This is a genomic window from Sphingorhabdus buctiana (genome assembly GCF_042680825.1).
GTDB classification, from domain to species: Bacteria; Pseudomonadota; Alphaproteobacteria; order Sphingomonadales; family Sphingomonadaceae; genus Sphingorhabdus_B; species Sphingorhabdus_B buctiana.
The window spans coordinates 1-42,277 of record NZ_JBHUEL010000005.1 but is presented as its reverse complement, the minus strand read 5'-3'; the positions used below and the strand labels follow the sequence as shown (position 1 = coordinate 42,277).

The 42,277-nt window shown below is 57.1% G+C and carries 35 protein-coding genes, 1 tRNA gene and 1 pseudogene; 21 read left to right on the top strand and 16 right to left on the bottom strand.

What is annotated here, in order from left to right; all coding sequences use genetic code 11:
• The coding region (fliD, locus tag ACFSAG_RS07155) for a flagellar filament capping protein FliD (RefSeq protein ID WP_381512896.1) at nucleotides 1-833 on the bottom strand (833 nt) is incomplete at its 3' end.
• A 211-nt stretch (nucleotides 834-1,044) separates the two neighbouring features.
• On the opposite strand from fliD, the gene ACFSAG_RS07150 reads away from it, so the two are divergent.
• The 3 genes from ACFSAG_RS07150 to ACFSAG_RS07140 all read left to right on the top strand — a co-directional run bounded on the left by ACFSAG_RS07150 (nucleotide 1,045) and on the right by ACFSAG_RS07140 (nucleotide 3,546).
• Complete coding sequence (locus ACFSAG_RS07150; RefSeq protein WP_381512893.1) at nucleotides 1,045-1,857, top strand: flagellin N-terminal helical domain-containing protein; 813 nt, start codon at nucleotides 1,045-1,047, stop codon at nucleotides 1,855-1,857.
• A 180-nt stretch (nucleotides 1,858-2,037) separates the two neighbouring features.
• Nucleotides 2,038-2,114 (top strand) — tRNA-Met (locus ACFSAG_RS07145).
• 178 nt (nucleotides 2,115-2,292) lie between these two features.
• Complete coding sequence (locus ACFSAG_RS07140; protein ID WP_119084639.1) at nucleotides 2,293-3,546, top strand: tyrosine-type recombinase/integrase; 1,254 nt, start codon at nucleotides 2,293-2,295, stop codon at nucleotides 3,544-3,546.
• Here ACFSAG_RS07140 and ACFSAG_RS07135 read toward each other — a convergent pair.
• Together ACFSAG_RS07135 and ACFSAG_RS07130 are read right to left on the bottom strand one after the other, a co-directional pair.
• A complete protein-coding gene (locus ACFSAG_RS07135) occupies nucleotides 3,489-3,755 on the bottom strand; it encodes a DUF5818 domain-containing protein (RefSeq protein ID WP_234782575.1) in 267 nt (88 codons plus the stop codon). The two genes, ACFSAG_RS07140 and ACFSAG_RS07135, sit on opposite strands and share 58 nt — an antisense overlap.
• Nucleotides 3,756-3,773: 18 nt before the next feature.
• A complete protein-coding gene (locus ACFSAG_RS07130) occupies nucleotides 3,774-4,433 on the bottom strand; it encodes a lytic transglycosylase domain-containing protein (protein WP_062912957.1) in 660 nt (219 codons plus the stop codon).
• Nucleotides 4,434-4,560: 127 nt separating this feature from the next.
• Between ACFSAG_RS07130 and ACFSAG_RS07125 the strand changes: the two genes are divergently transcribed.
• The 4 genes from ACFSAG_RS07125 (at nucleotide 4,561) to ACFSAG_RS07110 (ending at nucleotide 10,995) form a co-directional block, all read left to right on the top strand.
• Complete coding sequence (locus ACFSAG_RS07125; protein ID WP_062913024.1) at nucleotides 4,561-5,469, top strand: DUF7146 domain-containing protein; 909 nt, start codon at nucleotides 4,561-4,563, stop codon at nucleotides 5,467-5,469.
• Between the two features lie 103 nt (nucleotides 5,470-5,572).
• Entirely contained in the window at nucleotides 5,573-9,805 is a 4,233-nt protein-coding gene (locus tag ACFSAG_RS07120) for a strawberry notch-like NTP hydrolase domain-containing protein (protein ID WP_381512887.1), read from the top strand.
• 60 nt (nucleotides 9,806-9,865) lie between these two features.
• Nucleotides 9,866-10,279: an MbcA/ParS/Xre antitoxin family protein gene (locus tag ACFSAG_RS07115; RefSeq protein ID WP_047823591.1), complete on the top strand. Its 414-nt coding sequence runs from the start codon at nucleotides 9,866-9,868 to the stop codon at nucleotides 10,277-10,279.
• Nucleotides 10,276-10,995 (top strand): RES family NAD+ phosphorylase, encoded by a 720-nt coding sequence (locus tag ACFSAG_RS07110; protein WP_062912954.1) that lies wholly within the window; start codon nucleotides 10,276-10,278, stop codon nucleotides 10,993-10,995. The genes ACFSAG_RS07115 and ACFSAG_RS07110 overlap by 4 nt, the downstream gene beginning before the upstream one ends.
• Before the next feature lie 46 nt (nucleotides 10,996-11,041).
• Here the strand turns inward: ACFSAG_RS07110 and ACFSAG_RS07105 are convergent, their stop codons facing one another.
• Genes ACFSAG_RS07105 through ACFSAG_RS07090 form a run of 4 tightly spaced genes read right to left on the bottom strand, consistent with a single transcriptional unit; the run spans nucleotide 11,042 to nucleotide 15,035 of the window.
• On the bottom strand, nucleotides 11,042-11,293 hold the full coding sequence (locus tag ACFSAG_RS07105) for a hypothetical protein (RefSeq protein ID WP_145923458.1): 252 nt from the start codon (nucleotides 11,291-11,293) through the stop codon (nucleotides 11,042-11,044).
• Entirely contained in the window at nucleotides 11,290-11,598 is a 309-nt protein-coding gene (locus ACFSAG_RS07100; protein WP_062912953.1) for a DCL family protein, read from the bottom strand. The genes ACFSAG_RS07105 and ACFSAG_RS07100 overlap by 4 nt, the downstream gene beginning before the upstream one ends.
• 15 nt (nucleotides 11,599-11,613) lie before the next feature.
• Complete coding sequence (locus ACFSAG_RS07095) at nucleotides 11,614-14,223, bottom strand: DEAD/DEAH box helicase (RefSeq protein ID WP_381512883.1); 2,610 nt, start codon at nucleotides 14,221-14,223, stop codon at nucleotides 11,614-11,616.
• The gene (locus ACFSAG_RS07090; protein WP_272936770.1) at nucleotides 14,220-15,035 is read right to left on the bottom strand and encodes a HamA C-terminal domain-containing protein; all 816 of its coding nucleotides are present in this window, start codon (nucleotides 15,033-15,035) and stop codon (nucleotides 14,220-14,222) included. The genes ACFSAG_RS07095 and ACFSAG_RS07090 overlap by 4 nt, the downstream gene beginning before the upstream one ends.
• Between ACFSAG_RS07090 and ACFSAG_RS07085 the strand changes: the two genes are divergently transcribed.
• The 8 genes from ACFSAG_RS07085 to ACFSAG_RS07050 all read left to right on the top strand — a co-directional run bounded on the left by ACFSAG_RS07085 (nucleotide 15,000) and on the right by ACFSAG_RS07050 (nucleotide 22,027).
• Entirely contained in the window at nucleotides 15,000-15,185 is a 186-nt protein-coding gene (locus tag ACFSAG_RS07085; protein ID WP_233203966.1) for a hypothetical protein, read from the top strand. The genes ACFSAG_RS07090 and ACFSAG_RS07085 overlap by 36 nt on opposite strands.
• Before the next feature lie 383 nt (nucleotides 15,186-15,568).
• Entirely contained in the window at nucleotides 15,569-17,557 is a 1,989-nt protein-coding gene (locus ACFSAG_RS07080; protein WP_062912952.1) for a ParB/RepB/Spo0J family partition protein, read from the top strand.
• Nucleotides 17,558-17,712: 155 nt separating this feature from the next.
• Complete coding sequence (locus ACFSAG_RS07075; protein WP_296626091.1) at nucleotides 17,713-18,654, top strand: ArdC family protein; 942 nt, start codon at nucleotides 17,713-17,715, stop codon at nucleotides 18,652-18,654.
• An 11-nt stretch (nucleotides 18,655-18,665) separates the two neighbouring features.
• Nucleotides 18,666-19,088, top strand: coding sequence for a hypothetical protein (locus ACFSAG_RS07070; RefSeq protein WP_062912950.1), 423 nt, complete (start codon nucleotides 18,666-18,668; stop codon nucleotides 19,086-19,088).
• Between the two features lie 300 nt (nucleotides 19,089-19,388).
• Nucleotides 19,389-20,342, top strand: a complete 954-nt coding sequence (locus ACFSAG_RS07065) for a DUF2493 domain-containing protein (RefSeq protein WP_062912949.1) — start codon at nucleotides 19,389-19,391, stop codon at nucleotides 20,340-20,342.
• Between the two features lie 117 nt (nucleotides 20,343-20,459).
• Entirely contained in the window at nucleotides 20,460-20,897 is a 438-nt protein-coding gene (locus tag ACFSAG_RS07060; protein WP_381512878.1) for a DUF6878 family protein, read from the top strand.
• Nucleotides 20,898-20,907: 10 nt separating this feature from the next.
• Nucleotides 20,908-21,336 carry a DUF6915 family protein gene (locus ACFSAG_RS07055; RefSeq protein ID WP_183615169.1) on the top strand — a complete coding sequence of 143 codons (429 nt, stop codon included), beginning with the start codon at nucleotides 20,908-20,910 and terminating at the stop codon, nucleotides 21,334-21,336.
• A gap of 301 nt (nucleotides 21,337-21,637) precedes the next feature.
• Nucleotides 21,638-22,027 (top strand): single-stranded DNA-binding protein, encoded by a 390-nt coding sequence (locus ACFSAG_RS07050; RefSeq protein ID WP_062912947.1) that lies wholly within the window; start codon nucleotides 21,638-21,640, stop codon nucleotides 22,025-22,027.
• A gap of 116 nt (nucleotides 22,028-22,143) precedes the next feature.
• On the opposite strand, the gene ACFSAG_RS07045 is transcribed toward ACFSAG_RS07050, so the two are convergent.
• Complete coding sequence (locus ACFSAG_RS07045; RefSeq protein WP_381512873.1) at nucleotides 22,144-22,428, bottom strand: DUF6437 family protein; 285 nt, start codon at nucleotides 22,426-22,428, stop codon at nucleotides 22,144-22,146.
• Nucleotides 22,429-22,700: 272 nt separating this feature from the next.
• Between ACFSAG_RS07045 and ACFSAG_RS07040 the strand changes: the two genes are divergently transcribed.
• Nucleotides 22,701-22,937, top strand: coding sequence for a hypothetical protein (locus ACFSAG_RS07040; RefSeq protein ID WP_013832744.1), 237 nt, complete (start codon nucleotides 22,701-22,703; stop codon nucleotides 22,935-22,937).
• A gap of 102 nt (nucleotides 22,938-23,039) precedes the next feature.
• On the opposite strand, the gene ACFSAG_RS07035 is transcribed toward ACFSAG_RS07040, so the two are convergent.
• The 4 genes from ACFSAG_RS07035 to ACFSAG_RS07020 form a co-directional block, all read right to left on the bottom strand.
• Complete coding sequence (locus ACFSAG_RS07035; protein WP_062912946.1) at nucleotides 23,040-23,234, bottom strand: hypothetical protein; 195 nt, start codon at nucleotides 23,232-23,234, stop codon at nucleotides 23,040-23,042.
• A 366-nt stretch (nucleotides 23,235-23,600) separates the two neighbouring features.
• Nucleotides 23,601-23,792 (bottom strand): tautomerase family protein, encoded by a 192-nt coding sequence (locus tag ACFSAG_RS07030; RefSeq protein ID WP_054588526.1) that lies wholly within the window; start codon nucleotides 23,790-23,792, stop codon nucleotides 23,601-23,603.
• A gap of 168 nt (nucleotides 23,793-23,960) precedes the next feature.
• Nucleotides 23,961-24,656 carry a glutathione binding-like protein gene (locus tag ACFSAG_RS07025; RefSeq protein ID WP_054588525.1) on the bottom strand — a complete coding sequence of 232 codons (696 nt, stop codon included), beginning with the start codon at nucleotides 24,654-24,656 and terminating at the stop codon, nucleotides 23,961-23,963.
• A 19-nt stretch (nucleotides 24,657-24,675) separates the two neighbouring features.
• A complete protein-coding gene (locus ACFSAG_RS07020) occupies nucleotides 24,676-26,319 on the bottom strand; it encodes an FAD-binding oxidoreductase (protein ID WP_054588524.1) in 1,644 nt (547 codons plus the stop codon).
• A 321-nt stretch (nucleotides 26,320-26,640) separates the two neighbouring features.
• Here ACFSAG_RS07020 and ACFSAG_RS07015 point away from each other — a divergent pair.
• Both ACFSAG_RS07015 and ACFSAG_RS07010 read left to right on the top strand, forming a co-directional pair.
• Nucleotides 26,641-27,401 (top strand): annotated as a pseudogene (locus ACFSAG_RS07015) (IS3 family transposase); the annotation flags it as partial.
• Nucleotides 27,402-27,458: 57 nt separating this feature from the next.
• Complete coding sequence (locus tag ACFSAG_RS07010; protein WP_381512866.1) at nucleotides 27,459-28,577, top strand: AraC family transcriptional regulator; 1,119 nt, start codon at nucleotides 27,459-27,461, stop codon at nucleotides 28,575-28,577.
• 302 nt (nucleotides 28,578-28,879) lie between these two features.
• On the opposite strand, the gene ACFSAG_RS07005 is transcribed toward ACFSAG_RS07010, so the two are convergent.
• The 4 genes from ACFSAG_RS07005 to ACFSAG_RS06990 form a co-directional block, all read right to left on the bottom strand.
• A complete protein-coding gene (locus tag ACFSAG_RS07005) occupies nucleotides 28,880-30,550 on the bottom strand; it encodes a class I adenylate-forming enzyme family protein (RefSeq protein WP_172709792.1) in 1,671 nt (556 codons plus the stop codon).
• Nucleotides 30,551-30,780: 230 nt separating this feature from the next.
• Nucleotides 30,781-32,388: a GMC family oxidoreductase gene (locus tag ACFSAG_RS07000; RefSeq protein ID WP_381512863.1), complete on the bottom strand. Its 1,608-nt coding sequence runs from the start codon at nucleotides 32,386-32,388 to the stop codon at nucleotides 30,781-30,783.
• Nucleotides 32,389-32,853: 465 nt separating this feature from the next.
• A complete protein-coding gene (locus ACFSAG_RS06995) occupies nucleotides 32,854-33,720 on the bottom strand; it encodes an MFS transporter (protein ID WP_381512860.1) in 867 nt (288 codons plus the stop codon).
• A 20-nt stretch (nucleotides 33,721-33,740) separates the two neighbouring features.
• A protein-coding gene (locus tag ACFSAG_RS06990) for an IS3 family transposase (protein ID WP_381512857.1) occupies nucleotides 33,741-34,912 on the bottom strand; the annotation gives its coding sequence in 2 pieces (ribosomal slippage) (nucleotides 33,741-34,648 and nucleotides 34,648-34,912; 1,173 coding nt in all).
• Nucleotides 34,913-34,978: 66 nt separating this feature from the next.
• Here ACFSAG_RS06990 and ACFSAG_RS06985 point away from each other — a divergent pair.
• The 3 genes from ACFSAG_RS06985 (at nucleotide 34,979) to ACFSAG_RS06975 (ending at nucleotide 42,214) form a co-directional block, all read left to right on the top strand.
• Nucleotides 34,979-35,680: an IS6 family transposase gene (locus tag ACFSAG_RS06985; RefSeq protein WP_381512854.1), complete on the top strand. Its 702-nt coding sequence runs from the start codon at nucleotides 34,979-34,981 to the stop codon at nucleotides 35,678-35,680.
• A gap of 664 nt (nucleotides 35,681-36,344) precedes the next feature.
• A complete protein-coding gene (locus ACFSAG_RS06980; protein WP_054588531.1) occupies nucleotides 36,345-36,755 on the top strand; it encodes a type IIL restriction-modification enzyme MmeI in 411 nt (136 codons plus the stop codon).
• A 50-nt stretch (nucleotides 36,756-36,805) separates the two neighbouring features.
• Entirely contained in the window at nucleotides 36,806-42,214 is a 5,409-nt protein-coding gene (locus tag ACFSAG_RS06975; protein ID WP_381512850.1) for a DUF3320 domain-containing protein, read from the top strand.
• The last annotated feature ends 63 nt before the right edge of the window (nucleotides 42,215-42,277 follow it).

Sequence of the window (42,277 nt, the reverse complement as noted above, 5' to 3'; positions counted from 1 at the left end):
CCCGCTCGCATTCGAGGCCAAGGTGGCATAATGAGATAGGTGACCGGCACGAAACCGTTACAAGTCCAGCTGTTGATGCCTGCGTTACCGGTTAGGGCCTTGCTGACCAATGCTGTCAACTGCCGGTCGAGCGCACGCAAATTGCCTGCCCCGCCCACTGCCTGGCGCGCTTCTTTGAGGCTGGTCTGGAGTTGGTTGAAGACGGTCACGAAATCGGAAACTGTCTGCTTCAGGGCATCTGCGGGCCGCACGCTGCCAAGCGAAACCGCCACGCCAATCTCAGCCTTTTTGAGCGTCAGGGAAACACCCGGCACGATGTCAGTAATCGTGTTGGTGGGCCGGTTATACTCGACGCCATCGACGCGGATGATGGCATCGCTCGCCGGCTGCGACAAGGTGAGGCCGCCGACCAAGCCAGCCAAGGCTGGGTCCGCGCCAGTATCCGCAGCAAGCGAAAATGCCTTGGCAGTGCCGGTCTCACCCTTCAGCACCAGACGGAACTGACCCTGATCGCTCACAACCGAAGCCCGGACCCCGCTTCCGGTCGCGTTGATGGCATCGGCAAGCCCGGCCAGGCTGTTGTTGCTCGCGGTGATGGTCAGGTTGTGCGCCACGCCACCTACTGTCAAAGTCAGGCTGCCAAGGCCATAGGCGGCCGATAGTTCAGACGCCTTGGCCTGCTGCGCATTGACCGCCTGCACTGCGTCGGACAGCGACTGGGTGAAACTGGACGGTGCCTGCGATTCAAGCCCTGCAGCACGCTGAAGGGCCTGGTTCTGCGAAACAATGGCCGCGCGCATTTGCAGCAGCCGGTTCTGGTCGATTGCGTTCATTTCATATCCTGGCCTGACACGCACTGACCTAGGCAATTTGCATGCCATTCAATTAAAACCATATATAATCAGTAATTTATGGGAATAGTCTGGGCGCCAAATGGCTGTGATGACGGATTTTCGACGCCCGCGATTAAAGCCGGAACAGCTCGCGCCGTTACAGCTTTCGTGGCCGCTTCGAACGCAGCAGCCAAGCCGAAAGGAACTTCAGATGACCGTAATCAATACCAATGTCAGCGCGCTTCGTGCGCAGAACAGCTCGCGCGTTGCGGGCAACATGCTTGGCACCGCGATGGAACGCCTGTCGACCGGCAAGCGCATCAACAGCGCCAAGGACGATGCAGCCGGCCTAGCCATCGCCACCCGTATGGATGCCAAGGTGCGCGGCCTCAACCAGGCCATCCGCAATGCCAATGACGGCATTTCGCTGGCGCAGACCGCCGAAGGGGCAATGGGCGAAATCTCCAACATCCTTGTCCGTATGCGTGAACTCTCGGTCCAGTCGGCTAGCGGAACCGCAGCCGCATCGGATCGCACCGCTATCCAGACCGAAGTCACCGAACTGCTCGGTCAGATCGACGACATTGCCGGCCGTACCGATTTCAACGGTTCGAACCTGTTCAACGCAGCTACCACCTTCAACATCCAGACCGGTGTTGAGAGCGGCGAATCCGTTGCCATTGCTTTTACCAGCATGAACGCAACCGGCCTTGGCGTGGACGCGATCGACATGTCGACGGCGGGCGGCGCAGGCACCGCGATGAACCTGATCGACACCGCGATCGATTCGGTTGCCACCGCGCGTGCAAATCTTGGTGCTGTCCAGAACCGCCTGGATGCGACGGTGAACAACCTGACGTCGACCGCGACCAACCTCTCCGAATCCAAATCGCGCATCGCCGATACCGATTTCTCTGCGGAATCGACCAAGCTGGCGGCAGCGCAGATTCTTTCGCAGGCATCGACTGCGATGCTGGCGCAGGCCAACCAAAGCCAGCAGGGCGTGCTGAACCTGCTTCGTTAATCCAGAGCCCACTGGGCGGCGGAGACTGGTCCTCCGATGCCCGCAAAGCGACACCCCGGCAGTGCGACCTGCCGGGGTGTTTTTTGAGTCAGCAGTCGCACAAACCGGCTATTGACCGGAGGAACGTGCGACCCTATAGGCCGCCTCCTGTCCGGCGGCTTGCCCCGGACTCGCAAGGTTGGCGGAGTAGCTCAGCTGGTTAGAGCGGCGGAATCATAATCCGTAGGTCGGGGGTTCAAGTCCCTCCTCCGCTACCATTCCTTGATCCGGAAGCTTCCACTAGCTTCCGCATTTTTCCAAAAATCGAAAGAAAAGCAGAGGTTTGCGGGTGATTCGCGTCCGCATGCGCCCATGGTCTTCCACATGCAGCCAGATTTGGTTTGGGGGTATTTTGGGGGTATTTTCGCGGAGTGTCGGAAAGGAGCGATACCCCCAATGCCTCTCACGGAGACTCAGGCCCGAAATTCCAAGCCAAGTGATCGCGCCTACAAGCTGGCCGACGGGGAGGGCCTATTCCTGTTCGTCCAGCCGAACGGATCAAAGTTGTGGCGGATGAAGTACCGCTTCGCAGGCAAGGAGAAGTTGCTCTCGTTCGGCGCTTACCCAGACCTCGGGATAGCTGCAGCGCGTGCCAAGCGCACAGCCGCAAAGGCGTTGCTAGCCGAGGGCAAGGATCCAATGAAATCCAAGGGGGAAGTGATCTCGCAGGAGGGTGCCACTTTCTTTGATGTCGCAAAGCGCTGGCATGAAAATCGAAAGAGCGCGTTGAATGCCGCGCACGCCGAACGCGTCTGGTCGCGCATGGAAAGGGATGTCTTTCCAGCCATCGGCGAGAAACTCGTTCATGAAATCACGGCGCCCGACGTCCTGGCAATGATACGCAAAATCGAAGCAAGAGGCGCGCTCGATATCAGCCGGCGTGCGAAGCAAGGGGTGGGGCAAGTCTTCCAGTTCGCAATCGCGTGTGGCCTGGCCTCGAATGATCCGACGACACATCTGCGTGGGGCGCTAAAGCCGCGACCACGAGTGAAGCATATGAGCCGTCTGCCGCTCAGCGAATTGCCCGCATTCATCGAGAAGCTGCATGCCTACCAGGAAGAGGGCGAACGGCGGTCCTCAATCACCCGTGACGCAGTTCTCTTTGCGCTCCTGACTTGGGTTCGAACGAAGGAGCTCCGCTTCGCCGCCAAATCCGAGTTCGAAGACCTCGGCGGCAAATCACCTGTCTGGCGCATACCGGCCGAGCGAATGAAGATGGGACGAGAGCATTTGGTGCCCCTCTCGCAGCAGGCAACGCACATCGCGAAATCCATGATAGCAGCAGCGCCTGGCGAGTTTCTCTTCCCGGGTAATGGCCCGAACAAGCCGCTTTCAGAGAACACAATGATCTACGCGCTCTATCGCCTCGGATACCACAGTCGCCAAACCGTACACGGCTTCCGGGGCTTGGCGAGCACCTGGGCCAATGAGCAGTTGGTCGAGTTCGGCAAGCCGCCCATGTGGATCAGGAAATACCATGAGGATTGGGTCGAACTACAGCTCGCGCATTCGGAGAAAAACGACGTGCGTGGAGCTTACAATGCCGCTGAATACCTGGCTCCCCGGCGCCGGATGATGCAGGACTGGGCTGACTATCTGAGCGGCGGGAAGGTGATCGACATCAAGAAGGCAGGGAAGCGCGCAGCCTGATAACTATGGCTTCGATCAGACCGGTCCAATCCAGTCTCTGCGCGCAAACGATCTCGACCTGCGACAACCCCCTCGACAATCACCGCTGATCCGACGAATTCGCATTCGGGTTCTTCGCTCTCGATGATCCAGACGACTTCGTCTGTCGTGGTCAGGAACAACCCGCGTCTACCACGGCTCAAAATTCCCGAGACGCGTATTCGACCCACGCTCACAACGTCCCCCGTTCAAAACCGCCAATGGCGCAGCACTTCACGCACATAGGCCGGCGTCTCGCCATTGCGAGGAATACCGCCTGCGCGCTCGACGGCACCTGGACCTGCGTTGTATGCGGCGAGGGCCAGATGAACCACCCCGAACTTGTCCAGCATCTGGCGTAGGTATCGGGCCGCACCCAAGATGTTCGCCTTGGGATCGAAGCGATTTGAAACGCCAAGGTCCCGCGCTGTCCCTGGCATCAATTGCCCCAAGCCTGCGGCCCCGGCCTTGCTGATGGCCATCGGATTATATCGTGATTCCGTCCATACAAGAGCGTCGAGAAGGCCGCTTGGTAGCGAGTATTGAGCCTCAGCAGCGTAAACATGAGGAAGGTAGCTTGCCCGACGGAATCCCGATGGCGCGCTGCCTTGGGGCTTTGGATATCGATAGGGCAAGTAGGTTCGACCCGCATCGGTAGCCGGCGGCTCGGACGAGGCCGTTGGAGGCTTTCTCCAAATGCCATGTTCGACGAGAAGGAAGCCATCAGTCCCTTCTGCAACGCGGAAGCCGTCGGTCGTCAACTCCGAGGCAACGGTCATCTGAGGGGGCTCCATCTCCTGCGCGTTAGCGGGGAGGACGGACCCAAATCCTGTCGTTGCCCCTGCAACTACTGCCCATTTCAGTCTCATTCCCGAATCCTTTGGTGGTCGAATCGGGAAAGAACATATATAGAACATCTGATGTAGGAAAATGAAACGTCAGCGACGCAGAGCGGAGGCTGCGCGGGTGGAGGCAAGTTACGATGGAGATGCCCCCATGCACCAACACCGATCATCCCAATTCCAAGGTCTGCAACTGGAAAACAGCGCGCGCAAGATAGTCGAGCAGCTGGGCGGTGCCTGGTCGCGTTCGCGCGGAATGTGCTGCTGCCCGGCCCACGACGATCGCACTCCTTCGCTAAGCATCACACTCGGAAAGCGCGCAATTCTTGTTCATTGCTTTGCCGGCTGCACGAACGGGGCGGTGATAGAAGCCATGGCCGGGCTCGGAATACGAATTGCGGACCTGTTCGATGGCACGAGTGGTCCGATCGTGGCCGAACCGCGCGAGGAAGTCGCCAATCGCAATGCGCTGAGGCTCTGGCGTGAGGCGTCGACCATCGCTGGCAGCCCCGCCGAGAAGTACCTTGTGTCCAGAGGCATCACGATTTCTTCGCCGGAGCTGCGTTTCCACCCGCATATGCCGCTGGGGCCAAAGGGTGCTGTCCAGTTTCTACCCGCGATGGTGGCGGCCGTGCGCAATGATGCCGGAATTCTGTCGCTGCACCGCTCCTTCCTTGACCTCGACAAAACCAGCTTGGCTTCTTTCGATCAGCCCAGGCGTGCGTTAGGCAGCCCCGGTTCTGGGGCGGTGCGTTTCGCGTACCCGCATGGAGGACGCCTTGGCCTCGCAGAGGGAAACGAAACGACCCTCTCAGCGATGCAAATGTTCAAGGTTCCCTGCTGGGCGACGCTGGGAAACGAACGCTTCGGCTTGGCCACAATCCCGGAATCGGTGCACCAGCTGTATCTCTTTGTCGACAATGATGCGGGTGGGCACCTTGCTGAAGAGCGTGCGCGAGAGGCCTACGCTTGCGAAGGGCGGCTGATTGTCACCAGGCGTCCGGAGCTAACCGGCGACGACTGGAATGATGTGCTCATGCGCTCAGTCCGAGCTGCGGTCTGAATGTCGGTGAGAGGAAAGCGGGCTTGGGGCCTTGTGAGGCCCCCGGGCGGATTTATCCGAACGGACACCCGGACAAACCCAGGGCCTCTTCAGGAGGTCTCTCATGTCACACGCAAATACCGCTTTCGCATTCTCCGATCCCGCCGAGCCGCCAGTGCTGGCAGCGGCGAGGGCGCTGGCCGCCCGGCTCGCTGCAGATCAAGCAATTTCACGGCTCACTGTGAATGCAACGATGGCCGATCACTTCGGCGGTAGCGACGCCGAAGGACGCTGGTCCGTACGCGATGCCCATGCGGCACTTGAATTGGCGCAGGTGTTCTTTCTGGCGCAGGCGACCGAATTCTCACCTGCAATGTCACCCAGCTTTGCCGATGAGGCTTTCACGCGCCTTGAAGGTCTGGTCCCGACCCAGTCCAACCGGAGCGACGAGCAGATCGAGTGGCAACAATTCGCGACGCCGCCCCGTCTGGCCTGGATGGCTGCAAAGGCATGCGCGATTTCTGCCGCTGAACTGGTTCTCGAACCGTCGGCCGGGACCGGGATGCTGTGCGTATGGGCAGCAAAAGCAGCTGCGCGTCTCGCTCTCAACGAAATATCGCCGCTGCGCCGCGAATGCCTGGGCGCCGTGTTTCCAGAGGCGACAGTCACGGGATTTGACGGGGAACTGATCGACGAACTTCTCAAGCCCGACGTGGGTCCGAGCGTGGTGCTGATGAACCCGCCCTATTCACACGGAATCGAAAGGGGCCACGATAGTCGCACTGGCGATCGGCACTTGCGTTCTGCCTGGAAGCGCCTTCTGCCCGGTGGCCGCCTGGTCGCAGTGATGCCCGAATGGTTCGAGCTTCCGAAGTTTCTTGTCGGGATCGCCGGTCCCGTCTCGTTGCGCCTCAACGCGACGATCGAGCGCGGTTTCGTCAAGCAGGGCACATCTATCTCAACCCGGCTCTTGGTTCTCGACAAGGCTAAGGATGGTACCAGCCCGATCATCGCCCAGCCGGCAAACTTTGCCGAGCTTCATCTGCTGATCGATATGCTGCCTGACCGGGTAAGCCTGCCCGCCGAGCCCAGCATCGGCATCAAGCCAGCATTGCCGCTTCGGCTGGTTGCGAACAGGACGAAACCAGTTCCACTTAAGGTCCATCCAACCGCTGCGGCGCCGTCGATCCTGCCGCTTGATTTTACTCCGCTCGAAGCACCTGCGCCGATCGAAAGCCAGGTTGGGCATTATTTGCCCTACCGGCCGAGCCGGATCTCAATTGCAGATGCGGTCCCGCATCCGACCCCGCTGGTTGAATCCGTTGCGATGGGTTCGATAACCGCACCCGTGCCCGAAGTGGTGCCTCAGCTTCCGTCGAGCCTCATTGCTGGGGGCGTCCTTTCCGCTGCGCAGGCCGAGACCCTGATCTATGCCGCAAGCGCGCATGCCCGCGATCTGCCGGGACGGTTTGAGCCCGACGACAAGGGCTGCGCCTTGAAGGCGAGCGCCGACGGGCACGCCTACCGCATGGGCTACTTTCTTGGTGACGGAACTGGTGCAGGGAAAGGACGGCAGGTCGCTTCCGTCATCCTCGACCGGTGGGTGAGGGGCGAACGGCGCCACATCTGGATTTCCAAGAACGAAGCTTTGCTCGAAGATGCCCGCCGCGACTGGACCGCGCTCGGCGGCCTTCCCATCGACGTCCAGCCCCTTGGCCAATGGAAGCTCGGTGTCCCGATCGGGATGCGCGAAGGCATACTCTTCGTGACTTATCCGACACTACGCTCGGGCCGCAGCGACGCGACACGGCTCGAGCAGATTCTCGAATGGGCTGGGGAGGACTTCGACGGGCTCATTGTCTTTGACGAAGCCCATGCGATGGCCAACGCCGCTGGCGGGGAAGGCTCACGTGGTACGGTCAAAGGATCGGAACAGGGCATTGCCGGTGTTCGCATCCAGAATCTGCTGCCTCGCGCCCGCGTGCTCTACGCATCGGCGACCGGGGCATCCGACGTCAATAATCTCGCCTATGCCACCCGTCTTGGCCTGTGGGGTCCCGAGACGGCTTTTGCCAATCGCGAAGCCTTCGTCGCAGACATTCGCGATGGCGGTATCGCTGCAATGGAACTGGTCGCCCGTGATCTGAAGTCACTTGGACTGTACGCGGCGAGGGCACTTTCATTCGCCGGAGTTGAGTACGAGATTCTCGAGCATTGCCTGACCCCCGACCAGGTAGCGGTTTATGACGCCTATGCAGACGCCTGGGCAATCATTCATGCCAACCTGCGCGAAGCTCTCGAGGCAACGCGGATCGTCGACGCTGACAGTGGCGATACCCTGAATTCAGGTGCCAAATCGGCTGCGCTTTCGGTGTTTGAAGGCACCAAGCAGCGCTTCTTCGCGCAGCTCCTTCTATCCATGAAGCTGCCGAGCCTGCTGCCTGCGATTGATGCGGCACTTGCCGACGGCAACGCTGTTGTAGTGCAACTCGTCTCGACCGCCGAAGCCATGCTCAACCGCCGCCTCGCTGATCTCTCCGATGCGGAACGTGAAGCACTCGAAATTGATCTCTCCCCCCGCGAATACGTGGTCGATTACCTCACCAAAAGCTTTCCGGTGCGGTTGATGGCCGTGTTTACGGACGAGAATGGCCATGCCCGGTCCGAACCGATGAGTGATGAGAACGGTGCCCCTGTTCTCTGTCGTTCGGCGCTTGCCGCGCGCGATGGCATGATCGAGCAGCTCTGTGCCTTGCCGCCGATCGCGACGGCGCTCGATGCGATCATCGAACGGTTCGGTGTCGATCAGGTCGCCGAAGTCACCGGCCGTACCCGCCGCCTGATCGTCGGGCGCGATGGACGCCAGGTGCTCCAGTCGCGCTCTCCGCGCGCCAATGTCGCCGAAACGCGAGATTTTATGGACGGGACAAAGCGGATTCTGGTTTTCTCTGATGCCGGTGGCACCGGCCGCAGTTATCATGCCGACCTTGCGGCAAAGAACCAGATGCGCCGGGTCCACTTCCTGCTTGAGCCGGGCTGGCGGGCCGATGCCGCAATCCAGGGCCTTGGCCGTACCAACCGCACCAATCAGGCATCGGCCCCGCTGTTTCGCCCGGTGACCACCGATGTGCGTGGCGAACGTCGGTTTATTTCGACCATTGCACGTCGGCTAGACAGCCTCGGCGCACTGACCCGCGGGCAGCGCCAGACGGGTGGGCAGAACCTCTTCGATCCTGCCGACAATCTCGAGAGCACATACGCCAAGGAGGCGCTTCACCGCTGGTTCGGCCTGTTGTTCGAAGGCAAGCTGGAAGCCGTTACGCTTTCTCGGTTTGAGGAATTGAGCGGGCTCAGGGTCGAAGGATCCGACGGCGGGATGGTCGATGACCTGCCAACAATCCAGCGCTGGCTCAATCGCATCCTCGCGTTGCCGATTGTTTTGCAAAACGGCATATTTGACGAGTTTCTCGGCCTCGTCGAAGCGCGGATCGATGCAGCACGCCAGGCCGGCACGCTCGACATTGGGGTCGAGACCATTGCGGTAGAGCATTACGAGGTGGTGACCGACACGCTACTGCGCACCGATGCGCTGTCGGGTGCGACTACGCATCTCCTGGAACTCGAGATCGCCCGCGCTCTCAAGCCTTTGCGTCTCGAACGCCTCGAGGAACTCTACGGCTTTTCAGGTGCGCGTCAGCAACTTCTGCGTAATGCGCGCTCAGGCCGGATCGGGCTGCTTGTCCCGGCGCGTAGTCTGCTCACCGACGAAGGTATGCGTGTGGCCCGCTTCGAGCTTGTCCGTCCCTTGAAGCATGGGCACATCACCGCCGATCAACTCGAGGAGAGCAACTGGGAAACGGTGGATCCAACCGAATTTCGCCGCCTGTGGCAGGAGGAGGTCGATGACGCCGCCTCAAATCACAAGCGCGAGCGCCTCCATCTTGCAACCGGCCTACTGCTTCCGGTGTGGGACAAACTCCCTTCCGACTATGTTCGCGTCAGCCGGATTTCGGCGCGAGACGGACGCTCGCTGTTAGGCCGGGAGGTTCCGCTCCATTGCGTGCCCGAACTATGCCAGGTGCTTGGTCTTGAAGACGAACATGCCTTCTCGGCAGAGCAAGTCGTCGATGCGGTGATCGGGACCGGGCGGCCGATGCAAATCAAGAGCCGCGAAGCGCTCACGCTCAAGCGCAGCCTCGTCAACGGCGCGCAGCGGCTCGAACTGGCAGGTTGGTCGGCGTCGCGCCTCGACTGGTACAAGGCACATGGGTGTTTCACCGAGATCATCCGTTATCAGACGCGGCTTTTCGTTCCGACCACGAACGCAGTGGCGGTCTTGGCGCGGCTTGCAATCTGATTTTGACGAACCTTGCCAAATGGCATTAAAATGCTATATGCTGCCATATGGAGAATAGTCATGCTGGCTTTGCAACCCGTTGATACCGTCCCCCACGCCTTTCGGCCCGACCCTGTAACCCAGGAGGAAGCAGCGGCGATGTTCCGCGCCGTGCTGAACCTGTTTGGGAAATGGGAAGTAACGGACGAACAGGCAGCGACTTTGCTCGACATGCCGGTTCGCTCCTACCGGCGATGGAAGGCTGAGGGGCCGGGCCGTGTCTCGCGCGATGGTGCGGCGCGGCTCTCCAACCTGATGGGTATCCACAAGGCGCTGAGGATCATCTTTTCCGAAGCCCAACGTGGCTACGCCTGGATCAAGGCAGGTAACGCCGCCTTTGCCGGAGCGAGTGCGCTCGACGTCATGCTTGGCGGCGAGCTGACCGATATCATGCGGGTGCGTCGCTATCTTGATGCCGAACGTGGTGCCTGGTGATTGATCCCAAGGCGATTCCGGTTGCGCAGGTCGAGTGGAAAGGTGCTGTACGGATTATCCGCAGTGCCTTTCCACCGATCGACCTGTTCGAAGACATCTCAGACCCTGCAGATTGGCCGCTGCTGATCTCCGCCGAGCAAAAAACCAATCCCCGCATTATGGCGACGATCGGCAATCTCGATCTGGTACCTGCTGACCGCCGGGTAGGGGGCAACGGCGCATCCTATCTGATGGCCCCGTTCACGCATGTCAGCACTGACCGGCCAAGTCGCTTCACCGATGGGACCTACGGCGTCCTATACGCGGGGGATGCATTCGAAACTGCGCTGTTCGAGACAATCCATCACCATGCCCGTTTCATGGCTCGCACTGTAGAAGCGCCAGGCTGGACCTCACAGTTCCGTGAGATCATCCTTTCGGTAAGCGCCGATCTTCACGATCTTAGGAGCCTTGCGGCAGGCGATTCCGCGCTTGATCCCGACAACTATGCTGCATCGCAAGCCCTCGCTGTTGAACTCAAAGGGGGCGGGGCCGAAGGTCTTGTCTATCCGAGCATCCGGCATCCGGGTGGTGAGTGTGTCGGCTTGTTCTACCCGGATTGTGTATCCGACCCCACTCAGGGACGTCACCTCGATTACCACTGGGACGGAACAGGTGTCGATCTGGTTCGAGACGCTGGTACAGGGGCGATGTTTCGAGTGGTGGCTACTGCGTAGAATGACGCTCCAGCCCCAAGGTTTTGGTGCTTCGGTCTTTGTAACTTTACGATTTAATTTCAGTCATTTGATTACTCTGGGCATGTTCCCGAATGCACGCATCGAAAATATCTTGGCCGAGCGCTTGTGGCATCTCGCAGGAGCGTTTTCCGAGAAGGATCAGGCGGCGGCGCTCGTCGCGCAGCTCGGCTCCAAATACCAGGTCCGTGTTGGGTCGTGACGGTAAGGCATCGACGATTTCAAAAAAGGCTGACTCCTTGCTCCCGTCGCTTGCTTGTTCGGCCAGTTCAGCAATCAACCAGGCCGAACTTTTCCGTAGACGCAGGCCCGATGCGCGAACTTCATGGTGCTGCCATCCGTCCGATTCACCCAGAAACATTTGGTATTGAAGTCGGCGGTCCGGACGCTGAACCCGGCGACACCGCTTCCGATTTTTTCGTCACCTTCGGGATGGCGGGCTAACGCAGCCATCAACACCTTTGCATCTTCTGCACTGACTTTGTCGCCAACGTCGTACTTGTGAAGCATCGTGTTCAAATAATCGACGGCGTCGCCCTTCTTGTCGAAATGCAGATCACCTAAATCGAACGGCTTGGCAGGCATTTGCAACCTCCTACGTCAAGAACTCAAGGTGTCTTGGCTATCTTTATCATCGGCCAATAGCTTCTCACGAATTTCACGAATGATGATAGCTGGGATGTCCATTGTCTCAAACTGGGCGTCGCGCTCTAGTGCCCATTGCATACATCCTTCTTTAGTTAGGTCGTCCCTGGCAATCTTCTCGTAGAGGCTTACCGCGCTCATGCGAGACAGGCCCAGTTCCATCAATGACAGGAGAGTGCGCGTCGAAACGCCAAATTCGAGCTGTGTCCCGATATCCAGGTAGTCGTCGATCAGGTCCTCGCGGCCAATCTCGCGGAGATGGAGGTGGAGAATGTCCATGTATGCTGACAAATATTTTGGAGCTCTGAATCGGGCGACCTGTTCGACAAGCTCCATCGTTTGCCGGATCAGCGTGGGCAGGACGTAAGACCGTCCATGCGTATGGTGATACTCGATATTCTTCCTTATCATCGCTGCGAGCGAAAGGCCCTTAAGCCATTGCACGACGATGACGACATAGAGCGGGATCAGACTGTCAGGCATGAAAGCCGGATATAGGTGCTCGTTGATTCTGCGCATTATCGTAACGAACCGATCATAACTGTCTTGGCTCTCGACCGGAGCGGGGATCAGGTTTTCGACATCCTTTTGGTAGTTTCGAAAAGCATTGAGCAGTGACTGGAGTCCCAGCGCGCTCACGCCCGGGTGACGTTCGGCGATGTTAGAGCCGATCTCGATCGTGTCCGCCAAAGCGGCAAGTTGCGCGTCGATCTTCGCGATGGTTGCGGGATTATGACGCTTCGCGAATCCCGCCTGCTCGATCGAACCCAAGCGGAGGTAAGTCGCCAGAAGGTATGCACCAACCTGTTCGAATTGACCAACATCAGGCAGCTCTGACAGTGGCGTATCTGCCCTCCTTTCAAGATAGTCGGCCATGCCGTCACCCGTCTCAAGAACGGCGTCGCTTTCGCGCTTGATTGGATAACGGGATCGTATGGGGACGCCGTTGGGCCAGGCGGTGGTGTCGTCCGGATCGATGCAAACGATGTTTCCCTGAAACTCGTTACCCCATCGGCCAGCTCGTCCCGCGAGATTCCAGAAATCATGAGGCTCCATCGGATGCCCAATGCCTTTTCTTGGGCCACGAACGACAATCGTGCGGCACGACAGGTTCACGCCTTCGATCAACGTCGAAGTGCAAACCAAAAAGCGAATTTTCCCGCTACGAAATAGGCGCTCCACCTCCTGACGTATCAGGGATGGCATGTTGCCGTAATGAAACGCCACGCCCTTAAGAACGAGAGATGCTAGAGAAAAATTGGGATGGACGCCCTTTTTTGCCAGATCGGCAAGTTCGACCAACTCCTTGTCTGTACCATCGACCGGAGGGATCAATTGGGAAATCAGGTCGGCGATATCTTCGGCGTCGCCTGCACGATTGGCATATACCAAGGTGCCGCCGCGCTCCCCGACTGCCGCCGCTATGAAGGCCAGCTTCTTGCTCAATGTGCCTGGTGAGCTGCTAAGCTCCAACACACCGATCTGCTCAGAAATGACGCCTTGGCGTATCGAAAGCTTCCATCGTTTTGGTTTACGAGGAACCTGCTCAGCGACGATCAGGTTTTGAATGACGGTCGGCGAGTCGCTGTCAACAAAATCTACGTCTGCCGCACTTGGAGCGTCCGCCAGTAATTCTTCAGGATTTTGCGTCGCAGGGCTGATGAACACGGCCTTCAGGTTGGGGTTAGTGCGCTCGAGCCGTTCGATAGCATCCTGCAGAATGACGCCCCGCTGGTTGTCGCCAATCTTGTGAGCTTCATCGACGACCAGCAAATCGACGTGGACGTCATCGCCGAGTACGTTGGCAAGAAGGTGAAGCCGCTCCTGCGTGAACACGAGGATGAGTTTGTTTCCCCCCTCGTACGCGGCATCATATTTCTCCCGGAGCGGGAGGGATGAAACCTCAATTTCTGCGCCTCTGCCCAGCAGCAAGGTCAAGTTCGTCTCGATTTCCGAAACCAGTGCCCTCGTCGGTGCGAGATAGACCGAGACGCGCGTTTCAGCCGAGCGCATATGATTGATCAGCCACTGCAAGACGAGGAACGTCTTGCCGGAAGCTGTAGGGGCGGACGCCGATAACCATGTGTTTTTCGTGGCGCTATCCCAAAACCGCTGCTGGAAATCGTTGACTTGCAACCAGTTTCCGCTGGATTCCATGAGAACAGAATGATCCAACTTTCGGCGCTGGGCTTCCATTCGCAGTCCCAGACCTAAGCGGCCCTCCAAGTCCGTCTCCAGCAATTCGCGATTGTTCGCGAGGGCCACCGCGCGGAAATTGGATAGCTTATCAAGCAGGACCGCCCCGGCATCTTTCACGGGCTGTGAATCTGCCAGCGTGACGGCACCGGTCGCAATTCGCAGCGCGATCTCCTGATGCTGTCGGATTTCGGATCGAGCCAGGATACTTCCGGCAAACAAGAGCCGATGCCAGTCGATATCGGGGTCTTCCGCGGGTTCAGGCTCAAGATGGTCCAGCTCAGTCCTAACGGTGCGACGGGTTAGGACAGCTACATCGTCTTTGATGCCCTCGTTCACCAGCCACTTGGTCAACTCTTCGAGGCTCATTCAGTGAGCCCCATCGCTTTGAGGAATGCCTTCCGGAACCCATCCGCTGAAGGCAGAGGGATGCAAAGCACCTCGATCTCAATTTGATCCAGCTTTTCGGCAGTCAGTCGCGTTCCAATCCGCGTCTTCAGGTTTTCGAGCTCAGTCTTGGCGGCTTTTGTAATTTCCTCCGCCACCGCCTTGACGCCGTCGCTAGGATAGAAGGCTGCATCAAACCCGATCAGCGCGATTCCGCAGTATTTGACGCGCTTTGACTGCTTTGAGTCCTTGTTAAAATACTGCCGGAGCGCGGCCGTGACAGTCGGGTCAGACAGGTCGGCTTTGTCGCTCAGAAGGATCAAGTCCTTTTCGCGCTCGGCACCTTCGTGGTCCGGCTCGATTAGGAAGGGGGCAATTGAAGCGAAGCAATCTTTGATCCCTTCGCTGACGTCTTTGTATACCTTGGATTCACCCCAAAAAAGCTTCAAAATTCCGTCGTCCGTCACCCCCGCATATACACCATCAGCGCCATGATAGTGCTGTCTGGTATCCGTCTTCAGGTCCATCTTGCAGAGGATTTGCGGCAGCTTCAAAAAGCGCTCGGCCAGCAGAAAGAGCAGCATCTCACCGCCTTCGCCGGTTCGCGCGAGATCCGTGAACGACCGCTTGGCCTCTTCGTGCAACGCTGCAACAGCCTCACCGCTCTTGTATTTTTCGTCCCGCGCCTTGGCTGCGGCCATCCTTGCCCGAGGTATTGCGTAGGTGGTCACCGCATTTCGCATAAACTCGGCAAGCCGATGGGGTTCTACGCGGCCATTGGCGTCGACGGTCAGGCAATGGCAGTGAATTTTTACGAGATGCCCGTCGAGAACGACGTCGCGCTCGACGAGTTCGAGGTGAACTTCGAGGGCCTCCGGGTCACCGGTGAGTGCGGCATTCAAATCATCGACCGTGATGTCAGACAGGTCATCCCCCAGAAGTAGCGACCGGTTGCAGTCAAACTGCCATATTCTATGCATTTTTGGCGGTTGAGTCCCGGAGGTATTTATCCACTGCTCTAATCTATCGTTTGCTGCTTGAAGACATCCCAATGGATGCATCCGGTGACCCGTATCCGGCAGGCGGGATCACATCTCGCTGCAGCTTCAGAACTGCCCAATCTTGGGGGCGCCCGTCGGCTATGTCGGCGATTGCGGACCCACCCATTGTTTGGGCCGAATGTATACTTTCCTAAGTCTTGTGTCCTGAACCGGGCAGGCGGAGGCCGGCCCGCCCACAGTCACCAAGAGGGAAGGGGGCTTGGTTCTGAATGAGCCGAATGAGCGTCGAAGGTCGATGCCTGTGCTCATATTCAGGAGTAAGTACCATGATCAAAACGATCCCGCTGACCAAGTTGGTCCAGTCCCCTCGCAATGTGCGCCGTTACGGTGACCCCGCCGCAGATTCCGAACTGAAAGCGAGCATTGCAGCCCATGGGTTGTTGCAGAACCTCATCGTTCGTCCTGCGGCTCGTGGCAAATTCGAGGTCGAAGCCGGAGAGCGCCGCCGGTGCGCCTTGCTAGCGCTTGCCGAAGAGAAAGTCCTGCCGAAGGGCTACGAGGTTACCTGCCTCGTGCTTGAGGACGATGCGCAAATCGCAGTCGAAACGAGCCTGGCCGAGAACTTCCATCGCCTCGCGATGAACCCCGCCGACGAAGCACAGGCGTTCGCTGCCCTTATTGATGCTGGTGCCTCGACGGAAGATGTCGCGCGCCGCTTCGGGCTGACGGTACGCTTCGTAGAAGGCCGTTTGCGTCTCGCGACACTCGCGCCTGTCGTCTTCGATGCTCTGGCATCCGGTGAAATCACTCTCGATCTCGCCAAAGCTTTCGGCGCGACCTCCGACCAGGAAATTCAGGCTCGCGTCTACGAACAGGCGTCCTCGGGGTATTATGCGCCCAGCGCCGACAGTATCCGGCGCATGGTGCTCTCCGGCACGGTTCGCGGCAGCGATGCTCGGGCCCGCCTTGTAGGTCGCGAAGCCTATATCGCTGCAGGTGGCCGGATCGAACGCGAACTCTTCGACGACGATGACAGCGAGTCCTGGGTCGATGTCGCGCTTCTCGAAACGCTCGCCGCAGAGGAGATGGAAAAGCGCGCCAAGGCGCTCGCAGCAGAGCAGGGTCTTGCCTGGGTAAGGCCGACGCTTGACGCCTATGCCAGTCACGATCTCGTCGAAGGCCTCATTCGACTTCCAGCCGAGCCGGCTCCGTTGACTGACGCCGAACTTGCCCGCCTTGACGAGCTTGATGCCTCGTACGACGAGCATGCGGCCATTCTTGAGGACGAAGACAGCGCCGAAGAAGCAATTGCTGCGGCCGAGGCGACGATCGAAGCTATCGAGCGCGAATGCCAGGACATTCGGGCAAAGCCCCCGGAGCTGGCACCCGAACTGAAGGCCGATGCCGGAATGATCCTCGTTCTCTCGCGCGACGGCACACCGGTTCTCCAGCCGGTGTTCTACGGCGAGCGCGACATCGAAGTCGTTGGTGACGAAGATGTCGTCGAAGTCGTTGCGAGTGTCGGCAGTGATGGCAGACGCCGTGCAACGCTTTCCAAGCGTCTGGTCGACGAACTTGCGATGCAACGTCGTGACGTGCTCGCGCTCCACGTGGCATCGGATCCCGGCCTTTCGCTCGACATCATGGTCTTCACCCTCGCGGATGCCGACACCCACGACTGGCGGTCACACGCGGCCACGACCTTGCGTGGCGGCGTCCCCGCGGGTCCGATTGTAGGGTTCGAAGCGAAGGATGCGCCGGCAAGCGCATCACTTGCGGACCTGCGCTCGGGTCTCGATGAGAGCTGGCGATCTGGCGAAGACGCTTCGTCGCGCTTCAAGATGTTTCGGGCACTCGCTGATGAAAGTCGCGCAGCATGGCTCGGCTTCGTCGTCGCTCGTACGCTCGAGGCGAGCCTTAACATGGCTGGCGAACGTCAGATCACGTTCCAGGATCATCTGGGCAGCACGATCGGCATCGACATGGCACAATGGTGGCGTCCGACCGCGGCGAACTACTTCGACCGCGTCTCGAAGCAGGTCATCCTTGATGCGCTCACCGACGTTGGCGGTTTGGAACTGTCCTCGCGCTTCGCATCGGTGAAAAAGGGCGATCTCGCGATGAGCGCCGAGCGCGTCTTCGCGGGGACCTACATTACCGAGGTCGAAGTTCGGGAAAGGGCGCTCGCCTGGGTGCCCGAAGTCATGCGCTTTGCCGAGCAGCCGGAAATTCCTGCCCATAACGAAGCGCAAGGTCCCGACGCGGATTGTGTCGCCAACGACGACAATCAGCCCCCGAGCGAGCTGGCCGCCTGACCTCCTCCTGACAGGAACGGCTGCTCGCCACCGTGAAGCGGTCCTCCGGCACATGCCGGGGGGCCGCTTCCTTCATGGAAAGAGAGTGGAGGGGGCTCCGGGATCTCCGGCACTGACCGACGAAACTGTCGTCAGGCCATTTCAGGAGATCCAACATGGCCTATCGCAAGGGACAAAGCAGCGGATTGTCGCCTGCTGCCCGTATCACCCAGGAAATCATCGCCCGCCTCGAGTCCGGCACGAAGCCGTGGATCAAGCCATGGCGCGGTGTGCCAATCTCGCGCCCATTACGCGCGTGCGGCGTCCCTTATCGCGGCATGAATGTTTTCTGGCTCTGGATGGTTGCCGATATGTGCGGTTACGCCTCGCCGTTCTGGATGACCTACAATCAGGCCAAAGAATTGGGTGCGCAGGTGCGCAAGGGCGAAAAATCCACCATCGCCATCTTCTACAAGAGCTACACCAAGGAAGTCGAAGCTCCCGACACCGGCGAAAAAACCGACGAAAGTCGTCGCGTGTTGAAGGCCTATCCGGTTTTCAATGCCGATCAGGTCGAAGGCCTTCCGGAACGTTTCCATCCCGCCGCGACGCTTGAAGTGGTTGAACCCGAGGGCCGTCAGGCTGAACTCGACTCATTCTTTGCCAGTGTTCCGGCCGTCCTGCGGCATCAGGGCGACGAAGCCTATTATGAGCCAGTGGCTGACCGGGTGACAATGCCGCCCGCGCATCTCTTCTCGGGCTTCGACCACTATTACGCGACGCTCGCACACGAGCTGTCGCATTGGACCGGCCATGCCAGCCGCCTCGACCGTAATCTCAAGAATCGATTTGGTTCTGCAGCTTACGCCGCCGAGGAACTCATCGCCGAACTTTCGAGCGCCATGCTTGGCGCTGAGCTCGGTCTGCCAGTCACCCACCTCGATAGCCATGCGAGCTATATCGAGCACTGGCTCAAGCTCCTGAAGCAGGATGACCGTGCCATTCTCACCGCTGCCGCAAAGGCGGAGGAAGCATCAAGGCTTCTGCTCAAACTCGGAGGACGGATCTCTGCCGAAGATACCGACGAGGCGTCTGCCGACGCTGCGTTGGCCGCCTGAAGGAGGGTGTCATGGGCCGATCGGTTAGCTCCCCCAGCGGGGCCATCGTGGCCTTCACGGTGCTCGAAGTCGAAAACGACGACGACTGGGACTTCGAATATGAATGGCTCCGCGAGGATCTGCGTGAGCGCGCTGGGCGGGCTTTCCCTTCCCTGATCGCGCACGACGGTTGGCGGGGGTGCGAAGACCGCATCCTCATGCGCAATGCCTACGCGGATTTCGGCGTGTCGGTTTACGCCGGCCTGGTTGCGGTGTGGATCGTCGAGCGTGACGATGGCGCCTATTGGGATGCCGATTGGCGCACGGCCAGATCGCCGAGGGCACAACGCTGGCTGTCCCAGATCGCCTCCCGCTTTGAAGCGTTGTTCGGCGACTACGTCTGCCTCGGTCACATGTCGAACGGTGAGGGCGTCTACGCAAAACGGGTAGCCTGATGCGCCAGTCACTTTGGTCGTGGCGAAGTGCCTGTCCTCCCTGACGAAGCTTGCTTTTGCACTCATGGTCTGAAGCCATGCGAGAGAGGCCCTGGGCCAGCCGCCAGTCTGCCGCAACCCGGCTTGCGCAGGCCCGAGTTGGCCCGGCCCTTTGGGCCGTTGGCCTGCCCGCGCCAGCCTGCCCAAGCGGGTTTCCCCCTGTCGGGTGCGGAGACTGCCTCAAGCTGGCCCTGACGGGCTCTCGCTGGCGCAGCCATGAGCGGGTGCGTCAGCCTCACGCCAGTCAGGAGGACAATACCCATGCACTCATCATTTTCCGAGCAACTTGCCGGCCTCGACCTTTCCGGTTTTTCGATTGGTCCTGCCCCGGTTTCCACCAATGATTTTCCGGTCCACGAAGCGGTCGTCCAGACTCTCGAAGCGGTCTGGTCCGATCTATTTGCGATGGTCTCTGGGACTGCGCTGGAGGCCGATGCCGAGGACCTCGGTTGGGCGTTCGTCAACATCTTCCATCGTTCCGCGACCCGCAAATCGGCCGCAGTCGACCGCGCAACCGACGAGGTCCGAGCACTCCTCGCCACTGCCGATGGATCCGAAATTCACACCCATGAACTCGAGACCCAGGTTGAGCGTGCGCAGTGTGCCGAAGGCGCCATGCTTGCTCTCGAAGAGATGCGTGAGGTGGCCGCTGCCCTCTATCTCAACGAGTTCGGATCTTCGTGGAAACCTGTGTCGAGCTCGCGCTTCAATCACAGTGCCATGCTGACTTCTGCGCTTGTCGAGGGCCGCGAGTTCGTCCGAGCTCGGTCCGAAGCGAAACGCCGCGCCGCCATGCCAGAAGGTACGCCGGTGATCTTTGCCGGTGGCCGCACACGCCATCCAAACGAGCAGGACGCTCTCACCTTTGCCAACAATGTCTGGGCTACTCTGGACAAGGTCCACGACCGGGTTCCTGACATGGTTCTTGTCCACGGCGGTGATACCAAGGGTGTTGACCGTCTGGCATCCTCATGGGCGGAACGACGCAACATCCCGCAAATCAGCTTCTCCCTCGACATGCGCCTCGGGGCACGCGCAGGCTTCAAGCGCAACGAGCGTATGCTCTCGCTCGACCCCCGTTATGTCGTCGCCTTTCCCGGAAACGGAGTCCTGGAGCGCCTCGTCATCGAAGCCAAATCCCGTCGGATCACGGTTGTAGATCGCCGTGGTCCGCTGGGCACTTCCCCCAAGCGCGCGGCGCAGGATACCGACTGATGCGTCGGGCATCGCGCCAGCGCTATCGGCGCTGGCGCAGCCCGTCAGAGGAAAGAGATCGCTTGTTATCGTGGGCAAGACGATTGGTGCTTGCCCGCACATATCAGGAGATTTCTCATGACTGATTTTCAGGCAATCATGGCGGACTTTGCTGTCCGCCAGGCCGAACGCGCGGCGCAGGCGCAAAGTGAAATCCAACGGCTCAAGGCAGCTATCATTGACCCGCTGCGCAATGCCGAAATTGCCCGCGTAGAAATCCGCTTCGATGGGTGCGGCGACAGCGGTGCGGTCGAAGAATGCGTCTTCTCTGATGCCGTCGGGGCGAGTGTTCCGTGTCCCGAAGTGACGATCGACTATGCTGGAGAAGGCGACGACCAGAGCCTCCATTCCGCCATCGAGCAACTGACGTACCTTGCTCTCGAACGCCATCATCTCGGATGGGAAATCAATGATGGTGCCTGCGGCGAACTGATCATCGACGTGGCTACGCCGAGTTTCGTTCTGGACTGCCAGCTGCGTTACACGGCGACCGACGACCATTCGACTGATCTCTAGGAGAAGTGCGATGGCTCATTGCTATTATCACGCCCTATCGTCGGTCCGGAAATGGGGAGGGGTGGTGGAAGATTACCTGCCGCTCCACCAATGGTTTGACCAGTCGAAGGCGATCTTTGCTGATCCGCGGCACCGGGCCCTTCGGCACCATGCCGAAGGCATTTTCATGCTTGAAACGCTGTTCGGGCCTACCATCGTCAACGCCGACAGCCGTGTCGTGCCCGTTCGTCTTATAGGCGAGCAGCACGTCCGCGAGGACTTGGGTGCGATCCCTTCCTTTGCGGATTGGGGGCGCCTCATCACGCCCCAAGACTGGATGTTGCGGGGGCATCGCCTGGACGGGCCGATGCCGCTTGGCACTGTGGAGACTGGTGCTAGCGGTGCGTTTTCAGGTGGTCATTCGTCGGCTTCGGGAGGAGCTTTCGTCGTCGAGATATGATGTCGCCTTGAAGGCAGGCGAGGTCGGGGGGGGGCACGTCGCAGCCCGTCAATGCGAAAAGTCATGGCTTAGCCTGTGCAAGGCACTCGGGACCAACCCGGCCTGTAAGCAAACCTTTCCTGAAGCACCCCCGTCGAGACGCGCAACCCCGATCAGGTCCGGCCGAGTTGCCGGGCTGCGCCCGGCTGCCCGCACCACCCGAACCAAATCGAGGTTTCCCTTCGGTGCGCTTCGCCGGGGCCGCTTCCTAGTCGGGTTTGCAGCCGGGATGGACCCGGAATGCTCGATCAGGAGAAAGACCATGACCAATCTCGTTATCCTCGTTGGCCGCATTGCCCGCGATCCCGAAACCCGCACTACCCAGGGCGGCACCAACATCACCTCGATCTCGGTCGTCACCGACCGTCCCGCCCGCAAGGACGGCAAGACCTACAAGGACGAAAACGGCTACACCGCCAAGGACAGCGAATTCCACCGTGTGACCTGCTTCAACGGTCTCGGCCAGAACGTCGCCAAGTACTGCACCAAGGGCCAGCTCGTGACGGTCGAGGGGCGCATCCACTATACGCAGTGGGAAGACCAGGACGGCGCCAAGCGCTACGGCTGCGAGATCATCGCTGACAAGGTGGACTTCCTCACCAAGGGGCGGGCGTCGAACAATGAGGGTGCGCCCGACATCGATGAGGACTGAGCGCCTTCCGCAAACAACAAGGCTCCGATGGTTCGCGCCATCGGGGCCTTTTTTGTGATCGCTGGCGTGAACGGCGGGGCGGGGCATCGAGCCCACACCCCGCCGCGGTTGAAGTGTCAGGCGGGGGAAAGCCGCTTGAGAGCATCGCCGATCCCGATGGTAAGCGATGCGCGGATGAGCTGCTTCAGTTGCGCGGGTTCGATCGTCTCGGCTCCGCATTCAAGAAGAACCTTGCCCAGTTCGCCGGCTGCTTCATCACGGAGCCTGGCCTCCTGTGCATCGAGTTCTTCGCGCTGCTCGCGCAGCTTCTTGAGCGCATTACGCGCGCTCGGTTTGGACCTGGCCATCAGATTGTCCTTTCGCTGGCCGTTGGTCCCCTCCACGCGCGACAGTGCCAGCATGGGGCCATGTAGGAAAACGGTTTTTGCCGCGATGCTAGTGCTTCTCACGCTGACGTTGGAGAGGTCTCTCTCGCAGAAAAACCAAGTGTGATGCGGGCTTTGGGGCCGCGTCAAGGACGACGGGGCCCCACCATTTTTACCGGGCAAGCCCGGCAAAAATCGTTTCCCCCATCGCCGCTTCGCGGCCGCGCTACGCGCGGTCCCTGACCCGGCCCGTCGCCCACATCCTCGCAGCTCCTGATGCGACGCATCGAACATCAGGAGGAAAGATCATGTACGCTTCACTGAATATCGCGCAGGGTTCATTCCAGGCAGATCAGGCAGCCTTCGTTGCCGCACTCGACAAGGCTCATGCCCGGTCCCTTCACAGCTACTTCACCCAATATGTCCTGACCGATGGTGAGGCAGGTTACATCGCGGTCGATGAGGGCGATTACGGCGCACTGCCCAAGGCCATGCTGGACCGGGTCATCGACACAGTGCCTGGAAAGCTGAGCGATGAATTCTGATGCCACACAAAAGGAGGAAGTCCGTCAGGGCTTCCTCCTTTCTTTTTGCTCGGGTCCCGTATTGTCGCTCCCGTAGGCATCGCGCGAGCATTCCCTGCAGCATCAGCCCTCGGCGGTAGACGCATCGATTTCCTCCAGCCGATCGGGCAACTCGAGTACCTTCATGGCCGCTGCTGAAATGGCCTCGGCCTTCGTCGGAAAGGCTTCCGCCGAACTGATCGACACGCCGCTCGAATAGGTCACGGTTGCCTGGAATCCGTTGCCTTTGGGCGTCGCGCTCAGTGTTACATCCGCCATAGCCATGCTCCTGGTGGGGTGCCCGCGACACCATTCTTCCTGCCGGCGGACTCGATCGATCTTTAACACAATCGGCAATCGAGCGGCATGGTATTCATCCCCGGGTCTTGGGACGTCAAAACCGCCGATCCCGTGCAGGTCGTGACACTGGGACCTACCCTCTAAGCTGGGGACAGAGGTGCACACCGAACGCAGTAGCTGCTGCTGGTGAAGCTGAGTTAGATTAGCGAGTAACGGCCGATTTTGGCGAGTGGCAGTTTCTTGCTGCCTAATCTCAGCGCGACCTTGCCATGGCTCTGTCAATCGGAGACGAGCTGTAGCAAGTCTGACAGCACCCAATTGGGTCCAATTTTCAATCAGGTACAGTTAGTCTGACAGCTCCGCAACGAGTTTTCCGGCGAACCCCCAATCTTCAAATTCAACTTCTTGAATCACGACATGGACGTGCTCGGGCCTCTTACCGAGGTGCTCCACCATTAAATCTGTGACACCTTTTACGATCTCTCGCTTGGCTTCCTTGGTAGCGCCCTTGGTAAACTGGACATTGATATAAGGCATCGCGGCAAATCCTGTTCAAAAATATGATGTGAAATCATGGGCTTCTGTCCGAATGCCGATGAATCATCAATGTCGCCGTGACCGGCAACTTTGCCTGCTTCACAATCCCGAACTCGTCGGTGGGGCGATTCTCGGGCAATTCATTGCAGGCATTGCAAGCCCGACCGATCAATCTGACTTTTTCTCCGAGCCGGAGAACATCGATTTCCATTCCTTGGAACCGGGCTTAGCTTGCCATTTCATCTTGTCGGACAGAACACTCAGGCCCTCAGAGACAGACGGGCGAACCTTGATCTGGTCATACCAACGTTTCACATTTGGATAATCTTCAAGGTCCTGGCCCTGCATTTTTCGGGGCCTGACCCATGTGAACGTAGCTATATCGGCTATCGAAAATTCGTCCGCCAGATATTCATGATCCGCCAGCCGGTTATCGAGCACTTTGTAAAGGCGAGCGGCCTCTTGTGTGTAGCGGTCTACCGCATATTCGATCTTCTCGGGCGCGTATGTTCTAAAATGGTGTGCCTGCCCGAGCATCGGCCCCATGCTACTCACCTGGAAGAAAAGCCATTGCAGGGCTTCCAGCCTTTTCACTTCAGACTTGGGAAGAAGCTTTCCGGTCTTTTCAGCCAGGTAGAGCAATATGGCGCCAGATTCGAATATCGCAACCGGCTCGCCATTTGGACCATCGTGATCGATGATGGCGGGAACCTTGTTGTTTGGACTGATCTTAAGAAATGCCGGATCGAACTGTTCACCGGCCAGAATATTGATTGGCGTAACTTTGCCAAGCAATCCCAATTCCGCCAAAGCAATCGTCGCCTTGTATCCGTTGGGAGTAGGCCAGAAAAACAGTTCGATCATAGCGTGCGACCTGCTCCCCTTATCCGACGATCTTGAGATGATTCGAACGGTCGAGAAGCATTCCCGGGTTCATAATCCAATCTGGATCAACAGCATTCTTTGCGCCAGCCAACATATCCCGGAAAAGCGGGTCCACTTCCTTGTCGTACCACGGACGGAAGCTGCGTCCGACCGCATGGTGGTGCGTGATTGTCGCGCCAAGCTCCGATATCGCATCAGAAGCCACGTCGGAAAGCGCCTGGTAATGTTCAAGGCTCGTCTCGTGCGTGGAAGGCGCAACGACGGAATAATAGGGCGCCGGCCCATCGGGATAGAGGAAGGAGAATCTGCGGCAAACAATGCCACCGCCGGTCAGCGCTTTTTGCGCCTCGCTGACCCGGCGAATAATTTCCGTGTCCACGGCTTCGAATTTGTCCCAGGTATAGGCCGTTTCAAAGGTAAAGCTGACCACGCCCATCGCAGCGCGCGTATGCATCAATCGCGGCAGGTAACGGAATTGCTCGCGCCAATTCCCCTGCGCGCCGCTGCGGCTTGACTTCAAGGCATCGCCGCCCGATCCGGTCTTGGTCACGACTTCACCGCCGTGGTCCTGGCAAATTTCAACGCCGCGCTCCAGCCAGACATCCACGGGATGATCCGCAGATTCAAAGCCAAGCAGCAGCACAGATTTTGTGCCATCACCAGCGCCATAAAACTGGGCATCTTGCGCGTCCAGATAACGACAATTCGCAGGAAACAGGCCTGCCTGTGTGATCTGCCGAATGGCTGCGGCACCTTGATAGAACGTGTCAAAGGTGATGGTCGCATTCGCCCGGAAGACCACTCGCCCCTGAAGCTTCATCCATGCCTGTGTGATAATCCCGAGCGAGCCTTCAGAACCGATAAAGAGGCGGTCGGGATCCGGGCCGGCACCTGATCCCGGCAATCTGCGATTTTCTATCGTTCCGCGCGGCGTTACGACCCTGAGGCTCTGCACCATATCGTCAATATGGGTAAGGTGGGTAGCATAGTGGCCCGAAGAACGCGTCGCAATCCAGCCGCCAAGCGATGAAAACTCCCAGGATTGCGGAATATGTCTCAATGTGAGGCCGTGCGGCTTTAGCTGATCTTCAAGCGAAGGCCCAAGCGTACCTGCCTGGATAAGTGCGCAGCGGGAGACCGGGTCAACCTCCAGCACCTGGTTCATGTTCCCCAAATCGATAATTACCGAACCGTCGCAATCCTCCGGGGCAGTAAAGCCGTCCGTGACACTTGATCCGCCGCCATATGGAATTGCCGCATAGCCATTATCACCGCACCAATCCAAAACTGCGGCAACCTCGGCCTCGTTGCGAGGATAGGCAATCACATCAGGCGGATTGGTAAAATCTCGCCGAAAAATGCGCGTCAGGTCCTTGAAGCTCTTGCCGTAGGAATGAGAAACGCGATCCCATTTGTCTGAATTACAAAAAGACGACAAGGAAGCAGGGATGGAGATCCGCGATTCCCTCAACTCGATTTCCTCGAGCGTTGGATCAGACAAGACCACCGGCTCATCAATGCCCAGGCGTTTGCCAACGCGAACGGCCATTTCCTTGACCTCAGCCTGGGAAATGACCTCGTCTTCGTATCCCCAGCTATGCCATTTGCGCCTCTTACCATAGTAGCCAGCTTGCTCAGTCATGATTCAATGCCCTCAGAAATCAGTTTGAGCACCAGAAGTTAACGGGTCGACGAACTTATTCTATTGCCATTGAAGTCAGTTTTTTGACAGATTCATTCAACTTCGTGCGCGGCCGGGATCTCCCTTGGATTGGAAAATTCAGACAAGAACCTCGGCTATTGCGGGCTGCTACAGGCCTCATGTTCAGGCGCGAGAAGCCCATCAGCCAATTCAACTGCTCGCGGTCGCTGCCTGCGAAGTGATTCGTTGTTAGGAACCGTTGCATGTCTGGCTCCAGCGTCGATCCCGAGACACTTCCCAGCCAGGGTCAGGTCTCATAAGTTGATTCAGAGGGCGCAGGAAGATGCCCGACAGACCAAGCTCATCCACGAGGCACGGGAAGAGTGGCAGGGTGTACGGCAACCGCATCTGCATGATGTTCTGCTTGATCAGGGTGAGCAGAGCTGTCCCAACCGTGTGGCTCGCCTTGCATGGCAAGCCGGGATCAAAGCTCAAGTTGGCTATAAGCGGCGTCCAGACAGCTATTGTGGCACGCCATCAGTTGTGATCGACAATACGTTGGATCGCCAGTTTGCAGTGTCAGCGTCCGACGCAGCATGGGTAACAGACACCACCTTCATCAGAACGCATGAGGGCTTCGCTTACCTCTCAGTGGTGATCGATCTCTATTCACGGCGGTGGTTGGTTGGCAGATACAAAGTCGGCAGACCGCTGATCTGGTCTGCCAGGCACTGCTGATAGCGGTGTGGCGCAGAAAGCCGAAGAACGTAGTTCTGATCCACTCCATCAGGGCTCACAGTTTATCTCCCGCGAATGAACCTGGCTCCTCCATGCCCACAATCTCAAGCACTCAATGGGCAGGCGCGGGAACTGCCATGATAATGCGTTCGCTGAGAGCTTCCTTAACCTGCTCAAACGCGAACGGATCCGAAGGCGGACATAAAAAACCCGCGCAGAAGCTCGGCAGGATGAGTTCGACTACATCGAAATTCTATAACCCCGTGCGAAAGCACGCCACAAACCCCATGTTGTCACCTGTGAACTTCGAACGACAGCAAAAAACAAACAATGAAGGCGTCTAGATCACTAGGCGCTATTCACTTCAATGTCTTCAATCTCAATGTTCCCCGTCAGCGCCTATGGCCCAGTTCATCGATCCGAAGTCAGGTGAAGTCTTGTCATTGCCGCTCCAATCGGAGACAAGTGGTCTCAACTTTGGTGACGCGAAAATGACCCACATCTCATACAAAAAAGAATTTTCAGATATTCGACAAGTTACATCGTTGAGACTCCTTGTTGATTTCGCGCGCGAACACGACATTCCAGCCCTCGAAATCCTGAAAGGAATGGAATTAGATCTGGATGATATTGAAGACCCATATTGCGAAATTCAGGTCTGGCAAGAACTCCGAGCAATTCAAAACTTGCTGGAGATAGACGATGATCCTGCCAACGGCGTGATTTTGGGAATGCGCCAACACCTGACCTGTTATGGAACACTAGGTTTCGCCATGATGGCTAGCCGCACGCTGGAACAAGCGCTAACGATTGGCGCCAAATTCTACAAGATATCTTTGTGGATCAACGAAGTTTCCGTTGTCCGAGATCCTGACACCATCAAATTCGTGATTCTTGGGCACAAGCTGCCACCATTCAGTCAACACTTTCTAGCTACAAGAGGCATGGCTGCCCTGGTTACCTGGGTCCAAGAGTTAACCAATTCCGAAGTATATCCATGCCAAACTTCATTCAAGAACGATAGACCGGACAATATGGATGAGGTTGGAAAGGCGTTTGGAACAGAAACGCTATTTGGGCAGAAAAACTATTCAATTTCATTCAATCGCAGCTTGTTTCGTATGCAATTGAAATTCGATGACCGTTGGTCACGCATGAGATTAGAGGACAAGCTGAGCAACACCCTTGAAAGGCGCCACTCAAGTACAAAAAACAGAGTCAAGGAAATGCTTCTGCAGATGTCAAATGAAAAGCTGTCCACTGAGCCAGAAATTTGTCGAGCTTTAGGGTGCTCAATGAGTACTCTGAGGCGTCGTTTGCATACAGAAGAAACAAATTTTCGACAAATCCAGTCCGAAGTTATTTTTGAACGTGCTTGCCAGCTCTTATTATCATCAACCATGACATTAGAGCAGATCGCTTACACGCTTGGATACTCTGAAGCAGGTAGTTTTTGTCGAGCTTTTAAACGGGTCGGTGGAATGGCACCCGGTCGTTGGCGCAAAGCGAATACATCCTAGCGATTCCACTGCTCAAGCTACAACCTACTCGGCAGGGCGCTTCGACCTCGACTTTTGGTTCTCATGTTCGTTCCTTCGTCACTACGACGAGAACCAAAACCCTCCTAAACTTCAACCGCTAATCTGTCTCATGAACGCTGACGGGGAACAGTCGCAGCTCTCATAAGCCTCTCTGTTGCGCCATCGCGTGATTTCATACTCGGCCGCGCCGTCAAAATAATCGAACACTGGAAATGGAATTCGACGCTGGGCGAGACGATGAAAATCAGTCACATTGTGACAGCCTGGAATATTCATCTGCGTCACTCCAAATCTAGGAGTTTTTGATGATCTTTTTGGATCGTCTTCTTATCAATCTTACCGGACGCGATACGAACCAATGGCTCGGTTGTGACCCGGATGTGCTTTGGGATTTTGAAACCGGCAATCTTGAGCTTCAGATTTGATCTTATGGCGTCGACGTCTACTTCCCGATCAACATATATTGTCGCCGCAACATCCTCGCCCAGCCTTTGGTCGGCTACGCCGTAAACGCTGACCTCAATAATTGCCGGATCGTTTAACATTGCCGATTCCACCTCGGCGCAACCGATATTTTCACCACCCCGAATGATGATCTGTTTCAACCGATCTACGATGTAGAGATATCCATCTTCGTCGAGATAAGCGATATCTCCCGTCCTGAACCAACCACCTTCCAGAAAATCGCCGCTCAAATCTGGTCGGTCCCAATATTTGTGAATCACCGAGGTTCCTCGAACAAGCAATTCTCCGCGCTCTCCGGCCTTTACAAAGTTATCGTCGCTGTCAACAATTCCGAGCTCAAGAACCGCGCTCACCCTGCCCGAACTGGATGGTCGCATTAGATATTCTTCGCCACCGATCGACGTGCCGATCGAGTTGGTTTCAGTCATCCCCCATCCGGTGTTCGGCTTTGCATTCTTGAATGTCTCGTCAATGCCCTTCACTTGAGATTCAGCGCGCGCCGATCCGCCGCCACCCACGGCGAGCAAGCTGCTCACATCTTTATCCTGCTTTTGCGCCGCCAGCATAAGGTCTCCCGTCATTGCGGGCGTTCCAACAAAGCTGACAATTTTTTCTGCCTCAACCAACTCGACAGCGACATTCGGGTCCCATTTGTACATCGCAACAGTCTTCCGCTTTCTGCGGAAACTGGTCAGCAATACAGCAAGAAGTCCGTTGACGTGAAAAAGCGGCATGCCAAGCAAGGCTGCGTCCGGATAATGCGGCTTCGATTGCCCTTTGGGCGCGCCACCGTGGATTGTTGCCCAAACTGCCAGATCAAGCTCCCAGGACAAGAGCGCCGCAATGATGTTGCGGTGCGTCGAGACGGACCCTTTGGGGTGGCCAGTCGATCCCGATGTAAACAAGATGACCGCATCATCATCGGGTTCGATTTGGATATCGGGAAGCTCGCCGTGCTGACGCAGAAGCTGATCGATGGGTGTGGCACGGTCACATGGCTCTGAACGGACCGAAATAAGAGTCAGAAAATCAAGACCACTTTGGAGTTTGACTCTGTCAAGCCGTTCCTGGTCGACTATGGCCACCTTTGCCCCGATATGCCTAATGCCATACTCAAGCTCGTCCGATTCCCACCATGCATTGAGCCCCGCGACGATCCCTCCGATAGAAGTTATCGCCGCAAATGCGAGCGCCCATTCAGGGTAGTTGCGAAGGCCAATTGCGACCCGGTCGCCAGGTTTGACTCCATAGTCATCGATCAGGCGTCTGCCCAGATTTGACGCACGCTGATAGAATTCCTCAAACGTGTAGCGCTCATCATTATAGACAAAAAATGTCTTCTCGCAGCGCGCTTCGCTAATCAGCTGTCTGAGCGAGGTGGGTGCGTTTACGAACCACTTTACCTCGTTTCCATTCACACAGACATTTTGCAGTTCATACTTTCTTCCGGGTGCCGTAAGTTTTGCAATAGCTCTTGCCCTATCCACGATCCCAACCTTTCTAATCCTTCGCTGCAACTTTTGCTCAAATCGGCACAAGACTAATACGCTAACCTGGTGTCTGTGATTGCGCCCACACGATCACGACCTTCCAGCGTTGAACTCCACACCCGGCGTCTGCACATTGTCCTCAAGCCTGATCTGCGGCGCGCATTGCACACCGGGGCGTTCCTTCAGCTTGCATCAATTCTGGATGGACGCCTGGTTGATCGATTGCGCTAGGTGTAAGATTCGGCTTCATCGAGTATCATTTGCGCCCCTTTTTCGCCGATCATGATGGTAGGCGCATTTGTGTTTCCCGATACAATAGAAGGCATGATCGAGGCATCGATAACGCGTAGGTTCCTGATGCCCCTCACCCTAAGTGATGAATCGACAACCGCCATCGGATCACTGTCCGGACCCATCTTGCAGGTGCCAACCGGATGATAGATCGTATCGGCACGGTTTCGAATGTCCTCGATCAATTCATCATCATTATTGCTGGCGGTCGCATATACCGGCTTGCCTCTAATCTCATCGAATGCAGGAGCCTGTAAGATTTGTTGCGCGCGTTTGACTCCGGCAAGCAACGTTGCGACGTCACGCTCATCCTTTAGAAATGCTGGATCGATGAGCGGCGGCGTTGCCGGGTTTGCGTCGGCTAAAGTCAAATTACCATGACTCTTGGGTCTGAGGACACAAACGTGGCAGCTAAATCCGCCGCGGCCGTGCTGTTTTAGTCCGTGTTGATCGACCAATGTGAAGGCAAAATGCAGCTGAATATCCGGCGAACGCTCATCCGGATTGGTGAAATAGAAGGCACCAGATTCATTGAAGTTCGTCGTCAAAATACCGCGCCTTCCGGCAAAATATTTGAATTGGTTCCACGCAACACGAAACACCGAGCGCGCATTTTTGCCCAGAACATGCTCGCTGTCAGATTGGTACATTAAGCAGAAATCTACATGGTCGTAGAGGTTCTCTCCGACACCAGGAAGTTCATGAACCACCTTGATTTTATGCGGATCCAACTTGTCCTTGGCGCCAATGCCCGAAAGCAACAGCAACTGTGGGCTTTGGAACGCGCCGCAAGAAAGAATGACCTCCCGCCTGGCTTTGATTAGCTGCAAGTTGCCGTTTAACTTGACCATCACGCCGGTCGCCTGACCGTTTTCAACCAGAACCTTCTCGACAAATGCTTGTTTGAAGATGGTTAGATTCTTGCGCTTTTCAGCTGGCGTAACATAGGCGAGCGCGGCTGAGCAGCGCTTGCCGCGATCCTGCGTCAACTCATAATAGCCAATGCCTTCCTGAGTTTCGCCGTTGAAATCCTCATTGTAAGGCAGCTGGCAATCCATGCCAGCCTTAATGAACATGTCGTTGAGCGGGTTGGGGCTGCGCGGAGGGGACACGGTTAGGGGGCCGCCCTGCGCGTGATATTCGTTCGCACCCTTAACCCTGTTTTGCGCCTTCTTAAAGAATGGCAGCACCTCTTCGTATGACCAACCCTCATTCCCCAATGCCGCCCAGTGCTCATAATCTTCCTTGGCGCCGCGTATGTATACCATCGCATTTATTGAAGAAGAACCACCCAACACCTTGCCGCGCGGTTGATATCCGCGCCGACCATTCAGCCCCTCCTGTGGCACGGTTTCGAAGCTCCAGTTATGCGGGCCTTTGGGGACCGTGAAGGCGAAGTTGAATGGAATCGAAATCAGCGGATTATTATGAGATCCTCCAGCTTCGAGGAGAGCAACTTGATACTTTCCATTCTCTGACAATCTACTGGCAACTGTGCATCCCGCAGATCCAGCTCCCACCACGACAAAGTCGAATTTGTGCATCCCTCGGTTCCTTACCCATATTGGTGTGCAGCGATACAAAGTCACTAGGCACACTTGCGCAGCAGTCCAAAATCCCAATGTTGGGGCTAATCTGGCACTTCATTTTGACAACTCAAAATAGTCGCAGGTGAGCTAGATGGTCACTGACATTCTTTTTCGAATTATGTGCAATTTCGCTCAAGCGCGATGAAATGATTGAGAAGTGCACGGATCAGTGTTGCCACTTTCCCGGCACCTCGACAGCCGGTAGGTAAACGGATCCACCACGGTTACACACTTGCTATTGCGGACGTTGGGCGGCAGTTCACAAGGACTGTAACTGATATAAATCCAGCCCTCGTCTCGTATCACGCTTCGCAACGCCTGGGCTTGAGAAACGACCCGTCGAACCTGCCAATCAAGTTGCGGCCAGTTCGCTAGTCTTGGCAGAACCGTGTGGTCATAACTTGGCCGCTCAAGCGCCAGTCACTTTCCTGCGGCTGCACCCTTGCCATCACTGCCAGCATCTGGATGAGCGTCGTACTTCGGCGATTCAGGGCTACTTGCAGCGGCTCTCATTTTCAGTTCTCGCAAATTTTCCTCGTGGGATTCCCTACTGATATTGTAGTTCATCAGCACAGCAAGCATGACGAGATAAATACCCGTCACTATGGGCACATAATACGCACCCAAACTCCAGATGGCTTCGTCGGGGACTGCGCTCGCGTCGACCTGTCTTGGAAAGCTCGCCAGATAGAGCACAAAAGACGCGATCAAGATCCCAAGCCCCTGAACACTCTTTTTTGCAAAGGTGATGGACGCAGCCAAAACCCCTTCTGACCGACGCCCAGTTTCCAGCTCGCTTTGTTCAGCGAGATCGGCAAGCATTGAAGCGACAAGGATGTTGAAGCAGATGATGAGGCCGAGATCGACAATTCCAAATATCAGGTTGAACCAGAAAATGAACGGATCGCCATTTGGCGGCAATAGATCAAGCAGCCTGAGACAGATGGGTATCGGGTGCGCCAGAAGCGCCACCATACCCAAGATGATGGCAGCCCTCTTCTTGCCAAGATGTCTTGTCGCTACGGGGGCAAGCGCAAAACCAATCGCTGCCGATACAAATATTCCCAGGGACAGATAGCCTGTCTCGGACGCTGTGAATTCCCAGAAATAGGAAACGAAATAGAGGTGCAAGGAAGCCTTCAGCCCCAATGCAACCGCTCCCAAAATCGCCGCCAGAAACACTGCAAGGAAGGCGCGGTTGGACAGGGTTTCGAAAATCTCCTTGAATATCAATCGCAGCGTGATGTTGCGCTTCGGCGGCGCCTGATTGAGGTGACCGGCCCCCATTGAGTGGTCCGGGTTGATTGTTAGTGCATGATGACCTCCTTGGCCAGTGCTGTCCGCAGGTGGAGCGTAGCGGAACCGGAGGACAGCACTGGCAAAGGAACGGCTTCTGGCGCGGGAGGTCGATAGCCAAGCGAGCTGTGCGGCCTGACTGTGTTGTAGTGTCTCCGCCATGCCTCGATCAGGATTTGGGCTTCGGCAAGGCTGTAAAAGATTTCACCATTGAGCAGTTCGTCGCGCAGGCTGCCGTTGAACGATTCACAATAGCCATTCTCCCAAGGGCTGCCAGGTGTGATGTAAAGCGTCTGGACACCGATCTGTCCCAGCCATTCCTTGACGGCGGTAGCGATAAACTCGGGGCCATTGTCGGACCGTATATGCGCTGGCGGGCCGTGGAGAATGAACAGATCAGCCAACATCGCAAGCACGTCCGTGCTTCTGATCCGGCGTGCAACCAACAAGGCTATACACTCCCGGCTAGCCTCGTCGATGATCGCAAGGATACGGAACTTGCGGCCATCATGGGTTCGGCCCTCGACGAAGTCGTAAGCCCAGACATGTCCCGGATATTCAGGGCGCAGCCGGATGCACGAACCGTCGTTCAGCCACAGCCGTCCGCGCTTGGGCTGCTTCTGCGGTACCTTCAGACCCTCACGTCGCCAGATGCGCTCCACGCGCTTGCGGTTCACATGCCAACCCGCAGATCGCAGCAAAGCCGTGACACGCCGATAGCCATAACGGCCATATTGGCGTGCCAGGGCAATGATATCCTCGGTTAGCGCCTGCTCATCATCCGCCCCGCGCGGGACTTTGCGCTGCGTTGATCGGTGCTGGCCCAGAACGCGGCAGATGCGGCGTTCCGAGACAGGCAGTTCCTTCCGGATATGATCAACGCAGCGCCGTCGTCGCGCAGGGCTTAATAGTTTCCCCGAGCAGCCTCTTGCAGGATCAGCTTGTCGAGAGTGAGATCGGAGATCGCACGGCGAAGCCGTGCATTCTCCTTCTCAAGGTCTTTCATCCGCCGCGCCTGATCGGTCTTCAAACCGCCATACTCCTTGCGCCAACGGTAATAGGTCTGCTCGCTGATCGACAACCGGCGGCACGCATCTGCTGTCGTCCCACCTTGCGCCAGCACAATCTCAGCCTCACGCAGCTTGCCGATAATCTCCTCCGGCGTGTGTTTTTTGAATGGCATTCTTCATTCCCTTCCGTGTCCAAAATAACATTGATTTTGGACCACTCTGAAGGGGGCAGATCAGTTATGCAGCCTCTTTCATTCAAGCGTCATCGCTTTCACCCCGACATCATCCGCCAGGCAGTGTGGTTGTATTTCAGATTCACGCTGAGCCTGCGTGATGTTGAAGACTTGATGGCTGAACGCGGTATCGACGTGACTTACGAGACCATCCGCTGCTGGGTGGATAAGTTTGGTCCAGCCATTGCTGCCAACATTCGCAAGAGACGCCATCGAGCTGATTGCGTGTGGCATTTGGATGAGATGGTTGTCCGGATTAGCGGCAAAAGAATGTTCATGTGGCGGGCTGTGGACAAGGAGGGCGAGGTCCTCGATGTCCTGGTTCAGAAGCGTCGCAACAAGGCAGCAGCGCTGAAATTGCTACGAAAATTACTCAAGCATCAGGGCTTCGTTCCCGACGCTATCGTCACAGATGGCCTGGCTTCCTACGGAGCAGCGCTCCGCGACCTTGGCGCTTTGAAGCGTCATCAACCTGGTCAACTCAAGCATAACAACCGCGCGGAAAACTCACACCTTCCCGTGCGAAGACGGGAGCGAAAGATGCAACTGTTCAAGTCCCAGGGCCAAGCGCAGCGTTTCACCTCAACCCACTCAGCAATCTACAACACATTCAATATCGAGCGTCACCTCGTCTCCCGAAACACAATGCGAAAATACCGAGATCGTGCTTTCGCCGAGTGGCACGCCGTGTCCGCTCCAAATGGGTGAAATTTCAGCAGCGCACTTTAGCTCGCCCCGCGTCGCTTAACCTGACAACGCCGTCGCGCGATTGAATGAGAATGCGAGCTCTGTCTTCATCGGTGTTCAGCAGAGCGGGCCGCTAACAGTTGACAGAGACAGGGCGGTAGAATGGCTACGTGCACCGACCAATCCGAATGGAGTGCCCAACTCGGCCATTCTTTCGGCTTATGTCGCAACAGATGATATTGTTGGCCGCCCGTCTGAGAACTTTCTTATCGATTTTCCCAGCGGACTTGGTGAAGCCGAAGCGAGCGCTTTCGAGCTTCCGTTCGAACACCTTCGCGCTGCGAAATATGATCCACATCGCGACGGTGAGCTTGTTAACTATGTTGACTATCGGACAGATACTGACAGCCAAAACTCTTCGTGGTGGGAGCCGCATCGGGCTAGGCCTGCACTCCGCAATCGACTTGTGAATGCTGGTGATTATCTTGCCACAGCCGAAACAACCGAGCATCGTGTCTTTAGATTTCTTCCAGCAGGGACGGTGCCTGACAAAAGCCTCTACGCTTTTCCTGGCGTTGGATTGGAAGGTTTTGGAGTGTTGCAAAGTCGGTTTCACGAGAATTGGTGTACGTACTTTGGCAATCGAATTGGGGCAGGCAATCAGAGGCGCTACAACGCATCTTATGTGTACCTGACCTTCCCCTTTCCCGAAGGTCTGACCCCCGACATCCCCACTGCCGACTACGCCGATGATCCACGCGCGCAGGCTATTGCGGCAGCGGCGGCGCGGCTCAACGAGTTGCGCGAGAACTGGCTCAACCCGCCTGAGCTTATCGAGCGAGTGCCCGAAGTGGTCGAAGGCTATCCCGACCGCATCCTGCCCAAGGACGAGGCTGCCGCGAAGGAACTGAAAAAACGCACTCTCACCAATCTCTACAACACCCGCCCCGCTTGGCTCGACCATGCCCATCGCGCGCTCGATGAAGCCGTTGCCGAAGCCTACGGCTGGGGCGACGACTATCGCGCTGGAACCCTAACTGACGACGAAATCCTCGCGCGCCTTTTCCGCCTTAATCAGGAAAGGGTATCGGCGTGAGCCGGATAGACCTGCTGACAGCAATGAAAGCTTTGGGCCTATCGGGCGCGATGGCCCTTGAGGACAATCTTCAAGCGATCGAAGACCTTGTTGAGTTTCACTACGACGACGCAGAGAGACTTAATTCGGTTCGAAGTGAGTTTGAAAAGTTTCATCATCCATGGGCGCGATCGATAGTCGAAAGAATCGACGGGCATTTAAACAATATTCGTGATTTTCCGATAGATGAGGAGGATGATCCGAATTTCGACATGGACCCCTTGCTGCCAAGTACTGAAGAGTCGCCTCGATTGACAGCAGAGCAAGAACGCCTTCTTAACCTGATCGACTACGTCGAGGCCACCGAGCGCGATAAGTTGAAAACGGTTCTGGATTATCAGGATCACAAGGCCTTCCGCAAAACCGGGGCGGAGCTTCAAGGATTTCCTGGTGTCGCACTCGATGTCGGGCGCGATGACGATCCGATATGGTTGCGTGTCGACCGGCTGCCGAGGAAGGCACCGCCAGCACCAGAGGACGTAGAGCTATCCGTCTGGCTGACCTATCGCGACGATCCCAAAAGCGAGCCGCGACTTAAGTCCGAAATCTCAGGGGCTGTCCTTGTAGAGGCTGGCCTGATCCCCGCCGAAGATGCACCCGAGCATGTTTCCTTGGAACATTTTGCCGAGCGTGAGATGGTCGAGCTTTTGTTCGAGTACTGGCTTAAGAATGCCTGGTCGAATTGGGTCGAGACCGAAACCCCGCGCCGTGAGACAATTGCGCTCTACAATGCGTTGTTCATGCTGCGCCAACAGCTCGAAGGTGTCAGCGATATCCCGCTTGAGCTGACCTGCGGCATCGGTTTTGCCACGCTGTTTCGAGACGGGAAGCGGTTGCGGTATCCGCTGCTTACGGTCTCGCAGGAAATCAGTCTGAACGAGTTGACCCACGCGATTGAGGTGCGACCGCGTATGGAAGCGGACCCCGGTCTCGAATTGGACGCGCTGGATAAGATGGGGCTGGGCGTGCTGGACCAATGGCGCTCCGCGACTGAGAAATTCCTTGGTGAACTTGAGGAAGAAAGCCTGTCTCCATTTGCCCCGGAGACGTTCGCGCCACCGCTACGCCAGGCCGCCGCTTTGCTTGATCCTGATGCTGTGTACTTACCCGACCAAGATCCAGCGCAGCCCGGGATTATCCCTTCGATTGAAACGCAGTTCAGGATCGGCGATGCGTTTGCATTCTTTCAGCGAGAGCGTCGTGCCACTCAATTGATGGAAGATTTGCGTCAGTTCCGCGCGCTTCTCGAAGATGGAGAAGAGACAACAGAACTGCCGAAGGCAGTGGCCTCCTTGCTTGTTGAGCCTGCTAATGCGGTGAGCGAAGAAGAGTATCCCGAGTTCCGCGGCATCTCCAGCATTCCGGGCGTCACCACTTCTAGCGGGGAGGGGAAGGATCTGTTCTTTCCATTGCCGTTCAACCGTGAGCAGGTCGAAGTGGTGCAGCGACTGGAAGTGCGCCCGGGAGTAGTTGTTCAGGGGCCGCCGGGTACCGGCAAGACGCACACGATCGCAAATATAATCAGTCACTACCTCGCCCTTGGCAAGCGGGTGCTCGTGACATCTCAGAAAGCGCCCGCACTGAGGGTTCTTCGCGACAAGCTACCAGAAGCGGTGCGTCCTCTTGCAGTGAGCCTCCTTGAAAGCGATCGCGACGGCCTTAAGCAGTTTCAGGAATCCGTCGATATCATCGGCGAAAAACTGCAACGGCTGCGGCGGCATGAGTTGCAGGACGAGATTGATGATCTGGACGAGCAGATTGACAGGCTGCACCGGCAATTGGCGCTAATCGATACAGAAGTCGACAAGATCGGACGCGCGGCAATTTCGCCAATCACGCTGGATGGCGACACTTACGAGCCAATGCGCGCCGCTAGAATGGTCGCAGCCTCGCCGGAACTAACAGCTTGGATGCCTGATGATCTGGAGGTTTCATCAACCTGCGATCCAGCATTTTCCGATGCTGACATTGCCGAACTCAGGACGGCTCGGAAGGCAGTTGGTGACGACCTCGCCTATCTGAATGCGTGCCTTCCGGACCTTGAGCGCCTTCCCACAGTCGAAACGCTCCTCAATGCCCACAAGGATCTGTCTAAAGCCGAGCAGATAAGGGAGAGGATAAGCAAGGGCGAACTTCCGGCTTTGCGAGAGGACCGGGATGACACTGTTTCGCGCCTGCGAGACCTGACGGCAAAACTGAAGTCACTATCTGCAGAGGAGCAACGGGTATCAGGGGCACCCTTTGCATGGACTGATGAGCTGCTTCTTTGTCTTGGGCAAACCGGACCGGACGACCGTCTAACCGCGTTGGAGAGCTTGCGCGAAGAGGCTTTAAGGCTTGGAGCCGAGTATCAATACTTCCTGACCAGACCGGTTTTCGTGCCGGAAGAAGCGCTTAGCGATCCGAAGTTTCTTGTTGCGATTGAGAAAGAGGCCGAAGGTAAACCGGCAGTCGGGCTCGTTGGCGGGTTATTCGCTTCCAAACTCAAGGCTCAGCTGGGTGAGGTCACTGTATTGGGCGAACCAGCTTCAACTGCCGACGAATGGAGCGACGTTCAACGATTTGTTACAGCACGGGCTTCAATTCGGCGATTTCAGACAGCGTGGAACAACGTGGTGGCTGGCGGGATCGGTGATCGTCTGGAAGGACAAGAGTTGGGCGTGGCGCAACTCGCAAGACGCCAGTTCGATCATATTGACGCTGCTAATACATTGATCGCAAGTCGTCGAGAGATCCATGCTGCGGTCGATGCTACTTTTGTTTCGTCCCCTGCGTTGCGGGATGGTGATCAGCAGGCAATTCGCGGTCTGCTTGAAGCCGTCGATGCTCATCTTCTGCGATATCGATTGGCTGATGCTGAAGGTTTGCGGACCTCTCTCCTCTCCGAGCTAGAGCCCTGTGAATACGAAATCAGCGCGGAGCTTCGTGCCCTGGCGGCTACGCGTTTGGGCAGCCCGGAAGTATCAATTGATGCACTGGCAGAAGCGTGGAATTCGTTCATTACGCGTCTGAGAGAAGTAAAAGGGAAACACGACGCTTTCGCGAAGATTGCGGAGGTGACAGACCTCATTGAGATGTCAGGTGCGCCAAAATGGGCTCGGCGCTTGAGGTCCAATCCGGTCAATGGTGTTGAGGACGAACTTCTACCCGGTGATTGGGAAAACCGTTGGCGTCTTCGTCGCCTAGAGGGGTGGCTGGATACGAACGACAAGCATCACCGCCTTAGGGAACTCGGCACTGATCGCAGCGAGAAGGAGGTTCTCCTCAAACGAGCATACGAACGCTCGATTGAACTGCGAACCTGGTTGGAGCTCAGCAAGAAGGCTAGTGATGGGGTCAAGGCGGCACTTGCCGCCTATGCAGATGCAGTTCGAAGAATTGGACGAGGTACTGGGAAACGTGCTGGCCGATACAGGCGCCAGGCGCGTGAGGCATCCGATCGCGCCAAGGGCGCTTTGCCATGCTGGATTATGCCGCATTACCGGGTCTCAGAGTCCCTTCCAGCAGATTTGGGACTCTTCGATCTCGTGATCGTTGACGAAGCATCGCAATCGACGGTAGCGGCATTACCCGCCCTACTACGGGCCAAGACAATCCTCATCGTTGGCGATGATAAGCAGGTCAGTCCGGACCTTGTCGGACGCGACCAGACGCGTGCAGATGAACTCGCGGTACGACACCTTTCTGGGCAAGTCCCCGATTATCGGGCTTCGCTACGCGAGGAACAATCGCTGTACGATCTTGGCAAGGTGGTCTTCGCCGGTGGGGCGATCATGCTTACCGAACATTTCCGTTGTGTCGCGCCCATCATCGAATTTTCCAAGGCGCAGTTCTACAATCACAGGCTGAATCCTCTGCGGCTACCGACTGCTTCGGAACGGCTTGATCCTCCCTTGATCGACGTTCGAATTGAAGACGGATATCGACAGGGAGACATTAATCCTCCGGAAGCGGCATATATCGTCGAAGAGATTGAGAGAATCGCATCCGACCCAAAGATGGCAACGCGGACAATCGGCGTAACAACCCTATTGGGTCAAAAGCAGGCAGCTCACATTTATGGCCTGATCGAGCAAAAACTCGGACCAGAGGTGATCGAACAGCACCACCTGCGCGTGGGCGATCCCACAGCTTTTCAGGGTGACGAGCGAGACATCATGTTCATATCGTTGGTTGCTCAAGCGGGTGGTAGCGCTCTGTCGGGAGTCCGATTTGAGCAACGCTTCAACGTCGCCCTTTCGCGAGCATGTGATCGAACGTATTTGGTTCGCTCAGTAGACGTTGAAGCCCTTGGACATGCCGATCAGCTTCGCCGCGCGCTGCTGGACCATTTCCGGATGCCCTTCCCGTCTGATGGTCAAGAGGCCAAGGACCGGCGGGAAAAGTGCGAGTCCGATTTTGAGCGCGAGATGTACGATCTGTTGGTTGAGCGAGGCTATAGAGTCGACACCCAAGTCAAAGTAGGCGATTTTAGGATCGACCTCGTGGTCGAAGGTGAGAATGACCGCCGCGTCGCAATCGAATGCGATGGCGACCGATATCACGGACCTGATCGTTGGGCCTCCGACATGAACCGGCAGCGCATCTTGGAAAGGGCTGGTTGGACAGTTTGGAGGTGCTTCGCATCTCGTTTCGTCAGGGATCAAAGACAGGTGATGGAGGAACTGGTCGGGTTCCTATCCGAGCGTGGTATCCAGCCAGTTGGCGGTTCAGATGAGTGGACCAGTCGACATGTAGAACTAAGAGCTTGGCGTTCCTCTGACTCGACTGAGGATGACGCGCAAGACGAAGTCGATCTACCTACTGAACCCGTTGAGAATTGTGAGGGCCAAGCAGACCATTCGAGCGAAGAACTTGCTACCGTTGTGCCTTCTGACGATGAGGAGCAGGACTCCGCTCGGGTTACTGAAGCTCAGGTTCAAGAGCAGATCTTGCAGCTGATGTCAGATGGACAAGTCTGGAGTAATTCCCAGTTGAAGAAAGCGTTGCCTGACCACCTCCCGCTGTCGTCAGCAGACCGCGCACCTGCGGCTTTCAGGCCGCATGAGGAGAGGTGGGAGGAGCTTGTAAACAACGCGCTCTCCCCATCCCGGAGCAACTCTTTGCATTCGCGCGGTTTGGTCGAAAGTCGAGGCAGGGGGCTGCACCAGCTTACATCCTCATGCGGTAAAGATGAGACGCACATTTCGAGTGATCAATCACGGCAACCGCATGAAACGGTTTATCGTTTGCCTCCTCACGAGGTGGGCCAAGAGTACCAATTTTCCGAACTTTCAGTGCCTGAAGGTGATGGCGATCTGCTTTATGAAGATGCATATCAGCGACGTCTCGAAACAATCGTCGAGGAGGTCATCGAACGTGAGGGGCCCGTCTATCTCGACCTTGTCGTCGAACGGGTCGCCCGTGCGCATGGGAGTTAGCGTCCGCGCTCGTGGTGTAATTTCCGGTGTAGGCGATGGTGTATTCCGGGGTGGGGCATGCCC

Coding starts and splice junctions, on each gene's coding strand:
- ACFSAG_RS07150 (WP_381512893.1), top strand. CDS start 1,045: ATGACCGTAATCAATACCAATGTCAGCGCGCTTCGTGCGCAGAACAGC.
- ACFSAG_RS07140 (WP_119084639.1), top strand. CDS start 2,293: ATGCCTCTCACGGAGACTCAGGCCCGAAATTCCAAGCCAAGTGATCGC.
- ACFSAG_RS07130 (WP_062912957.1), bottom strand. CDS start 4,433: ATGAGACTGAAATGGGCAGTAGTTGCAGGGGCAACGACAGGATTTGGG.
- ACFSAG_RS07125 (WP_062913024.1), top strand. CDS start 4,561: ATGCACCAACACCGATCATCCCAATTCCAAGGTCTGCAACTGGAAAAC.
- ACFSAG_RS07120 (WP_381512887.1), top strand. CDS start 5,573: ATGTCACACGCAAATACCGCTTTCGCATTCTCCGATCCCGCCGAGCCG.
- ACFSAG_RS07115 (WP_047823591.1), top strand. CDS start 9,866: ATGCTGGCTTTGCAACCCGTTGATACCGTCCCCCACGCCTTTCGGCCC.
- ACFSAG_RS07100 (WP_062912953.1), bottom strand. CDS start 11,598: ATGCCTGCCAAGCCGTTCGATTTAGGTGATCTGCATTTCGACAAGAAG.
- ACFSAG_RS07095 (WP_381512883.1), bottom strand. CDS start 14,223: ATGAGCCTCGAAGAGTTGACCAAGTGGCTGGTGAACGAGGGCATCAAA.
- ACFSAG_RS07085 (WP_233203966.1), top strand. CDS start 15,000: ATGGGGTTCTACGCGGCCATTGGCGTCGACGGTCAGGCAATGGCAGTG.
- ACFSAG_RS07080 (WP_062912952.1), top strand. CDS start 15,569: ATGATCAAAACGATCCCGCTGACCAAGTTGGTCCAGTCCCCTCGCAAT.
- ACFSAG_RS07075 (WP_296626091.1), top strand. CDS start 17,713: ATGGCCTATCGCAAGGGACAAAGCAGCGGATTGTCGCCTGCTGCCCGT.
- ACFSAG_RS07070 (WP_062912950.1), top strand. CDS start 18,666: ATGGGCCGATCGGTTAGCTCCCCCAGCGGGGCCATCGTGGCCTTCACG.
- ACFSAG_RS07065 (WP_062912949.1), top strand. CDS start 19,389: ATGCACTCATCATTTTCCGAGCAACTTGCCGGCCTCGACCTTTCCGGT.
- ACFSAG_RS07060 (WP_381512878.1), top strand. CDS start 20,460: ATGACTGATTTTCAGGCAATCATGGCGGACTTTGCTGTCCGCCAGGCC.
- ACFSAG_RS07055 (WP_183615169.1), top strand. CDS start 20,908: ATGGCTCATTGCTATTATCACGCCCTATCGTCGGTCCGGAAATGGGGA.
- ACFSAG_RS07050 (WP_062912947.1), top strand. CDS start 21,638: ATGACCAATCTCGTTATCCTCGTTGGCCGCATTGCCCGCGATCCCGAA.
- ACFSAG_RS07045 (WP_381512873.1), bottom strand. CDS start 22,428: ATGCTGGCACTGTCGCGCGTGGAGGGGACCAACGGCCAGCGAAAGGAC.
- ACFSAG_RS07040 (WP_013832744.1), top strand. CDS start 22,701: ATGTACGCTTCACTGAATATCGCGCAGGGTTCATTCCAGGCAGATCAG.
- ACFSAG_RS07035 (WP_062912946.1), bottom strand. CDS start 23,234: ATGGCGGATGTAACACTGAGCGCGACGCCCAAAGGCAACGGATTCCAG.
- ACFSAG_RS07030 (WP_054588526.1), bottom strand. CDS start 23,792: ATGCCTTATATCAATGTCCAGTTTACCAAGGGCGCTACCAAGGAAGCC.
- ACFSAG_RS07025 (WP_054588525.1), bottom strand. CDS start 24,656: ATGATCGAACTGTTTTTCTGGCCTACTCCCAACGGATACAAGGCGACG.
- ACFSAG_RS07020 (WP_054588524.1), bottom strand. CDS start 26,319: ATGACTGAGCAAGCTGGCTACTATGGTAAGAGGCGCAAATGGCATAGC.
- ACFSAG_RS07010 (WP_381512866.1), top strand. CDS start 27,459: ATGGCCCAGTTCATCGATCCGAAGTCAGGTGAAGTCTTGTCATTGCCG.
- ACFSAG_RS07000 (WP_381512863.1), bottom strand. CDS start 32,388: ATGCACAAATTCGACTTTGTCGTGGTGGGAGCTGGATCTGCGGGATGC.
- ACFSAG_RS06995 (WP_381512860.1), bottom strand. CDS start 33,720: ATGGGGGCCGGTCACCTCAATCAGGCGCCGCCGAAGCGCAACATCACG.
- ACFSAG_RS06985 (WP_381512854.1), top strand. CDS start 34,979: ATGCAGCCTCTTTCATTCAAGCGTCATCGCTTTCACCCCGACATCATC.
- ACFSAG_RS06975 (WP_381512850.1), top strand. CDS start 36,806: ATGGCCCTTGAGGACAATCTTCAAGCGATCGAAGACCTTGTTGAGTTT.